Origin of the sequence: Actinoplanes sp. M2I2 (assembly GCF_023544445.1) — a bacterium.
Classification (GTDB): Bacteria; Actinomycetota; Actinomycetes; order Mycobacteriales; family Micromonosporaceae; genus Actinoplanes.
Genome location: NZ_JALPVJ010000009.1, coordinates 399,363 through 449,545, shown reverse-complemented (window position 1 = coordinate 449,545; position 50,183 = coordinate 399,363). Strand labels below are relative to the sequence as shown.

Genomic DNA, 50,183 nt, shown 5'->3' with positions numbered 1-50,183 from the left:
GCCGCCCGCGCCGCCCTGCCGCGCCGCCCGCGCCGCCTGCCGCGCCACCCGCACCGCCCTGCCGCCCGCCCCGCGCTTGGCGAGCCGCGGCCCCGGCGTGCGGCTGTGGTGTTGGTGCTGGTCGCCCCGGGTGAGCTGGTCCGGCCGTTCCCAAGAATCGGTGAGCGCCAATGTCCCGAGCCAAATTTGGGCGCGCTCCCACGAGTCGCTTTTCCTTTTGAGACCTTTACTTCCGTCGATATGAGTCATACGTTGCTCACATCAGACCGAAGTTTTGACTTCTTCGAGAAAAGTCCGTAACACGCGCTCGGTGGCCATGGCGGCGACCGGCCGGGCGCGGGCGTTGCCGTGGCCGAGGGCCGGCATCGCCGCAGATCCGCACGCCCACCTCTCGACAGCATGGCGCACCGGTTCGCACGCCGGAGGCGCCCGGAGGACGCGCATGAAAGACAACGTTGTCAACCGGGACGGGGAGCATCTTCGCCGCCGGTCCCTGCTCGCCGCGGCCGGGGTCCTCGGTCTCACCGGCGGCGCGGTGGCGGTGACCCGGGGCGAGCCCGCCCGAGCCGCGGCCGGAGTCACCAAGAAGGTCACCATCTACGCCGAGGCGCTGCCGGGCGGCCTGTTCGGCTATGGCCTGACCCGGGGCGGCGCCACCATCCCGGGGCCCGTCCTCGAGATGTACGAGGGCGACACGCTGGAGATCACCCTGGTCAACACGACCAACCAGCGCCTGTCGATCCACCCGCACGGCGTCGACTACGACACCGACTCGGACGGGTCGCCGTTCAACGCCTCCTTCAACGGGCCGGGCGAGACCCGTACGTACGTCTGGCGCTCGCACGAGATGACGGCCGCGGCCGGACGCCGGTTCATGCCCGGCAGCGCCGGCTACTGGCACTACCACGACCATGCGATGGGCACCGACCACGGCACCGGCGGGTTGCTCAAGGGCCTCTACGGCGCGCTGGTCGTGCGGCGGCGCGGCGACCTGCTGCCGGACAAGCAGATCACCGTCGTCTTCAACGACATGCTCGTCAACCACAAGTCCGCGCCGAACACTCCCATGTTCGAGGCCAACCTCGGCCAGCGCGTCGAGTGGATCGCCATCGGGCACGGCAACCTGTTCCACACCTTTCACCTGCACGCGCACCGCTGGGCCGACAACCGGACCGGCATGCTCGAGGGCCCGTCCGATCCCAGTCAGGTCATCGACAACAAGGACCTCAACCCGGGCAGCTCGTTCGGGTTCCAGGTGCTCGCCGGCGAAGCCGTCGGACCGGGCGCGTGGATGTACCACTGCCACGTTCAGCTGCACTCGGACACCGGCATGGCCGGGATCTTCCTGGTGCGCAACGCGGACGGAACCATGCCGGCCGGCGCCCAGGAGGCGATCGACCGGTTCCACGGCCACCAGCACGCGGCGGCCGCGAAGACCCACCAACACGGAGGGACTGGCTCATGAGGCTGAGACGAGCCGTGGCCACCGCCATGGCCGCGCTGTTGACCATCGGGGCGGCGCCACCGCGCGAAGCGGCCGCGGCGCCGGCGGCGGCGCCGGAGAAGCCCGGGATTCTGGTCTTCTCGGGCGCGGCGGCCGCGCAGCAGGACCCGGTGACCCGGGCGGCCGCGACGATCGAGGAACTCGGGGCGGCGCAGGGGCTCGACGTCACGGCGAGCACCGACGCGTCGGTCTTCAGCGCGAGCGGCCTGGCGGCGTACCGGGCTGTGGTCTTCCTCTCCGCCGACGGCGTGGTCCTGAACCCCGTACAGGAAGCGGCTCTGAAGGGATTCGTCAACGCCGGCGGCGGTTTCCTCGGCATCGGTGACGCGGCCAAGGCCCAGCTCGACTCGGCCTGGTTCACCGGGTTGATCGGCACCCGCCCGGCCGGGGCGATCCCCGTGTCCCACCCGGTCGCGGCGGTCACCGCGAGCGGCGAGAACCCGCCCGGCGAGACCGCGGTCAAGCTCAACGACGGCGACGCCGACACCAAGTGGCTGGTGCGCACCCCGACCGGATGGGTGCGGTACGAGCTCGCGTCGCCCGCCCGGATCACCGGGTACGCCCTGACGTCGGCCAACGACTCGTCGGGCCGCGACCCCCGGGACTGGACGCTGCAGGGCTCGGCCGACGGACAGGCGTGGTCCGATGTGGACCGGCGCACCGGTCAGACCTTCCCGGATCGTTTCCAGATCCGGCGTTTCGACGTGACGACCCCGGCCGACTACAAGTTCTACCGGCTGAACATCACGGCCAACAGCGGCGAACCGCTGACCCAGCTGGCCGATCTGCGCCTGTTCACCGGCACCACCGAGGCGCCCGCGCCGCCCGCCGTGAACCGGGCTGTCGTCGACATCCTGGACCGCCAGCACCCGGCCACCAAGGGTCTGCCGCTGACCGTCACGCGCGAGGACCGCTGGTACAACTGGGATCCGAACCCGGTCGGCGCCGTGCACACCCTCGCCCAGGTCGAGGAGCGCCACTACAACCCGGGTCTGGGCGCGAACGGCCCGTTCCACCCGGTGTCCTGGTGCCGCGACTACGACGGCGGCCGCTCCTTCTACACCGGCATGGGCCACACCGAGGGCAGCTACGGCGAGGAGGCGTTCCGCAAGCACCTGACCGGCGCGCTCGGCTGGACCAGCGGCATCGTGCGCGGTGACTGCCAGGCCACGATCGCCGCCAACTACAAGGTGGAGCGGCTGACCGCGGCCAACCAGACCGGCCGGCTCGACCAGATCGGGGAGCCGCACGGGCTCACCATCACCCCGGACGGCACGGTGTTCTACGTCGGCAAGGCGGCCTGCCCGGGCGGCCCGGTCGTCGAGTGGACCAACCCGAACGTCGGCCTGGGCTGCGGCACCATCCACTCGTGGAGCCCGGCGACCAAACAGGTCAAGCTGCTGACGACACTGCCGGTGATGGGCAACCGGGGCAGCGGCTCCGAGCTGGTCAAGAACGAGGAGGGCCTGCTCGGCATCGTGCCCGACCCGGCGTTCGCCACCAACGGGCATCTGTTCGTCTACTGGATGCCGCACGCGTCGATCGACCGCGAGAAGCGCATCGGGCAGCGGACGGTCTCCCGGTTCACCTACGACCGGGCATCCCAGACCATCGACCAGTCCACCCGCAAGGACCTGCTCACCTGGCCGGTCCAGATCCACAGCTGCTGTCACGCCGGTGGCGGCATGGCCTTCGACGACCGGGGCAACCTGTACGTCGGATCGGGCGACAGCAACTCGTCGCAGGGCTCGGACGGCTACTCCGGCAACAACTGGACCGCCGAGTACGAGGGCACGTCGTTCCAGGACGCGCGGCGCACCGCGGGCAACACCAACGACCTCAACGGCAAGATCATCCGCATCCACCCCGAGGCCGACGGCACCTACACGATCCCGGCCGGCAACCTGTTCGCCCCGGGCACCGAGAAGGCCCGGCCCGAGATCTACGTGATGGGCGTCCGGAACATCGCCCGTCTGCAGATCGACCCGAAGAAGCAGTGGCTGACCGCCGGCTGGGTCGGCCCGGACGCCGCGGCGCCGAGCCCGGAGCTGGGCCCGGCCAAGTACGAGACCGCCACGATCATCACCGAGGCGGGCAACCACGGCTGGCCGTACTGCATGGGCAACCGGCAGCCCTACCGGGACCGCAGCACCACCGACGCCAAGGTGCTGACCGGCTGGTACGACTGTGACAACCCGAAGAACGAGTCGCCGCGCAACACCGGCCTGACCAACCTGCCGCCGATCAAGGACAACATGATCTGGTACTCGCCCGACGGCGGCGGCCCGGTCTTCCCGAAGCGCGCGGGCAGCGACATCCCGACCTACCAGGCCGCGGACGCCACCTACACCCAGCCCTACCTGCGTGGCGGCGGGCAGGCCGTGATGTCCGGCCCGACCTACCACCGCGATCTGGCCGACGCGTCGAGCGGCGTGGCCTGGCCGTCGTACTGGAACGACAAGTGGTTCCTGGGCGACCAGTCGAACGCGGCCAACCGGGTCGCGGTCACGGTCGACCAGCCCGGCAAGCCGCCGGCCTTCGGGGAGTCGCTGCGGGCCATCATCCCGGCCGGTGGCGGCGCGAACCAGCTGCAGTCCTGGATGGACGCCAAGTTCGGCCCGGACGGCGCGCTCTACATGCTCGACTACGCCGGCGGGTTCTTCAGCCTGCACCCCAACCAGAAGCTGATCCGGGTGACCTATCAGGGCGGCGCGCCGACGCCGGCTCCGGCCGCGACCTCGGTGGCCGTCCAGGACAAGCCGCTCACGATGGCGTTCAACGGCTCCCGCTCGGGCGGGCTGTCGTACCAGTGGACGTTCGGTGACGGCGGCACCTCGACCGAGGCCGACCCCCGCCACACGTACGCCCGGGTCGGGTCCTACACGGCCACCCTGACCGTCACCTATGCCGGCGGGGAGACCACGACCGTCCGCACGACCGTCACGGTCGGCTGCGCCGTGGGTGATCCCGGCACCTCCGTACGGCTGGACGCCACCGACACCGGGGTCCCCAACCGGAACGTGGGTCAGGGCTGCACGATCGACGACCTCATCGACGACGAGAGCACGTGGGCGACGCACGACGCGTTCGTCCGGCACGTCACCGCGGTGGCCGGCATCCTGACCGGCGACAACCTGATCAACGCCCGCGAGGCCGGCGCGCTGACGCGGTCCGCCGCCGCCTCACCGATCGGCCGCGAGGGGCACACCGGCTACGTCTCGCTCTACAACGGCACGCCCGAATCCTTGCGGGACTGGGCTCAGGCGCCGAGCGGGCAGTTCGCCATCCAGCCCGACGGGTCGCTGCGGCCCAGCGGCGGGCTCGGCATGCTGTATCACACCAAGCCGGTCAAGGACTTCTCGCTGACCCTGCAGTTCCGCGACGTCGCACCCGGCGACGCCCGCGGCAACAGCGGAGTCTTCACCCGCTTCCCCGATCCGCGGATCCCGCTCGACCAGCGGCCGCCGGGCAGTTGCGGCACGGTCGGCTCGGCCCGCACCTCGCCGGCCTGGGTGGCCATCTACTGCGGCCACGAGGTGCAGATCTACGACGGCGAGACCGGCGAGCCGCAGAAGACCGGCTCCATCTACAACTTCGACCCCAACCCGCTGAGCGCGGCCGGCGTCACGGCCAAGAACGTGTGGAACCGCTACGAGATCCGCGTGGTCGGCCAGCACTACACCATCATCCGCAACGGCAAGGTCATCAACGAGTTCGACAACACGCCCGGCAAGCAGTCCTCGCGGGCCGGCGACCCACCGACCGACCTGCGACAGTTCACCGAGGGGCTGATCGGCCTGCAGAACCACAGCGACACCGACCTCGTCGACTTCCGTGACATCCGGGTGCGTGCGCTGTGAGGCGGCTCGTGGCGCTGCTCGGCGCGCTCCTGCTGATCGGTGCGGTGGCGCCCGCTCCGGCCCTCGCGGCCCAGACGCTGACCTGGACGGCCGACGACAGCGTGACCGCGTACAAGTCGGCGCCGGCCCAGGCCGTGGCCGGCGAGACCACCATCGTGTTCGAGAACAGCCCGGCCACCGGCAACACGACCGGGATGCCGCACACGCTGACCTTCGACACCTCCACCGAGGGCTACAACCACGACGTCAACCTCAACATCCTGGCCAACCCGTTCGACGCGAACAACGGGCGGCACGAGGCCACCGTCACCCTCACCCCGGGCCGGTACCGCTACTTCTGCTCGATTCCCGGGCACATCTCGATGGTCGGCGAGCTCGTGGTCACCGACGGCGGCACCACCCCGGACACGATCCCGCCGACGGTGACGGCCCAGGCGGCCGGAACCCGGGACGGGGACGGCAACTACGTGGGCACGGCGACCGTCACGGTCGGCGCGACCGACAGCGGTTCGGGGGTCGGCACCATCGAGTACGCCCTGGACGGCGCCGCCTTCCAGCCGTACACCACGCCGGTGGCGGTGACCGCGGTCGGCGAGCACACCGTCCGCTACCGGGCCACCGACAAGGCCGGCAACGTCTCCGCGGAGGGCTCGCTGGCCTTCCGGGTGGTCGAGCCGGCGCCGGACGAGGACACCACGCCGCCCACGGTCACCGCCCAGCTGGCCGGCGACCGCGACGGCCAGGGCAACTACCTCGGTACGGCCACCGCCACGCTGACGGCCTCGGACGGCGACTCGGGGGTGGCCCGGATCGAGTACTCCTTGGACGGCGGGGCCTTCACGGCGTACGGGAATCCGGTTGTCGTCAGCACGGCCGGGCCGCACATGCTGCACTACCGGGCGACCGACAACGCCGGGAACACCTCAGCCGAGCAGATGGCGCACTTCACCGTGGTGGCGCCGGACACGACCGCGCCCACTGTCACCCTGACCGTGAGCGGCACCCAGGACGACGACGACGCCTACGTCGGCGTGGCCACGGTGTCGGTGACCTCCTCGGAAGCGGGCCGGATCGAGTACCGGCTCGACTCCGGCGCCTGGACCGCCTACAGCGCCCCGGTCGAGATCCGCGGACTCGGGGCCCACACCGTGCGGGCCCGGTCCACGGACGCCGCCGGGAACACCTCGGCCGAGAAGTCGGCGACGTTCACCGTGGTCGGCTCGGGCTCGGGCGCCTGCCCGGCGCCCGACACCCGGCCCACGGTGGTCATCGACGGCGACGACACCGGCGTCGGCAACGCCCGGCTCAGCGACGGCTGCACCGTCAACGACCGGATCGCCGAGCACGCCGAGTACGCCGACCACGCCGCGTTCGTCCGGCACGTCGAAACCGTCACCGCCGCGCTGGTCACCGGCGGCACGCTCACCAAACGGCAGCAGGGCACGATCGTCCGCGCGGCCGCCCGTTCGGACATCGGATCATGAGAGGCCTCCCCATGCGCAAGCGTTTCCCGTCCATCGTCGCCGCCGGTGTCCTGGCCGGCCTGTTCCCCGCCGTGCCGGCCTCCGCCGCGCTGGTCACCCACTGCATCGGCACCGGCGGCGCGGTGACCGTCCCCAACGACCTGTACGTGCCGGCCGGCGAGTCGTGCGCCCTCACCGGCACGATCGTCACCGGCAACGTCAGCGTCGCCGCCGGGGGCAACCTGGTCATCACCGGCGGCAAGCTGTCGGGCGACGTGCGGGTGGCCGGCAACGGCTACCTCGACGTCTCGGACACCGAGGTCGCCGGGCCGGTCGTGCTGGCCGCGGGCGGGTACGGCGTCTACCTCAAGGAGGCCACGACGGGCGCGGTGACCGTGCGCCCGAAGGGCACGACAACCGTCGACAGCTTCCTGTACGTCGAGGGCAGCACGGTGACCGGCAGCGTCAACGCCCAGGCCGGCGAGGTCCGCCTGGACCGGGGGAGCGCGGTCACCGGCAACGTCAGCAGCACGGGCACCTACTACACCGACGTGCACGACTCGTTCGTCGACGGCACGCTCTCGGTGCTCAACAGCGCCACCGGCAGCGTCGTGTGCGGCAGCTCGGTCCGCGGCAAGGCGACGTTCGCCGGCAACCTCGGCGGCGTCCAGCTCGGCCCGAACGGCGCCCTGGACTCCTGCGCCTCGGGCGGCTTCTACGGCAAGGACGTCAGCGTCACCAGCACCACGGGCGGCGTGACCGTCGACGACAACATCATCGACGGCGCGCTGACCGCCACCGGCAACACCCCGGTAGCCCAGATCGCCGCCAACAACCGCATCCGCCGCGGCGTCGTCATCGACCCCCCGGCGGCAGCGGCGGCCCGTTCCGCCGCCCGCCCGGCCACGCCCCGCACCGACGACACCGCCAAGGCCGACGAGCGCCGCACGGACGCCGTCCAGGAGGCCACCGCTGCCGGTCCCGCCGACCTCTGACCTTCCTCCCACCAGCCGGCCCCGGACCTCGACGGTCCGGGGCCGGTCTTATCCGGTTCAGTGGCGGAAAGGTGACATGGCACAACGGCGCCAGACCGGAGATCGCACTGTCCACATAGCCTTGGGGCGGTTTCTTCGAACCTGGTCTATGAATCGGTTAACGAAGCCGTGACAAACCGGATTTATCGTCACCCCCATCGCTGGCACTGCTGGAAGGCGGGGCATGACGGAGATTGCGGTCCCATCGTTGGCCATCGGCATCGCCTCCTCGGCGGACGGCCGGATGAGGCTGGCCCACCTGCTCGGTGGCGCCGAGGCTTTCCTGATCGTGGCCACGGCCGACCAGGCACGCCAGTTCCTCGACGTGGTGTCGCCACCCGCCGTGGTGGTTGCCGACCCGGAGCCACCGGGGTTGCGCCTCGACTCCGACCGGCGGGTCGTCTGCTGGCTGGACCGGGAGATCGAGGTGACCCGGCTGGAGCACGACTTCCTGCGCTGCCTGGTCGAGGCGCCCGGCCGGGTCTGGACGTACGAGAAGCTGCACCTCGAGGTCTGGGGCAACGGTCACGTCGGGCGCGGCTCGGACATCCACTCGATCGTCCGCCGCCTGCGGGCCAAACTGGCCTTGCTGGGCGCGGTGGCCACCATCCACGCGATCCGCGGAGTCGGCATCCGGCTCGTGTTCTGAGTGGACGAAACGGCCCGCCCGCGTCACCGCGGACGGGCCGTTTCGTCTCATCCGATCAGCAGCGCACCGGCTGCAGGGCGAAGTTCTCCACCTTCGGCTCCGCGGTGCTGACCTTCGAGGTACGGGCCTGGGGCTTGAACCCGTCCTTGGCGGCGATCAGCGTGAGCGGGTTGTTGCGCTTGTCGAGCCAGTACGCGTAGGCGCCCCCGGCGTCCGTGGCGAACGTGTGCGACGAGGCCCACGAGTCGACCTGGACCGTGGCGCCGGCCAGCGGGGTGCCGCTGCCGCCACCACAGGGAGCACCGGTGACCGTGCCCATCAGCTTCGCCCACGTCTTCGGGGGCAGGGCGTTCAGCGTGACGCCGACGGCCGGAACCGCGTACGGGGTGTCGGTCTTGACCGTGACCGCGCCGGTGTAGGCGCCCGGCTGGTCCACCGCGGCGGTGAGCCCGACGGTGACCGTGACCTTCTTTCCGGGAGCCACCGTGGCCTCGGTCCTGTCGAGGGTCATCCAGCTGACGTCGCCGTTCTCGGCGCACTCGGCCAGGCCGGGAAGCACCTCGCTGGTCTTGGTCGGGTTGAAGCCGCCCGACGAACCGCCGACCTTGTAGAAGCCGCACGCGGCCGCGCCCCGGTACCGAGGAGCGTTGGCGTTGGGCAGAGCGGCCCACGAGTCGGCCGCCGGGTCATAGGCGAAACCGGCGTTGGTGACTCCGGGTCCCTGGCTGCCGCCGACGACGAGCAGCCGGCCATTCGCCGTGGCGAAGGAGCTCGCCCAGTGGTCGGAGGGCGCGTCGGCGATCGCCGTCCACGAGCCGGTGGCCGGGTCGAAGGCGTAACCGGCCTTCTGCGACGCGCTGCCGTCGTTGCCGCCGGAGCAGTAGAGCACGCCGTCGAGGCCGCCGCACGAGGCGAAAGCGAGCGACTTCGGGTAGTCGGGCAGGGTCTCCCAGGCGTCGGCCGCCGCGTCGTAGCGGACCACGTCGTTGGACATCGGGAGACAGTCGGCCGACGTGCAACCACCGACGGCGTACAGCTTGCCGTCCACGACCGCCTGCCCCGCGGCGGACCGCGGCGCCGGGTTGTCGGCCTTGCGCGTCCAGGTGTCCGCCCCCGGGTCGTATGCCCAGGTGGTGGCCATCGGGGCGGTCTCGCTCCAGCCTCCGGTGGCGATGATCTGCCCGTCCAGGACGCCCACCGTCATCGCGCTGCGCGCCTCGGGCAGGTCGGCGATCGGCGACCAGGCCTGCGCGACCGGGTCGTAGACGAAGTTCGACTTGTACGTCGTCTCGCCGCTCGAACCGCCGATCGAGTACACCTTGCCGTCGAGGCTGACGACCCGGTTGTCCATGACCACCGACGGGTAGTCGGCGATGTTCGTCCACGGCTCGGCCTGCGGAGCGTCCTTGACCACGGCAGCGGCCGCGTTCTTGCCGCCCGGCTTCGCGGCGAACGAGGTGTTACCGGTCAGCCTCTGCGCCGGCGCGCCCGGCGACCCGAGGATCTCACCCAGGCTCGTCCGGGAACCGTCGGCCCGTAGCAGGTCGAAGCCGCCGTCGCGCTCGCCGAACTTCACCTCGACCGGCCGCGTGCCGGTGTTGGTGACGGTGACCTTCCGGCCGGCCGTGCCGTCGGGCATCCGCACGTCCGCGCTCACCGAGGCCGGGGTGACTTCCAGGCGACCGGCGGCCAGCTCGAACGCCGCCGGGGTGACCCAGTCGGCGTCCACGTCGACCGTCCCGGTGTCGCCCGAGTAGCCGGTGGCCTTGGCGTCGAACGTCCGTGAGCCGGGCTTGGACAGCAGCCAGAAGAAGCCGTCGGCCAGGCCGGTGTCGTCCGGGGTGGCGACCGTGGTGACCTTCACGGCCGGGTCGTTCTTGTCGGCGACGGTGGCGTTGTTGACGTAGCCGCTGGTGTTGCCGTCGCGCACGTGCCCGATCACCAGGCCGCCGTCGACCGGTTCGCAGTTGAGCTCGCCGACCAGCACGTTGTCGACTTCCCACCACCAGGCGAACGAGGCGTCGTAGTAGTGGAACCGCACCTGCACCTGCGACTTGTCCGCGGCCTGCGGGATCGCGACCGTGGTGCGTTGCGGACCCGGCGTGTTGGTCGTCTGCTGCAGCGCGGTGGTCCAGGTGGCGCCGCCGTCGACGCTCACGTCGACGTCACCCTTCTCGGCGCCGTACTGGCGGTACTCCTGGTCGAAACGGATCACCGGCTCGGTGATGCCGGTGAGGTCCAGCACCGGGCTGACCAGCGACGTGTCCTGGGCGCCGCCCGAGCCGTAGCGGTCGCTGTCGATGATGGCGAAGCCGCCCTCGCCGCCGGTCTTGTTGCCGCGCCCGCGGTCGTCGGTGAACTTCCACGACTGACCGGCGCCCTTGTTGTCGACCACGGTCCAGCCGGCCGGGGCCGAGGTGCCGTCGAACGACTGGAACTCGCCCGAGGCGTCGTTCACGTAGCCGGGCGCCGTGGTGCAGTCGTCCGTCGAGACGGGAACCGCCACGTTGTGCGTGACGTTGCGGGTGCCGACGACCACGTCCTTGGTCACGGCCTGATAGCCCGGATACTGCGAGGTCACCGTGATCTTGTACGTGGCCCCGGCCGGCAGCCGGAAGCTGTAGCGGCCGTTGGACGGGGTCGTGTAGTCGGAGACGCCGCCCGGTCCGGCCACGGTCACCTTCGCGTACAGCGGCCAGCCGTGACCCGAGCCGTCGGTGACCGCGCCGCCCACCGAGACCGTCGGCACCGCGGTCAGCGCCACGTCGGTGGTGGTGGTCTGGTTCGCCGTGACCGCCGCCGGCACGGTCTTGCCGGCGTAGCCGTAGGCCGCCACGGCGGCCTGGTAGTCGCCGGCCGGCAGCCGCGTCGAGTACGTGCCGTCGGTGCCGGTGGTCAGCTGCCGGTCCGCCGCGCCGGTCAGGGTCAGCGTCGCGTTGGCGATCGCCGTGCCCGTCCCCGCGTCGGTGACCTTGCCGGCCAGGGTGCCGGCGTCGCCGGTCGGCGCCTCGGCGATCAGCTTGAGCGCGTCGAGCCGGCCCTCACCGAAGACGTTGTTGTCGTCGGTGGTGCCGCCGCACTGGCTGTTCTCCGCGTCGACCGCGGCGTCGTCCAGCAGCGCGCGGGTGGCGGTCACGTCGCCGGCGAGCGCCGGAGCGGCCGACCACAGCAGCGCGATCGCGCCGGCGAGGTGCGGGGCGGCCATCGACGTACCGCTGATGCTGTTGTACCCGCCGTTCGGCCAGCTCGAGCGCACGTTCACGCCCGGAGCCGAGATGTTGGGCTTGAGCTCGCCGATCTGCCCGGCGCCGCGGCCGGAGAAGTCGCCGATGATGTTGTCGATGCCGTACGCGCCGGCCGAGTAGTTGCTGGCCAGGCTGCCCGGCGCCCCACTGCTCTGGCAGGCCGGGCCGCTGTTGCCGTTGGCGAAGACGCCGAAGATGCCGGACGCCGTCCAGGCCAGCGACACGTCCTCCATGAACGGGTCGTTGGAGGGCGTCTGGGTGCCCCACGAGTTGTTGATGATGTTCGGCCGCTTGCTCGCGTCCGGGTTGGCCCCGGTCGCGTCGGTCGGCTCGAGCATCCACTGACCCGAGGAGATCAGCGCGGTGTCGGAGGGGCAGCAGCCGTTGGCCGTGATCCACCGGGCGCCCGGCGCGACACCGATCTGGTTGGCCTCGGCCGAGCCGGCCATCGTGCCCATCGTGTGGGTGCCGTGGCCGTTGCTGTCGCACGGCGCCCCGTTGCACGCGCCGGCGGCGTCGAACCAGTTGTAGTCGTGGGTGAAGGTGCCGTCCCCGTTGTTGCCCCGATAGGTGCCGACCAGCGCCGGGTGGTCGAACTGGACGCCGCTGTCGATGCTGGCGACCGTGACGCCCTCGCCGGTGATGCCGTCCTGCGCCCACACCTTGTCGGCGTTGATGTTCGCGATGCCCCACTCGACCGCGTTGGCGACCTTCTCCTTGGTACCCTCGGCGACCTTGGGCGCCTCGACCTTCACCGCGGGGTACAGGCCCTCGATCTCCGGGCGGGCGGCGAGGCTCTGCACCATCGCGGCCGAGCCCTTGCTGACCTTGATCGCGTTGGTGCCCCAGAACGCCTGGTACGTCGCGCCGTCCCGGTCGAGCTCGGCCCGGACGCCGGTCTGACTGCTCGCCGCCGCCTTCTTGAGGGCCGCGGCCACCGCCGTACCGCGCTGGTCCCAGTCCTTGATCTGACTGGCCGCGCCCAGGTCGGCGCGGGCGCCGAACCTGATCCAGAAGTCCCCTCCTCCTCTCGCCGCCATCTGCGCGGCGAGCTCCGGCCGGACCTTGTCCTTCGAGCCGGCGGCCGGCGCGGCCTGGGCGCTGCCCGGCGCGGCCAGACCGGCGCCGGCGACGAGCAGCGCCATCCCGGCGCCGACCAGGGACCGGACCGTGCGTCTGAGTTGTGGACCTGTTGCCATGCTGTCTCCTTCAAGGCGGATGAGCCTTAAGCCCGGCCGCCGGACGGATCACGCCGGCGGCCCGAACAGCACGCTAAGATCCATAAGTTTCGATCACCAAGCATCGAAGTGAGCAATGCGTCAGCAAGGTGCGTTGCGAGGTTTGGCGCCCGGCCGAGTGGGCGGCGTTTCTGTCGTACCCCTCTGCTTTCCTTGCGACACGGTCAGTCGCTGATCGTGCGAACGGGCGATGGTTGAGCCGACCGTCGTCGCCCATCGTGGTGGGGCGCGAGTGAGGGGAGTGCCGGTGGATTCGGTGCCGGAGGTTCTGGCCGAGGAGCAGAAATACTTCGACCACGTGTCGGATCAGCGCGAGCGCATGCGCCGCGGCTTGCTCGACGCGCCGGCCGCCGCGGCCCATGCCGGCGCCGCGGTCCACCTGCGAAAAGACGCCGAGACGCGCCTGCGGCGGATCGGTGATCCCGACGACGCCGTCGCGGTCGGCCGGATGGATCACGAGGACGGCGACGTGCTGTACGTCGGCCACCACACCATCTTCGACGAGGACTCCGAGGTGCTCGTCGTCAACTGGCAGGCGCCGGCGGCCGCGCGCTACTACACGGCGACTCACGCCGACCCCGGCGGCCTGGTCAGGAAGCGCACGTTCGAGTGCGACGGCAACACGATCGAGTCGTACAGCGAAGTGGTCTTCCAGCAGTTGGCGGCCGCGGTGGCCGAGCTCGAGGAGCCCGGCGACGCCCTGCTCGACGACCTCAACCGCGACCGCACCGGCCAGATGCAGGACATCGTCCGCACCATCCAGGCCGCCCAGTTCGACCTCATCCGGGCGCCGCTCGACGAGCTGCTGGTGATCCAGGGCGGCCCCGGCACGGGCAAGACCGCCGTCGCCCTGCACCGGATCTCCTGGCTGCTGTTCAACCATCGCGACGCGCTCGCCGCCCAGGACGTGCTCATCGTCGGCCCGACGCCGACGTTCACCCGCTACACCCGGACGGTGCTGCCCAGCCTCGGCGACAGCAGCGTCGTCCAGCGCGACATCGGCCAGTTCCACCCGCCGGTCCGGCGCGGCCGGGCCGAGGAGCCCGAGGCCGTCCGGCTCAAGGGCGACGGCCGCCTGGCCGGGCTGCTGCGACGGGCGCTCTACGACCGCGTCGGCGTGCCGGCCGGCCAGCCCCCGGTCGAGGCCCACCTCGACGGCCGTCCCGTCGTCCTCACCGCCGACGAGATCAACCAGATCGTCGAGCGCGCCCGGCAGACCCCGGGCACCTTCACCCAGCAGCGGCAGATCTTCCGCAGCCTGATGGTCAACGTCGGCCTCGACCGCGCCCGCGAGCGCCGACTCGGCGTGCGGACGCCGCTCGACCAGCTGATCGAACGTCTGTGGCCGTCCTTCACCGCCGCGGCGTTCCTGCGCGAGCTGTTCGGGTCGCGCGACCGGCTCGCCGCCGCGGCCGGCGAGCACTTCACCACCGACGAGATCGCCCTGCTCCACCGCCGGGCCGGCGACCGCATCACCGAGGAGGTGTGGAGCGAGGCCGACCTGCCGCTGCTCGACCATCTCGAGACGCTGATCCACGGCCTCGACGAGCGGTACGCGCACATCGTCGTCGACGAGGCCCAGGACCTCTCGCCGATGCAGCTGCGCTCGATCGCGGCGCGCTCGTCGTCGGGCTCGATGACCGTCGTCGGCGACATCGCCCAGTCCACCGGCCGGTGGGCCCGCGACGACTGGGACGACGTCCTCGAGCACCTGCCGGCCCAGCTGACGCCCCGCATCGCGGAGCTGCGGTACGGCTACCGCGTGCCGCGCCAGGTGTTCGAGCTGGCCGAACGCCTGCTGCCGATCGCCGCGCCCGGCATCACCGCGCCGTTGGTCGTCCGGGACGGCCCGGCCGACCCGGTGCTCCGCCTCGCCGACGACGGCAACCGGGCCGCGACGGCTGTCGAGGCGGCCATGGCGCACGCCTCGCACGGCCGCTCCGTGGCGATCATCTGCCCGGCCGTCCACCGCGGGGCGGTCGAGTCCGAGCTGACCGCGCGCGACGTCGCCTGGCGGGCCGCGTCGCGCAGCGAGCTCGGTCAGGGGGTCAACCTGGTCAGCCCGCAGGAGGCCAAGGGCCTCGAGTTCGACGCCACCGTGGTGGTCGAGCCGCGCGACATCGTCGCCGAGGACGAGCGCGGCCACCGCCTGCTGTACGTAGCTCTCACCCGCACGACCCGCTACCTGCACGTCATCGGCGTCCTCCCGCCGATCGCCGGCGGCGGCCCCTTCGACCTCGGCGGCGCCGATTCCACCGCCGACCCCGGTCCGGCCGAGCTCGCTCCGGTTAGCGATTCCGGGGCGGCCGTGACCGCGCACGATTCCGGGGCGGCCGGCGGCGGGCGCGATGACGAGGTGACCGCGACGGTGCCCGAGCCGAGTGGCAGCGTGGCCGAGCTGTCGGTGACCGGCTCGGCAGCCACGCGGGGGCCGCGCCACGGCGGCGAACCTCCCGAGCCGACCGGCGCGGAGTCCCGGCTGGAGCCGAGCGGCGGCGATCCGTCGGAGCGGTCCGGCGCGCTGCGGGAGCCGGCGCCGAGTGACGGCGTGCATGACTTCGAGCCCACCGGCCCGGTGCACGAGCCCGGGTCGAGTCGCGGGGGCCATCGGTTCCAGCCCGCCGACCCGGAAGCCGAGCAGGAGCCGAGAGACCACGCGGATGACTTCGAACTGACGGGCACGGTCGGCGAGAGCGAGCCGAGCCGTGGCGCGGGCGACTTCGGTCTGCACCGCGCGGTTCGTGAGCTCGGGTCGAGCAGTGGCCCGGGCGGCTCTGGTCTGTACCGCACGGGCCCTGAGCCTGAACCGAGTCGTGACGCGGCCGATACGGGTCTCACCGGCAGCGCGAGGCAGCTCGGGCCGGCCGGCGGCGGTGCCGGCGACCTCGACTTGTCGGGCAAGGCTCGTGAGCATCGGCTGAGCAGCGACGCCGGTCTCGGCGGCGGCGCGAGGAACTCCGGGGCCGCCGACGGCGATGCCGGTGAGCTCGGGGTGCCCCGCGCCGTTCGCGAGCCTGAGCCGAGCGGTGGTACGGACACTCTCGACCCGATCAGCGACGGCACGGGTGGCATGGAATCGCCTCGCACGGCTCACGATCGCTTGCCGGGTAGTAGTGCGGACGGCGCCCGCTCCACCGACGGCGCCGACTCCGATGACGGCGCCAGCTCCACCGACGGCGCCGACTCCGCTGACGACGTCCGTTTTACTGACGGCGCCGACTTCGCTGATGGCGTGCGCTTTAGTGACGGCGCTCGCTCCACCGACGGCGCCGACTTGACTGACGGCGTCCGTTTCACTGACGGCGCCTACTCCACTAACGGCGGCCGGGATTCCGAGCCGGTCGGCGGCCGGGAGAAGACTGATTCGTCCGGCCGTCCGGCCTACTGGGGGTCAACCAGCGGCGCCTGGGAGCTCGGGTCGATCAGCCGCGGGCGCGAACTCGGGTCAACCGGGGGCGCTGACGATTTCGTGTCGACCAGCGGCGGAAACGACTTCCCGTCAACCGGCGGTGTGGGCGAGTTCCGGCCGGTCGGCGGGACGGGCGATGCCGCATCGGCCGGCCGGACAGGCAAATCCGGAGCGGACGTCGGGGCCGGTGAAGCAGAAGTGACCGGCACGCTGAGCGGGCTGAGGCCGAGCGGTCGGGTGGACACCTCGAACCCGGACGGCGTGGAGGGAAACCTCCGGTCGGAGAGCGCTGCGAGCGAATCCTCTTCGATCAGCGATCGTGCCGTCGGCGGAGCCGTGAGCCGCTTCGAGCGGAATCGACCGGCCAGTGACTTCGAGGTCACCCGCACGATCACCGTGTCCCCAGCCGTCGGCACCGCCACCGTCCCCTCCCCGCGTGCCGTGGTCAATGAGCCGCAGCCGGCGCGAGCGGTGGCGGCTCAGCCGGCCGGGACGTCGACGTCTGCGCCGACGCCACATGCGAGCGTGACGCCGAACCCGACGGCGGTGCCGACGCCTTCAGCGACGGAGACGCCGTATTCGGCTGTTGCTCCCGCTTCGGCGGCGGTAGCCAATCAGGTTGTGGTGCCGACCCCTGCGGTGGTGGAGATGCCGCCTTCGGCTATTGGTCCGGCTTCGCCGTCGGTAGTCGATCAAGTGGTGGTGCCGACTCCTGCGGTGGTGGGGATGCCGCGTTCGGCCGTCGGTCCGGCATCGACGGCGGCGCGGGCGCCTGTAGTGACGCAGCCGCCTGAGGCGGAAACGCCATCGATGTCGACCGCGGCCTGGCAGTCGGATTCGTCCGCGGCAGCACCTCAGTTCGGTGTGACGCCGTCGTCCGCAGCGGCACCACAGTCTGGTGTGACGGCGTTGTCCGCAGCAGCACCGCAGTCTTCCGCAGCAGCGCCAGAGTTTGCTGTGACGCCGTTGTCGGAAGCGTCTACGCCACAGCCCATCCCGGCCTCGGCCGCGTCGACCGCGCCGTCGTTGCAGCCGGTTCTGATACCGCAGTCTGCCGAGACGTCGGCCGCGATGGTGACGGCAGAGCCGGCACGGGAAGTGATGCCGCAGCCCGCCGCGATGTCGGCCGCAATCGCAACCCCAGCCGCGAACGGAATCCCGGCGGCAGTGCCGAATACTGTCACGACGCCGATCGCGACGGTCGCTCCGACGCCAGCAGCGACGCCAGAGCCGGTCGAGGCCACGACGCCGACGTCAGCCACGACGCCGCACCCGACCACGGCGCCGACGTCAGCCACGACGCCGCACCCGACCACGGCGCCGACGTCAGCCACGACGCCGCACCCGACCACGGCGCCGACGTCAGCCACGACGCCGCAGCCGGCCACGACGCTGACGCCGACCACCACGTCGGCGTCAGCTACGACGCTGCAGCCGACCAGCACGCCGACGTCAGCTACGACGCCGCAGCCGCCCCCGACGTTGACGCCGGCCAGCACGCCGCAGCCGGCCGCGATGCCGCAGCCGGCCACGACGCTGACGCCGGGCACGGCGCCGACGGCAGGGCCGGTGCCGACGGCGGTGCTTGCTCCGGTGGTGACTCCGGTGCCGGCGCCCGCCGTCGGTCTTTCCGCGCGGATCGTCGAGTTGGTGGCGGTCGAGCTGGCCGGCCAGGTTCGGGAGAACGTTCAGCCGGGGCAGTGGTCGGCTGTTGTCCGGCGGTTCGGCGAGCTTCTGGGCGAGGGGTAGGGGACGGTCACGTGGTCGTGCAGACGGTGCCGTTGAGGGTGAAGGCCTGGGGCAGCGCGTTGGGGCCGCTGTAGGAGCCGACGAAACCGACCGTGGTGGTGGCGCCGGCGGCCAGGCTGCTGTCGGTGGTCACGCGGACCGTGCGGCCGGTCTGTTCCCACGTGGCGCTCCAGCCGCTGCTCACGCTCTGCCAGGTGGTGGGCCAGGTGAAGGCCAGCGTCCAGCCGTTGACCGGGGCGGCCGCGTTGTTGGTGATGTCGATCGAGCCGACGAAGCCGTTGCCCCAGTCGCTGGTGTCGCGGAACTTCACCGTGCACGCCGACGCGGCGGGGGTGCCGGTGGTGAAGGTCAGCGGGGGCGAGGCGGGTGACAGGCGTCCGGCGTTGTCGCGGGCCAGCACGTTGACCGTGTACCGGCGGCCCGGCTCCAGGTTGCGCACGGTCAGTGAACTGCCGGTGGTCTCGCCCAGCAGTTCGCTGATGCCGCCGTTCTGCCGGTACACCTCGTACTTGAGCCCGGCCGCGCCCCGGGGCCAGGTGATCGTCGCGGTGCGGTCGGTCGTGGTGGCGGTGGGCCGCGCGGGGGCTGACGGCACCGCCGTGCCGGCTGCGGCCGGATGCAGGGTGAGGAGCGTGATCGAGTACGGGGCCAGGGTCTGCGCCGTGGCCGTGCCGGCGGTCGTCGTGGTGATCTCGTCGTCGCCGTTGGCGAAGGTCGCGACCGCCGGGGTGCCCGCGGCCGGGGTGAAGCCGTGGTAATTCACGGTGACCGTGCGCGACTCGGCCGGGTCCTTGTTGATCAGCAGGACGGCGATGTCGCCGTCGGGCCGGCGGACGGCGTGGGCGCTGACCAGCGGATCGCCGGAGCCGGTGCCGACGAACCGGTCGCCGGTGCGGGCGAAGTCGCCCATCAGGGACAGCGCGTGGTAAGGCGCGAACGGCGTGTTCAGCGGTGGCTGGCAGACCGACCCGTCGGCCGTGCAGTTGCCGCTGGAGAGCAGCCCGTAGTCGTCGTAGTCGGTCTGCCCGGCGACCGTCGACACGTCGCCGATGCCGTTGTGGACGTTCCACCAGTGCACCGTGAAGACGCCCTGGGCGAGCAGGCCGCTGTAGACGTCGGCCAGGAACAGCGCGCCCGGCTGGGTGTTGCGGCCCACGTCGACGTTGGTCTCGGTCATGCTGATGCCGATGCGTCCGGCGTTCGCCCCCGCGTACTGGTCGATCTGCTGCCGCAGCAGGACGGTGGCCTCCTGGATGTGGGAGGTCTTGATGAGGGTCTCGGCCGGGGTGCTGCCGCCGGGATACCAGTGCACGTCGGCGAAGTCGATGACCGAGCCCGCCCGGCTGAGCACCTCCTGGTTCCAGCTGCCCTGGTCGCCGGGGCCGACGATGCCGTCGGGCCAGTTCCCGGGCATGGTGAGCACCGCGCCGATCTTGATGGTGGGGTCGACGGCCTTCATGGCTTCCGCGTACGCGACGACGGTCGCCGCGTACTCCTTCGGGCTCTTGTCGGCGTGCTCGTCGGCTTCCCACGCCGAACCGTAGTGGCCGTTGCCGTAGTTCTCGTTGCCGATCGTCCAGTACGTGGCGTCGTACCCCTTGGTGATGTTGGCGTACCGGACCCAGTCGGCGGCCTCCTGGGCGGTGCCGGTGCCGTAGTTCGCGATGATCATGGGTTCGGCGCCGGTCCGCCGGGCCCCGGCCATGAACGTGTCGAAGTCGGTGCCCGGGGCGACGTACCCGCCGGGCGCGGTGTGGTCCCGCCAGTGGTAGATGTCGGCGTAGGAGCCGCCGGGGTAGCGCAGCATCTGCACCCCGGCGTCCTTGAGCAGGCCGGAGACGGCCGGGGTGCCGAGCTGGGCGTCCCAGATGGCGTGGTTGACGCCGAGCGCGACGTCGCCCACGGTGGCGAGGCCGGCCCGCACGTCGACGTCGACGCGCGTCTCGGCAGCGAGCGCGCGGGCCGGCGCGGCGGCGAGAGCGGGTGTGGTGGCGCCGGGTGGCGCGGCGGTGACGGCGGTGACCGTGGCGAGCAGGACGGTGCTCGCTAAGGCACGCCGCAGGAGCGGCAGGTTCATCGGATCTCCACGGGCGAGACGGGCTGGGAGCGCTCCCATAGTCCGGCCACACAGTGACAGATGTCAATTGCCCATTAAGGCGTGCCCGGCTGGGTAGTCAGGATGGCGTGAGCGCCGAGTCTGTCGCCGTCCCGGGCGCCGCGCCGTCGGCGTGGGCGCCGTTGCGTGTCGCCGCCTACCGCAACCTCTGGCTCGCCCTGCTGGCCAGCAACATCGGCACCTGGATGCAGACCGTCGGGGCGCAGTGGCTCCTGGTCGAACAGTCCGGTACGGACACCCTGGTGGCGGTCGTGCAGACGGCCAGCACGCTGCCGATCGTGCTGCTCGCCCTGCCGTCCGGCGCGCTCGCCGACACCCTCGACCGCCGGCGGCTGCTGATCGCGGTGCAGAGCTTCCTGGTCGCGGTGGGCGTGCTGCTGACCGTGTTGACGCTCACGGGTCGCATGCCGCCGGCCCTGCTGCTCACCCTCACGTTCGCGCTGGGCGCGGGTCAGGCGCTGACCGCTCCCGCGTGGCAGGCGCTCATCCCCGACCTGGTGCCCCGGCCCCAGCTGGCCTCCGCGTCGGCCCTCGGGGCGATCAGCATGAACCTGGCCCGCGCCGTCGGCCCGGCCATCGCCGGGGTGCTCATCGCCCGGACCGGCCCCGGAGTGGTGTTCGCCCTCAACGCCGTCACTTTTGCCCTCTTCACGTTCGTCCTGTGGCGCTGGCACCCACCGGCGGCCGACCTGACCGCCGTGCCCGAGCGTTTCGCCGCGGCCGTGCGGGCCGGCGGCCGCTATGTGCGGCACTCGCCGGTCGTGCGGCGCATCCTGCTGCGGGCCACGCTGTTCCTCCTGCCCGGCAGCGCTCTCTGGGCCCTGCTCCCGCTGGTCGCCAGCCGCCGGCTCGGTCTCGGTTCCGGCGGGTACGGGATCCTGCTCGGCGCGGTGGGCGTCGGCGCGGTGATCGGCGCCTTGTTGCTTCCGCGGTTACGCGCCCGCTGGTCGATGAACACGCTGCTGCTCGTCGCCGGCATCCTGTTCACCCTGGTGCTCGCCGTGCTCGGGCTGGTCCGCTCGGAGCTCGCCGTCGTACTGGTCCTGCTGCCGGCCGGCGTCGCCTGGGTCATGGTGCTGTCCAGCGTGAACGCTGCCATGCAGCTCTTCCTGCCCAACTGGGTACGGGCCCGCGGGCTCGCCGTCTACCAGATGGTCTTCGCCGGGGCCCAGGCCGTCGGGGCGCTGGCCTGGGGGGCGCTCTCCGACACGTCCGGGCTCGTCGCGGCGCACGTCGCCGCGGCCGGTCTGATGGCGGTCGGCGTGGTCACGCTGCGCTGGTGGCCGATGCTGAACACCGCCGGCATGAACCGCGACCCGGCGGCGTACTGGCCCGAGCCCCACCTGGAGCTCGATCCCGACGACCACGACGGGCCCGTCCTGGTCACCGTCCGATATCCCGTACGCGCGGAGCGGGAGCGGGAGTTCGCGGTGGCGATGAGAGCCGTGCGGCGCAGCCGGCTGCGCACCGGCGCCGTGCAGTGGGGGCTGTTCCGCGACGGCGAGAAGCCGGACTGCTTCGTCGAGGCCTATCTGGTGCCGAGCTGGGACGAGCATCAACGGCAGCATGCCGGACGGCTCACCGGCGCCGACCGCGAGGCCGAGGAGCGGGCGCTGCGGCTGGCCGACGGGCCGCCGCAGGCCACCCATCTCCTCACCGTGAACTGAGCGGGGAATGAAGGCCGGGACCGCCAGCCGTGGCGGATCTGCACCCGGACGGAGCACAATGAGGTAATGGTGCGATTACGGTGCGAGATCGACCAGGTGGGCACCAGTCTTCTTGTGCACCTGGAAGGCGAGTTGACCCTCGAGACGACTCCCCAGGTCCGGGCGACGTTGCTGAAGTGCCTCGTCGAGCAGCCCGACGTGCTGGTGGTCGACCTGAGCGGGGCGCTGGTGCCCGATCCGCTGGCGCTGTCCGTCTTCAACGTCGTGGCCGCTCAGGCCGCGATGTGGCCGGGCACCCCGGTCGTGCTCAGTGTTCCGCAGGCCGACCTGGCGGCGTTGTTCGCGGCCGGCGGCTACGGCCGGATCGCCGTCTTCTCCTCGCCCGAGCAGGCTTTGGCGGCGGAACCCCGGGAGGGCCTGCCCTTCCTGGTCGAGACCCTGCTGCCGCTGCTCGGGTCGCCGGCCCGGGCCCGTGAGCTGGCCGGCGAGGCGTGCGCCACCTGGCGGCTGCCGCATCTGGCCGCCCCGGCCCGGCTGGTCGTCGGCGAGCTGGTGACCAACGCGGTGGTCCACGCGCAGACCATCGTCGACGTGCGGATCACCCTCGGCCGCCGCTATCTGCTGATCGCCGTCCGCGACGGCTCCCCGGTGGAGCCACACGTGGACTTCGGCGTGCGGACCGAGATCGCCACGGGGCGCGGGCTCCTGCTCGTCGACGCCGTCGCGGTCCGCTGGGGGAGCCGGCTCACGGACGGCGGCAAAGTGGTGTGGGCGGCCCTGTCCCGCCACGAGACCGGGACGGCCACCGGCTGATCACTCGGCCGGTGGCTGCGATGCGCGGGTCTCCCGGCGCGCCTGCGATCGCACCAGGACGGCGGCCCGGTCCACCCGCCGCACTTCCTCGAGATAGCGGAGCCGGGCGGCCGGGTCGTGGCTGCGCTCGGCCAGGCCCCGGAGCGCCGTCACCTTCTCCTGCATGGCGCTGACGGCGGTCCAGAGCGCGTCCTCGATATCGTTCTCGGTGGCCGCGACGAACGACTGCGGCGACCACGAATGGCCGACCTGGCACACGTACTGAACGTCGTCGCCGTCGCGGATCTCGCCCAGCCCGCCGCGGCAGTCCGGGCAACCCATCGCCACGCCGGTCCGGCCGTCGGCGGCCGGAATCAGGTGCGCCATCGACCGCCTCCTCGTGTCCGGCGCGGGCTTCCCGGCGGGACACCGGCCAAACCCTCCCGGCCAAGACCCGATCATCGGCGCCGGCATGAAAGCCGCGGGCCGGGGAATGCCGGGTCAGTCCGGGAAATACTGTCATATACGACTATGTCGGTGCCGCATCCTCGAGGTGGGTGGACCGATGGGCCGGCCTGTGAGGGGATGGAAATGAGCGGGCCGTTCGCGGTGCACAAGCACGACGAAGGCGGCGGGGTGGTCCGCGTCGCGGTTCACGGCGAGATCGACCAGGACGTGGGCGCCGCCCTCACCATGATCATCATCAACGCCACCGACCAGGCCGATCTCCGGTTTCTCGTCGTCGATCTGGAGCGTGTCTCGTTCCTCGCGGCGGCCGGCGTCCGGAGTCTGCTCGAAGGCCACGAGGCCGCCCGGGCGCGGGGTTGCGGCTACCAGGTGATCAACGCCAACGGGGTCGTCGCCGACGTGCTCACGGCCGCCGCCGGCGCGGGTGTGGTGCTGCCGTCCGGTCCGGCGCCCGCCGTCCCGGGGAGAAGCGGGTCGATGTGACCCTTGACACGCCATGGTCATCCCGAGAAGGGTTGGAGGCCCGATCGAGGAGCTGCTGTGGCGACTTCCGACGACGTTGGCAACAAGCCGGGGGTGGCGGCAGCCTTCCCCACCCGTTATCTGTCCTCTCCTCAGATTCGTGACATGCCCGATGAGCCGCGCAACTACTGGCGGCTCATCGGTCCCGGCATCATCGCCGCCGGGGTCGGGCTGGCCTCGGGCGAGTTCGTCCTGTTTCCCTACATCGCCTCGCAGGTGGGGCTGGTCTTCGTGTGGGCCGCGTTCGTCGGCCTGATCACGCAGTACTTCCTGAACATGGAGATCGAGCGCTACACGCTGGCCACCGGCGAGACCGCGCTCACCGGGTTCAGCCGATACTGGCGGCACTGGGGCCTGTTCTTCGCGATCCTGACGTATTTCGCGAACCTGTGGCCGGGCTGGGCCACCAGCTCGGCGACCCTCACGACGTACATCTTCGGCGGCAACCGCACGGTGATCGCCGTCTGCATGCTGATCGTGATCGGCCTGATCCTCACCCTCGCGCCGGTCGTCTACGTCGCGCTCGAGAAGGCCCAGATGGTCAAGGTCGCGGCCGTGCTCACATTCTTCGTCATCGCGGCGATCTTCGCGGTGGGCGCGTCCGCCTGGAGCGACCTGCCCCAGGTGGTGACCCAGCCGCGGCTGCCGATCGACGAGCTCGGGTTCGCCCTGCTGCTGGGCGCCCTGGCCTTCGCCGGCGCCGGCGGCGGGCAGAACCTGGTCCAGTCCAACTGGATCCGCGACAAGGGCTACGGCATGGGCAAGTACGTGCCGCGGCTGGTCAGCCCGGTCACCGGTCAGCCCGAGGCCGCCCCGAGCACCGGGTACGCCTTCGAGCCCACGCCCGAGAACCTCAAGCGGTGGCGGGGCTGGTGGAAGTTCGCGAACATCGAACAGCTCTCGACGTTCGTGCTCATCACGTTCGTGACCATCCTGTTCACCTCGCTGCTGGCCTACTCGACCGTCTTCGGCCGCGACGGGCTGGAGAACAGCATCGGCTTCCTCGAGATCGAGGGCCAGGTCCTGGCCGACCGGGTCGGTTCCTGGTTCCAGTACCTGTTCTGGATCATCGGCGCCTTCTCGCTGTTCGCGGCGGCGCTCGGCATCGTCGACTACACGAGCCGGCTGGCTGCCGACGTCATCAAGACCTCGTACGCCCGCGGGGCCAACGAGAGCAAGGTGTACGCCCTGCTCGTGTGGGGTCTCGTGCTGATCGGCATCATCGTGCTGCTCGCCGGGTTCAGCCAGCCGATCGTCCTGCTGGTCATCTCGGCGGTCGTGGGCGGCTTCATGATGTTCGTCTACTCCGCCCTGCTCATCCTCATCAACCGCCGCATCCTGCCCGAGCCCATCCGCGTCCGCGGCGTCCGCCTGGGCATGCTGGTCTGGGCCTTCCTGCTGTTCGGGGTGCTCTCGGTGCTGACCCTCCAGGACCGGATCGGGCAGCTTTTCGAGTAGGCGGCTGAGGCCGTCGCCGGTGCCGGTGTGACACGGCACCGGCGACGTCCCGCCCGCCGCCGCGTCACGTTAGGAAGCGGCGTCCGGGGGTAGCGGACACCTGTCAGGCCCGAGCGGAGCGGCTTGACGTCCGACTGCCGACGCCGCTGGAGCCCGACATGCCGAAACCCGTATCCGAACAGGTCGTCGTGATCACCGGCGCCTCCAGCGGGATCGGGCGGGCCACGGCGCTCGCCTTCGCCGCCCGCGGGGCCAAGGTCGTGTGCGCGGCGCGGTCCGGCGAGGCGCTCGACACGCTGGTCCGGCAGATCCGGGCGGACGGCGGCCTGGCGGTGGCCGCGCCGACCGACGTCGCCGACGCGGGACGGGTGCGGGCCCTCGCCCATCTGGCCGAGCAGACGTACGGGCGTATCGACACCTGGGTGAACAACGCGGCCGTGGGGGTGTGGGGCCGGGTCGAGGACATCACCGACGAGGAGTTCGAGCGGGTGATGCGGGTCAACTTCCTCGGTCAGGTGCACGGGGTGCACGCCGCGTTGCCGGCCCTGCGCCGGGCCGGCGGCGGCGCGATCATCGGCGTCGTGTCGGTCGAGGGCGTCCGGGCCGTGCCTTTGCAAGGCCCGTACACGGCCAGCAAGTTCGCCTTACGCGCCTTCTACGACACCCTGCGCATGGAGCTGGCCCAGGAGGGGGCGCCGATCGGGGTCACCGCGATCCTGCCCGCCTCGATCGCCACGCCGTTCTTCGAGCACGCCCGCAGCCGGATCGGGTCGATGGCCAAGCCGCCCCCGCCGGTCTACGCGCCCGAGGTGGTGGCCGAGAGCATCGTCTACGCGGCCACTCACCCGCGCCGCGAGATCCTGGTCGGCGGGGCCGCGGCGGCGTTCGCCCTGGCTCAGCGACTGTCACCGGCGCTCACCGACGCCGTGCTGTCGATCCGGCGCCTCGGTGCCGGCTCCCAGCAGACCGACCGGCCCGACAACGGCGTCGACAACCTCGACGCCCCGCTCGACGGGCCCGGCCGGATCTGGGGTACCTTTCCCGGCCGGGTGCTGCGCCACAGCCTCTTCACCCAGCTGATCGGCCACCGGCCCCGCCCCGCGGAGCTGCTGACGGCGGCCGTGCGGCGCCTGCAACCCGTACCCGAGGAAAGCGCGACCGAAGGGAATGCCGGCCGCCCGCTGCCGGTTGAGTGAGAAGTCGGTGCGCCTTGTGTCCCAGGGCCTCACCCATTGCCTTCGCGGAATACCGTTCGGCTGGAGCCGCGTCGCGCCACTCGCCTTCAGGCGACCAGCGCACCGACCTCGCTTCCGGCAGCCCGGCGCTCGACAGCGCCGGGCTGCCGCGTTTTGCGCTGCCGGCAGCGCCGGACGATCGCTGGCGCCCGGGCGAGCCCCGGGGCCGGACGGCCGCGTTTCCCGGTCCGGGTTACGGGTAGCCGGGCGCCATGCTGAAGAGAGCCGCATGGCAGGGAATGGTGGCCGGACTGGCCGGCGCGACCGTGATGACCGCCGCCGAGAAGATCGAGCAGCGCTTCACCGGCCGGCCCGGCTCGTTCATGCCGGCCCGCGTCCTGAGCCGCCTGGCCGGCCTGCCGGAGAAGCCGGGCCGTCAGCCGCTCTGGCGCAACCTCACGATGCACTACGGGCAGGCCGCGCTGGTCGGCGTCGTCCGCGGCGTCATGGCCCAGTCCGGCCTGCGCGGCCCGGTCGCCTCGGGCATGTTCACGGTCGTCCGGCTGACCACCGATCAGATCCTCGAGAACGCGACCGGCGCCGGCGCCCCGCCGCAGACCTGGCCGCGCCGGGAACTGGTCGTCGACGTGCTGCACAAGGCCATCTACGCGTTCGCCACCGGTGCGGTCGCCGACGCCCTGGCCCGGCGGGACGGCCCGGGCCCCGGTCAGCTGCACGCGGCGAAACGCCCCGGGCGCCGGTCCGATGTCGGCCCTATATCTCCTCGCGTTGCAGCGGCCGCACGGCGGGGCCGTGGATGACCGTCCCGTCGGTGGCGAAGCGTGAGCCGTGGCAGGGGCAGTCCCAGGTCGTCTCGGCGTCGTTGAAACTCACGATGCAGCCCAGGTGGGTGCAGCGGGCCGACACGGCGTGCAGCTCACCGGCCCGGTCGCGGTAGGCGGCGCACTGCCGGCCTCGCACCCGGACGACCGCGCCCGAGCCGGGGGTCAGGTCGTCGACCGACTCGACCGGGGACGGGCGCAAGCGGTCGCCGACGAGGTGGGCCGCCGTCTTGGCCTGCAACTTGAGCAGCGGCCCGGCCTCCCGCAGCAGGTGCAGGCGCCGCGGGTCGTAGAGGGAGGCCCATGGCGGCGCGATCCCGGTCAGCAGGGCGCTCAGCAGCTGACCGGACAGGACCCCGCTGCTCATGCCCCAGCCGCCGAACCCGGCGGCCACGAACACGCGCCGGGTGCCGGCGTGGAACGGGCCGATGAACGGCACCTGGTCGGTGGTGCTGTTGTCCTGGGTGGCCCAGCGATAGGCCACCTCGGCGCCGGGATACCGCTCGTGGGTCCAGTCGATCAGGCGCTGCCACCGTACGGTGACGTCGGCCGCCCCGGGCGTGAAGTGCTCGCCGGTGACGATGAGCAGGCGCTGCCCGTCGGCGTAGGGCGCTGTGCGCACCGACCGCGTGTTCTGGTCGGGGGTGATGTAGACGCCGCCGGGGTCGAGGGCGGCCGGGATGGGGGCGGCCACCACCAGTTCGCGGCGCGGCTCCAGGCGGGCGAACAACAGCCCCCGGTCGAAGATCGGGTAGTGGGTGGCGATCACCACGTTGGCGGCGGTGAGGGTGTGCCCGCCCTCGGTCGTCACCCGGCACGGGTCCCCGTCGACCAGGCCGGTCGCCCGGGTGTGCTCGAAGATCTGCCCGCCCCGGCGGGTCAGGTCGGCCGCCAGCGCGAGGAGGTACTTGCGCGGATGGAACTGGGCCTGGTTCTCGACCCGGACGGCCCCGGCGACCGGGAAGGGGAGTCCGGTCCCGGTGACGAAGGACGCGGGCAGCCCCGCTTCGGCGGCCGCCTCGGCCTCGGCGCGGACGGGGCCGAGCGAGCCGGGCGACTCGGCGTACGTGAAGGAGGGCACCCGTTCCAGCTCGCAGTCGACGGCCAGGCGGGCGGCGACCTCGGCGACCCGCTCCACGGCCTGCTGCTGCGAGGTCGCGTACTGCCGGGCCGCCTCCGGTCCGGACGACCGGCGCACCCGGTCGTAGATCAGCGTGTGCAGCACCGACAGCTTGGCCGTGGTGTGCCCGGTGACCCCGGCCGCGATCCGGCCGGCCTCGACCAGCGCCACCCGCCGCCCGGCCTCGGTCAGCTCCCACGCCGTGCTCAGGCCGGCGATGCCGCCGCCGATCACGATCACGTCGGCCGTCACGTCGCCGGTCAGGGCCGGGTACGCCGTGGCCGGCGTCGACGTCAGCCAGAAGGACTCCTCGCGCATTTCCGGCGGTTACCCGCCCGGCGCGGGAAGATGCGGAGATGCGGTTGCAGGTGCTCGAGACATGGCCACTGACGTTCGACGACGGGACGCCGGTGCGCGCGGCGTCGGCCGTCGCCCCGTTCGGCGACGGCTGGCTAGTCGTCCAGGACGACGCGACCCACGCGGCGTGGGTGCGTCCGGGGTCGGTCACCCCGGTGCGGGTCGTCGGCGCGGTCGACGGGCTGGAGGTGTTCAGCTCGGCCGCGGGCACGAAACATCTCAAGCCCGACTTCGAGGCGGCCTGCCCGGTGCCGGTGGCCGGTGGCGCCGGGGTGCTGCTGCTGGGCTCCGGTTCGACGGCCGCGCGGATGCGGGCCGCGCTGCTCACTCCGGGCGAGACGGTGGTGGCCGAGCTGTCCCCGCTGTACGCGCGGGTCGCCGCCGCGCTGGGCCTGGACCTCGACCGGCTCAACCTCGAGGGGGCCTGCGTGGCCGGCGACCGGTTGCGGTGGTTCCAGCGCGGCAACTCGGCGGCCGGGGTGCCGACGGCCTCGGTCGACGTCGAGCTGGCCGCCGTCCTGCGGGCGATGTCCGGGTCGACCGAGCCGATCAACCCCTCGGCCGTACGTCGTTACGACCTCGGCTTCGTCCGGGGTGTGGCGCTGGCTGTCACCGACGCGGTGGCCCTCCCGGACGGGCGGGTGCTGGTGAGCGCGGCCGCCGAGGACACGCCCAACGCGGTCGACGACGGGCCGGTCGTGGGCGCGGCGCTGGCTCTGCTCGACGACGAGGCGGTCGTCGCGGTGGCCGAGCTGCCGGCCGTGGACGGCGTCGCGCCCAAGGTCGAGGGCCTGGCCGTCCGCGAGGTGGGCCCGGACGGGGTGCGGCTGCTCGCGGTCGTCGATGCCGACGACCCGCTGGTCCCGTCGCAAGCGGTGGAGATCACTCTCCGGTGGTGAGGTCCTCGTCACGCCGGGCGTCTGATCGGGTTCGGATTGGGTAACCGCCATTTTCCATCAGTGAGAGAGCGAGTTGTCGCACCATGAAGATCTGGCCTGGTTCGCCGTACCCGTTGGGCGCGTCCTTCGACGGCGGCGGCACGAACTTCGCCCTGTTCTCCGAGGCGGCCGAGCGCGTCGAGCTGTGCCTGTTCGACGACGACGGCACCGAGACGCGCATCGACCTGCCCGAGCGTGAGGCGATGGTGTGGCACGGCTATCTGCCCCGGGTCGTCCCGGGTCAGCGCTACGGCTATCGGGTCCACGGCCCGTACGACCCGGCCAACGGGTTGCGCTGCAACCCCAGCAAGCTGCTGCTCGACCCGTACGCGAAGGCGATCGAGGGGCACAACGACTGGAACGAGGCGCTGTTCTCGTACCGGTTCACCGACCCGGATGCGTTCAACGACGACGACTCCGCCCCGTACGCGATGAAGTCCGTCGTCGTGAACCCGTTCTTCGACTGGGCCAACGACCGGCCGCTGAAGATCCCGTTCCACCAGACCGTGATCTACGAGGCCCATGTCAAGGGCATGACCGCCGGCAACCCCCGGGTCCCGGCGGATGTCCGGGGCACGTACTCCGGCCTGGCCCACCCGGCGATGATCAGGCACTTCAAGGAGCTGGGCGTCACCGCGGTCGAGCTGATGCCGGTGCACCAGTTCGTGCACGACAGCAACCTGGTCGAGCGCGGGCTGCGCAACTACTGGGGCTACAACACCATCGGCTTCTTCGCGCCGCACAACGACTACTCGTCGTTCGGCGGGCGCGGCGGGCAGGTGCAGGAGTTCAAGTCGATGGTCAAGGCGCTGCACGCGGCCGGCATCGAGGTCATCCTCGACGTCGTCTACAACCACACCGCCGAGGGCAACCACCTGGGCCCCACCCTGTCGTTCAAGGGCATCGACAACCCGGCCTACTACCGGCTCGTCAACGAGGACAAGCAGTACTACTACGACACCACCGGCACCGGTAACAGCCTCAACGTGCGCCACCACGAGTCGCTGCGGCTCATCATGGACTCGCTGCGGTACTGGGTGACCGAGATGCACGTCGACGGTTTCCGGTTCGACCTGGCGGCCTCGTTGGCCCGTGACTTCCATGAGGTCAACCGGCTGGCCGCGTTCTTCGACCTGGTCAACCAGGACCCGATCGTCTCGCAGGTCAAGCTCATCGCCGAGCCCTGGGACGTCGGCGACGGCGGCTACCAGGTCGGCGGGTTCCCGCCGCTCTGGACGGAGTGGAACGGCAAGTACCGCGACAGCGTGCGGGACTTCTGGCGCGGCGAGCCGGCGTCGCTGGGCGAGTTCGCCTCCCGCTTCGCGGGCAGTTCCGACCTGTACGAGATCGACGGCCGCCGCCCGATCGCGTCGATCAACTTCGTCACGGCCCACGACGGCTTCACGCTGAACGACCTGGTGTCGTACAACGAGAAGCACAACGAGGCCAACGGCGAGGACAACCGGGACGGCGAGAGCCACAACCGGTCGTGGAACTCCGGCGCCGAGGGCCCCACCGACGACTCCGAGGTGGTCGGCCTGCGCGAGCGGCAGAAGCGCAACTTCCTGGCCACCCTGCTGCTGTCGCAGGGCGTGCCGATGATCTCGCACGGTGACGAGCTCGGCCGCACCCAGGGCGGCAACAACAACGTCTACGCCCAGGACAACGAGATCAGCTGGATCGACTGGAAGGACGCCCGCAACCACGACGTGACGACGGTCTTCACCCAGCGGCTGACCAGACTGCGGGCCGACCATCCCATCTTCCGGCGCCGCCGCTTCTTCACCGGCGCCCCGGCCGGCGATTCCCAGCTGCCCGACATCGCCTGGCTGCGCCTGGACGGCACGCCCATGACCGCGCAGGACTGGACGCCCGAGGCGACCCGGACCGTCGCCGTGTTCCTCAACGGCCACGGTGTCCCCGAGTCGGACGCCCTGGGCGAGGCGATCGTGGACGACTCGTTCCTGGTGCTGTTCAACCCGTCGCCCGGTGAGGTCGAGTTCACCCTGCCCGACCCGGCGTACGGCCAGGCCTGGGAGGTCGAGCTCGACACGGCCGACCCGCTGCTGGCCACGCACAGCACGGTCAAGGCGCAGGAGGCCCTCCGGGTGCACTCCCGCGCGATGCTCGTCCTGCGCTGCCAGTACTGATCAAGCCGCCCGTGTAGGGCGGGACGAACGGGGAAAGCGCCGCTGTGCGCGACTCCTTCCCCTACCGTCCCGCCCTCGACGGCGTCCGCGGCCTGGCCGTCAGCGCGGTCCTGCTGTTCCACGGCGGGGTCGCCGCGCTGGGCGGCGGCTTCCTCGGCGTCGACGCGTTCTTCGTCCTGTCCGGCTTCCTCATCACGTCGCTGCTGCTGGCCGAGCACCGGCGGTCGGGACGCATCGACCTGCGGGCCTTCTGGGCCCGCCGGGCCCGCCGGCTGCTGCCCGCGTTGCTCGTGCTGCTGACCGTGGTGCTGCTGGTCGGTCGCCGGCTGCTCGCCCCGGAGGAACTGCCCGCGCTGCGCCTGGACGCCCTGGCCGCGCTGGCCTACGTGGCCAACTGGCGGATGGCCGATCGGGGCGGCGGCTACTTCGCCGAGACGGCCGCGCCCTCGCCCCTGCAGCACACCTGGTCGCTGGGCATCGAGGAGCAGTTCTATCTGCTGTGGCCGCTGATCGTGGTGGCCCTGCTGGCGCTGCTCGGGCGGCGATTCCTGTTGGCCGCCTGCCTCACCGGGGCCGCGGCGTCGGCGATGGCGGCCGCGGTGCTCGGTCCGGCCGGCCCGGACCGGGCCTACTACGGCACGGACACCCGGGCGATGGCGCTGCTGATCGGCGCCGCGCTCGCTGTCGTCCTGTCGGGCGGCCGGGTCCGGTCCGACAAGCGGCTTGTGTCCAGTGGGCGGGTGCGGTTCGGCGGGGGCCGGATGGGCGGCCTGGCGCGGTTCGGCGGGCGGCGGGTGGGCGGCCGGCTGCTGGGCGCCCTCGCGGCCGTGGGCGCCGGGGTCACCGGCTGGCTCTGGGTCACGGCGGACGGCGCCGATCCGCGGCTCTATCGCGGCGAGCTGGTGATCGCCGCGCTCGCCGTGGCCGCGGTCCTCGCCCACGCGGTGGTCTCGCCGCGGTCCCCGACGGCCCGGTTGCTGGCCCTGCCCCCGCTGGTCTGGCTGGGGCGTATCTCCTACGGCGTCTATCTGTGGCACTGGCCGCTGTTCCAGTGGATCGACGCCGAGCGCACCGGACTCACCGGGCCGGCCCTGCTCGGCGTGCGGTGCGCCGCCACGGTGGCAGTCGCCGTCGTGTCCTATGTGCTCGTCGAGCGTCCGGTCCGGCGGGCCCGGTGGATCGGCCGGCCGTTGCGCACCCCGGCCCTGTCCGGCGGGGCGATCGCCGTGACCGCGGCGGTCGCCGTGCTGGCGACCGTGCCGCCCCCGCTGCCGCCGGCCCCGCCCATCGACCTGGACCAGGCCCTGGCCGGGCCGGCCGGTCCACCGGCCCCGCGGGCGTTCGGCGAACCACCGGCCCGGCGGTCGGGCGGAACGGCGACGGGGCCGGCTCGCAAGACGGAACCGGCCCCGGTCGACCGCCCCGGGCGGCGGGCCGGCGGGCAACCGCGGATCAGCATCTTCGGCGACTCGGTGGCCTGGACGCTCGGCACCTATCTGCCCGAGCAGTCGAAGCTGGACGTCGAGTCCCGCGGCGTGCAGGGGTGCGGCATCGCCCGGCTGCCGGACGTCCGCTACATCGGCTTCGCGCACACCAACTATCCGGGCTGCGAGACCTGGGACCGGCGCTGGCGCCGGGACGTCGGCCGGGACGACCCCGACGTGGCGGTGATCCTGCTCGACCGCTGGGAGCTGATGGACCGCAAGCTGGGCGGCCGCTACCGGCACGTCGGCGAGCCCGCCTACGACGCGTACCTGCGCAAGGAACTCAATCTCGCGATCGACGTCGTCACCGGCCGGGGCGCGCTCCCGGTGCTGCTCACCGCGCCGTACACGCGCCGCGCGGAACGACCGGACGGCGGACTGTGGCCGGAGGACGAGCCCGGGCGCGTCGACGCCTGGAACACCCTGCTGCGAGCCACCGCCGAGCGCCGCGGCGCCGTGGTCCTCGACCTCAACCGCCGGGTCTGCCCGGACGGCCGCTTCACCTGGCGCGCCGGCGGCGTCCGGATCCGCAGCGACGGCCTGCACTTCACCCCGGCCGGCGTACGGCGTCACATCGCGCCCTGGCTGCTGCCGCAACTGGCGCGCCTGGCTGTCACAACTCCGCCGTTAAGCCCGGTGAAGCCGGGGTAGGCATCGGCATGGACAGCACCGAATGGGCCGAGGTGGCCGAGACGCTGCGCGCCGCCGGCTATCCGGCCAACCGTCAGGACCTGCTCAACCACGCCCGGAGCCAGACCGGCGACAGCCACCTCCTGGGGCTGATCGCCGACCTTCCGCTCGGCGTCTATCGCAACCTCGTCGACGTCCGCGACGGGCTGCGCACCAAGCACGCCTGACGCCCACGAACGGCTCGAGACCCACGAACGCCTGGCGCCGGGAGCCTCCGCGTGAGCGGACGCTTCCCGGCGCCGACGGGTCAGGCCGGTGGCCGCGGATCAGGCCGGTTTCGACGCGTCCTTGGCGAAGAGGCGCTCCTCGTCCAGGGCGGAGGTCTGCACCACCAGCACGTCGCAGACGGCGTTGCGGACGACCGCGGCCGGCACCGAACCGAGCAGCTGGCCCTGGCTGGCGCCCAGGCCGCGGTTGCCCACGACGATGAGGTTGGCCGGGTTGTTGCCCACCGTGTCCAGCAGGGCCTGCGCCGGGTCGCCCCGGACCAACAGCTGCTCGATGTAGCGGGCCCGTTCCCGGGTCAGGTTGGTGACCGACTGGCTCAGCGCCTGGCGGGCGGTGTCGGCGCCGTACAGGTCGCGGTGCACGCCCTCGGCGGCGGCGCCCGGCGGGTCGTCGTCGTCGCGGTACGCCGTGACGACCACCAGCCGGGCCTGGGCCGCCTGCGCCACCTCGGCCGCCCGGTCCACCGCGTACAGGCTGGTGGCCGTGCCGTCCGAGCCGACCACGACCCGGTCGTAGACGGTGATGCTGCGCCGGCCGCCCAGCGGGACGATCGGGGACTCGTCGGCCTCGGCGGGCGGGTCGACCCAGAGCATGGCGATCGCGCCGATGCCGAGCAGCACACCGGCCAGGGTGATCGCGTTGCTGCCCTTGCCGTCGAGCCAGTGCTCGTAGATCCAGCCGAACGTGATCGTCTGCACCAGCATCGGCACGACGATCATCATGTTGAGGATGCCCATGTAGACGCCGGTGCGCTTGGCCGGCACCATGCTGGCCACCATCAGGTACGGGATGCCGACCGCGCTCGCCCAGAAGATGCCGACGCCGATCATCGGGACCAGCGCGGTGTACTGGTTGTCGATGCGGGCCAGCCAGACCAGCGACAGGGCGGCCAGGCCGAGGGCGATGGCGTGCACCCGCTTGGCCCCGATCCGCTGGGCGAAGCCGACCAGGAACAGCGCCGAGACCATCGTGACGAAGTTGTAGGCGCCGTTCTGGAGGCCGCTCCAGCCGATCGCGTCGTCCCAGGCCGGGCCGCCCTGCTCGGGGTCGGCGCCGAACACCGTCTCGCCCAGGCTGACCGCCAGGAACTGCCAGTAGATGAACATCGCGTACCACTGGAACGCGAACACGACACCGATCTTGTGCATGGCCACCGGCATCGTGCGGACGGCGTCGGCGATCTCGCGGACCGCGTGGCCCAGGCCCTTGGGGGCGGACCGCATCTCGGCCAGCTCGTCCTCCGACGGCTGGATCTCCTTCGTCCGGGCCATGGCCGTCAGGACGGTGAGCAGGATGCAGACCGTGCCGATCATGAAGCAGACGAACATCCAGTACGGAACCCCGTTGCCGGCCTCGGTCTGCAGGGCGTCGACCTTCTGGAGGGCGAACAGCGACACGTTGGCCAGCACCGCGCCCGCGCCGGTGAACATGCTCTGGGTCAGGAAGCCGCGGGCCAGCTGGGACTTCGGCAACCGGTCGGAGATGAAGGCCCGGTACGGCTCCATCGAGGTGTTGTTGCCCGCGTCGAGCAGCCAGAAGCAGATGACGCCGAGCCAGAGCACGCCGACGAACGGGAACAGGAACAGGATGAGCGCGCAGAGGATCGCGCCCGCGACGATGAACGGCCGGCGCCGGCCCCACCGGGGATGCCAGGTGCGGTCGCTGATGGCGCCGATCAGCGGCTGGATGATCAGGCCGGTGACCGGTCCGGCCAGGTTGAGGATCGGCAGCTGCTCAGGATCAGCGCCGATCAGCAGGAACAGCGGATTGACCGCGGACTGGGTGAGGCCGAAGCTGAACTGGACCCCGAAGAACCCGAGGTTCATCATCAGCAGAGCGGTGCCGGTCATCAGCGGTTTGCGCTCGGCCCCGGACTCCGTGGAGACGGTGTCCGACGTGGTGGTGGTCATGGCTCCGGCCTCCCGGTTGTCGCTGAGAGTGATCTAGATCACACACTCCGTTTCCGACGCTAAACCGATCCGGGAGGGCTCGCAACCAGAGATGTCGATACATGCATCTGGCTGCGGTTTCCTCACCGGAGCGTTGATTCCGCTCCGGCGCCGGGCCTGTAATCAGCACCGGAGGTGACGTGATGAGCGGATGGACGACCATCGTGGTCGGCGTCGACGGGTCACCGGGCAGCCGCGCGGCTCTCACCTGGGCCGCCGCGGAGGCTGCGGATCACGGCGCTGGCCTGCGCGTAGTCAACGTCTGGGAGCACACGCTGCTGCCACCGGTGGGCAGTGTCAGCGTGTCGGAGCGCATGGTGCCGGAGCCCAGCCAGACGACGTCCGAGGAGCTGCTTCAGGTGATCAAGGAGGAGCTGGGCGAGAACCCGCCGGTGCCGGTCGAGGCGCACGTGCGGCAGGGCCGGCCGGCAAAGGTGCTGATCGACGAGTCGGCCGGCGCCGATCTGCTCGTGGTCGGACACCGCGGGCACGGTGGCTTCGCGGGGCTGGTGCTCGGCTCGGTCAGCCAGCACGTCGCGGCGTACGCGAATTGTCCGGTGACCGTCGTGCGCTGAGGCGCCGCACTTGCTGAGCGCCCGGGGCTCGCGGGCTTAAGGTGAGCGCCATGGATCGAGCGACCGACCTGCGCTGGTTCGAGGCGATACAGGACCTGCTGCGCGGCGTGCACCTGTGGCTTCCCCAGGATCTCGCGCCGTCCCTGGCCGAGGTGATGGCCCGGGTGGGCCTGCACACGCGCGTCTGGGTGGTGAACTACGAGCAGACGGCGCTGATCCCCCTGCGTCAGCCCGGGGCGGCGCCGGAACCGCTGCCGGTGGACGGCTCCCTGGCCGGCCGGGCGTTCGCCCGCGTCCGCTCGGCCCGGGCCGGGGACGAACGACGGTGGTGGGTGCCGATGGTCGACGGCACCGACCGCCTCGGCGTGATCGAGGTCGTGGCCGAGGAGACGGCCGACACCGCGGAGCCCGATTTCCTGCGGCGCTGTGAGCTGGTCGCCGGGCTGATCGGGCATCTGGCCGCCGCCGTCGAGGTGCGCGGCGACGGGCTCGAGCGGGCCCGCCGGTCCGGGTCGATGTCCACCAACGCGGAGCTGCTGTGGGCGCTGCTGCCGCCGCTGACCGCCAGCTTCGACCGGGCGGTGGTCAGCGCCTTCCTGCAGCCCTGCTACGACGTGGGCGGCGACGGGTTCGACTACGCGGTCGACGACGGCATCATGTCGCTGGCGGTGCTGGACGGCGCCGGGCGCGGCCTCGAGGCCGGCCTGACGTGCGCGGTCGCCCTGGCCGCGATCCGGGCCACCCGGCGGGCCGGCGGGGGACTGGTCGACCAGGCCCGGGCGGTCGACCGGGCGCTGACCGAGCAGTTCCACGACAGCCGCTTCGCCACCGGCGTGCTGGCCGAGCTCGACCTCGAGACCGGCCGCCTGCGCTACCTCAACGCCGGGCATCCGGCGCCGATCGTGCTGCGGGACGGGCGGGCGGTGGGGCAGCTGACCGGTGGGCGCCGCCTGCCGCTGGGCCTGCCCGACACGGACGTCGAGGTGGCCGAGGAGGCGTTCGAGCCCGATGATCGGCTGCTGCTCTACACCGACGGCGTGACCGAGGCGCGGACGGCCGCCGGCGACCGGTTCGGCGAAGCCCGCATGATCGACCTGGTCGAGCGCAGCGCGGCCGCCGGTCTGCCCGCGCCCGAGACGGTGCGTCGGCTGACCCACAGCGTCCTCGAGCACCAGGGTGGCCCGCCGGCCGACGACGCCACGCTGATGCTGGTGCAGTGGTCGGCCGCCGCCGCGTTGAATACAGTGCCCAAGGCGGCGCAGGAAGACAAGGACGAGGACGCGGAATGACGGATCAGTTGACGGTGACCGTGGGCAAGGCGGACGGCCGGGTCACCGTGCTCACCGTCGGCGGCGAGCTCGACCGCGACATCGCCCACGTGCTCGAGGAGGCCGGCCGGGCCGCGCTCGGCTCCGGCGTCGAACGGCTGGTCCTCGACCTGGGCGGTCTCGCCTTCTGCGACTCCAGCGGTCTGCGGACGTTCGTCCTGCTGCACCGGCTGGCCGGCGAGCGGGGCGCCTCCCTGCGGCTGGCCGAGGTCCACCCGCCGGTCTCGACGGTGATCGCGGTGGTCAACCTCGACCGGATGCTCGCCCTGTATCCCAGCGTCGAGGACGCCCTGGCCTGAGCGGCGCTCGAGATCGGTCCTCGGCGAGGATCGGGGACGCCGGCATCGGTGCTCAACGCGGGTCGGTGACCCGGCCGAGGAACAGGATCGTCCCGGTCTCCCGGTCGGAGATCGTGAACAGGAACGGCCGGTCCACGCGGAAGGTCAGCGTGCCCGTCCGCGCCGAGGTGGTCATCACCCCGCCCGTGACGGCGGCCGCCTCGGTGCCCCGTTCGTCGACCTTGACGTACGTCTTGTGGACGACCCGGCCCAGAGCCGGCGCGGCCGGGGACATCGGGCGGAAGTCGGCCCGGCCCGGGTCGAAGGCGGCGGCCAGGCCCAGGCGCCGCAGCGGGGTCCCCAGCTCGGCCGACCAGCGCAGCTCGAAGCGGGGCAGGGCGAGCTCGTCGATCCGCGCCGGGCTGAGGCTGCCGACGGCGGCGCGCCACTCGGCGGCGTCCAGATCCGGATCGCGCCCGTCGTCGGGCAGAATGATCTCCATGCCGAACCGGCCGTCCTCGCCGTAGGGCAGGCGGACCATGCGGTAGCCGTCGCGGTCCGTGTAGGGGAAGCTCTGGGCGTCCAGATGCATCATCGGGACGTCGGCCCGGCCACCGGGCGCGGCGAACGGCGCCGGCCGGGTGTCGTCGTCGTCGAAGCTGCTCGTCCACTCGCCGAGGAAGTAGACCGTGTTGAGCAGCACGAGAACCGCTTGCGGGTCGGGCAGCCCGAGGTCGGCGGCGATCTCGGGGATGCGGCCGTTGGTGTTCTTGCTCACCCAGTCGTCGATGGCCTCGGCGGCCTCCGGCGAGGCGAGATCACTCTGTTCCAGGGTGGCGCCGAACGCGCGGCGGACGAAGCTCAGGTAGTCCTGTTCGAGCGGGCCGTCACTGTGCAGCGCGTTGGCGACCGAGAGGGTGACGTCCTCGGTGTCGGCCAGCGATCGCAGCAGAGCGCCGACGCGGGGGTCGGGGCCCTCGCGCAACCCGAGCACCTTCGCCATCTCGGCGCCGGTGTCCCCGTCCGCGCCGGCCGAGATCATGGCCAGCAGCACCGCGACCGACAGCGGTGACGTGACGGCGTTCCGATCGGCCTCGGACACCTCGTCGAACAGGTCGAACGCGAAGTCGCCGACGGCCCGGCCGACCGCGACGGCGTCGGCCGGGGTGAGATCGGCCACCAGGCTCGCGTCGATCCGGGCGGCGTCGCCGGGCGGTGCGCCGCCGCCGCAGCCGGCCGTGACAAGCAGGCCGCTGACCAGGGCGGCTGTGGTCAGAAAACGGATCACCACCCTCCGACGACGGCTGATCTTCGGCGGTTCCCCCGACCTGAGAGCATTTTCACGTTCGTGCTGTCGGAGTTGGCCGTACGGGGTCACTCGTGGTTACCGTCGGCCGGTCCGCCATCGCGGACGCCCCGGGCGGATCGCCGAGTCCCTGCCGTCGCCCGGTGGACCCGATCCTGAGGCAGGGAGCGGGGGACCCACACGTTCTCCGGCGCACGGATGTGCGCCTCGGGGTGAAGCCGCCACGTGCGGCCGGGCACCTCAGCCCGAACCCGACAGCTGACCTCGCAGGCGTGGAGGTTTTTTGTGATGTCCACATTCGGAAAGAAGACCCGGGTCGCTCTCGGCCTGACGGCGGCCGGTGTCGCCGGCGCGGTGAGCCTGCTCGGCCCGGCCTCGCCCGCTCAGGCGGCCGTGAACTGGGACGCCATCGCCCAGTGCGAGTCCAGCGGCAACTGGAGCATCAACACGGGCAACGGCTACTACGGCGGTCTGCAGTTCAGCCGCAGCACGTGGAAGGCGTACGGCGGTACCAAGTACGCCTCGACGGCCGACAAGGCGACCCGCTCCGAGCAGATCCGGATCGCCGAGAAGGTGCTCGACGGGCAGGGCATCGGCGCCTGGCCGGTGTGCGGCAAGAAGGCCGGCTCGAGCAAGTCGTACGCGGCGAAGAACACCGGCGGCGCCAAGAAGTCCTCTTCGGCCACGAAGAAGTCCACTTCGGTGACCAAGAAGTCGACGGTGAAGAAGTCGACGGTGAAGAAGTCGACGGTGGCGGCGAAGGCCACGGGCAAGCACTACGTCGTCCGCTCCGGCGACACCCTGGCCAAGATCGCCTCGAAGAACCACGTCAAGGGCGGCTGGAAGGCTCTCTACCAGCTCAACCGGTCTGTCGTGGACAACCCGAACGTGATCTTCCCGGGTCAGCGGCTCGCGCTCTGACGCCGCCGGGTCCGGCCCGGCCGTCGCGGCCGGGCCGGACCCGTCACCGGCGAAATCCCATTTACCTCGATCATTGGATTCACTCCGATCTTGAATGGCCGGCGTCCTTTTCGGGCGGAACATTCCCACCGCATTCCACGATCGTTTGGTGATCGTTGTGTGGTGTGCGCAACTCTGTAACACTGTGGTGGCCGGGCGTGGCGCTCAGTAGAAGTGATCTCTTCTGACGGGGGTCGTGAGTTGGCATGGAACCGATCGAACTGGGCCACCGCTTTGCCTGATAGGAGGCGTTCTCACCGGTCACCGGCCTCGTGAGATGTCAGCACCTGACGGCAGTTATCGGTCCGCCCCGGCGGAGGCCGACGCCTTTCCCGACGTGACGATCGGGATCATCGCCGCCCTGGCGATCGAGGGAGCGGCGATGCGCACGCTGATGGCCGGGCCCCGCACGGTCCGCATGGTCGACGACCCGAACGAATACCGGATGGGTCACCTGGACAGCGCGGAGCCGGGCCGCCCGCACCGGGTGGTGCTGGTGACCCTGGCCGAGGACAACACCCGCAACGCGGCGGCGACCTGCACCGACATGCTCCGCAGCTTTCCGCACGTGCGCTGCGTGATCATGGTCGGTGTCGCCGGCGGGGTGCCGTCCCCGCGCGAGCCGCAGCAGCACGTCCGGCTGGGCGACGTCGTGATCGCCCTCGACGGCATCGTGGACTACGGGCACGTCCGGGAGGGGCCGCACGGGGCCGAGCAGCGCCGGCCGGTCGGAGGCATCTCGATGGACCTCAAGCGCATCGCCCATCGGCTCGAGGAGGACCAGATCCTCGGCCGGCCGCTGGACTGGGCCGGCCTGCTCACGCCGCCCGACGACTACCCGATGGCCGTCTTCGCCCGGCCCGACGAGAGCAAGGACCAATTGCACCGCGGCCGGCGAGCGGTGCCGCACCCGGACCGGCGCGACTCCGGCCACCCGGACGGCCGGCCCAAGGTCCACTTCGGCGCGATCGGGTCGGCCGACGTGCTGCTCAAGAACGGCGCGCTGCGCGACCAACTGGCCGTCCGCCACCGGGTGCTGGCCTTCGAGATGGAGACGGCCGGTGTCGCCGCGGGGGTGGCCAACCGCGGCGTCAACTGGTTCGTCGTCCGCGGCATCGTCGACTACTGCGACGAATACAAGAACAACGAGTGGCACCAGTACGGCTCGCTGGTCGCGGCCGGCGGCGTGCGGGGTCTGCTGGCGCAGTGCCCGCCGTTCCCGGTGTGGCGGCTGGAACGCGACGGCGCCCGCAGCCTGTTGCCCGACCTCGAGATGACCCGGCTCCGCGAGTACCTCGACCAGGCCGGGGACATCGACGGCGCGGCCGCGTGGCACGCGGCCGTCGGCGGGCTGGTCCCCCTGCCGGACGAACGGACGTCGCTGACCGGGATGGCCGTCCGGCTGGCCGGCCGCAACGCCGGACCGGACCGGGTCCCCCCGCTGGTCGCCTTCGTCGAACACGTGGCCGCCCGGGCGCCGGCCCGGCTGGCCGGTCAGATGCGCGCGTGGACCGACCGGGTGGCCCGGCAGATCCTGCAGATCGGCGAGCTCGACCCGGCGTACCGCCGGACCGTCGAGGAGGCGGTGGCGCGGGAGAGGAACGGCAGCCGCCCACCGATCCGGCCCTGCCTGCTCATCCAGATCGAGCGCGACGGCATCGAGAGCGGCGGCTGTCAGGTCCGGTACTGGATCCAGCGCCGGCAGCGACACTGGGACCCGGAGCCCAGCGATCCCCGGCGGACGACGTTCCGGGACCTCGAACGCGTGCTCCAGGAAGCGATCCGGCACGCCGAGTCCACCTGGCACGACCTCGACGAGCCGGTGGAGATCGAGCTGCTGCTCCCGGTGGATCTGCTCAACACCGCGGTCGAGTGGTGGCACACCGAGCTCGGCTCGCCGGCGCCGGTGCCGATCTGCCTCGACTACCGCGTGGTGGTGCGCAGCCTCGATCGGATGCGCGAGCCCGGCCGGCATCGCGTCTGGAACCGGCGGTGGCGCTCGCTCTGGCAGAACCCGCCGCAACCGCGCGTGCACCGGGGCCGCGCCGATCCCGCCTCGGAGGAGCTGGGACTGTGGACCGCCCGGCTGCGGGAGGACCCCGACCTCACCACGGTCGTCCTGGGCAGTTCGCCGGACGACCGGGCCGGCGGTCAGGAGCTGCAATCGGCGCTGCTCGCGGGCATCCCGGTCATCCTCTGGGACCACCGGCCGGGCACGCTCGGCGCCGAGCCGGCCGGTCACCTCGACGAGATCACCGCCGAGCCGCCGGGCGAGCTGACCGACCGGGTGCACGCGCTGCGTCACGACGCCGGTCTGCTCGCGCCGGACGCGCGGGACCGGCACCCGGGCCGGCACCTGGCCGTGCTCTGGGACGACCCGGACCGCAACGTCTATCACACGGGGGCCCAGCCATGACGACTGCCGAACAGCCGCCCGGCTGGTGGTTCTACCGGGGCGACGGCATCCCGGCGGCCGAGGACGGGCGGCTGCGGCTGCCCGACCCGCCGGCCTGGCGTTCCTTCGACGGCGGGCCGGTCGAGGCCGCGCCGCCCGAGGAGGACGTGGACATCGCCCGTAAACTCGGCCGCTTCGACACGCTGCCGGTGCGCCGGGCCTCGCGGGCCGAGTGCGACATGGTCAACGCGGCGCTCTGGCTCCGCCGGCCGTTGCTGGTGACCGGGAGCCCCGGCACCGGCAAGTCCGCCATCGCCTTCCGGATCGCCCGGGAGCTGCGTCTGGGACGCGTGCTGGAGTGGTCCATCACCAGCCGCACCACGCTGCGGTCCGGGCTCTACGAGTACGACGCGATCGGCCGGGCCCAGGAGACCCAGGCCGGCGGCGGCCCGGCCGGCGTCGGTGACTTCGTCCGGCCCCCGGCTACGAGATCCCGGTCGCCGCGGCGGCCAACGTGGCCCTGGACAGGCTGGCCGTGGAGAACCCGGCGGCGCTCCAGCTGCTGCAGGTGTGCTCGTTCTTCGCCCCCGAGCCGATCAGCCGCGACCTGTTCGAGGGCGTGCGGGCGGCCATGGGGGCGCCGGAGCTCGACGAGGCGCTCAAGAACCCGAGCCGGCTCAACCAGGCCATCCGCGACATCCAGAAGTACGTGCTGGCCCGCATCGACCACCGGGGCAACAGCCTGCAGCTGCACCGGCTGGTGCAGAAGGTGCTCCAGGACAGCATCCCGGCCGAGCGGCAGTCCGTGATGGAGCACGGCGCCCACCTGCTGCTGACCGGCGTCAAACTGGGCGATCCGGCCGACCCGGACCAGTGGCTGCGCTACCAGGCGCTCGCCTCACACCTGATCAACTCGCGGTCGTGGGCCTGTGAGGACGACTGGGCCCGTGACGTGGTCAGCAACCTGGTGCGGTTCTACTTCTACTGGGGCGACTACAGCACCGGACGTGACCTGGCCCGGCAGGTCGTCGACGACTGGCGGGCCCGGCTCGGGAGCGACCATCTGCAGACGCTGAGCGCGGCCAAGTGGCTGGGCTACTACTGGTGGGTGATGGGCAACTTCGGCGACGCGGCCGACATCCAGCGCGAGAGCCTGCGGATCTATCAGGCCACGGTCGGACCGGACGACGAGGGCACCATCGACGCGATGGTCCAGGTGGCCACGACCCTGCGCGCCTTCGGCAACTTCACCGAAGCCCGGGAACTCGATCTCGAAGCCTTCCGGACGGCTCGCCGAAGCCTCGGTGAGGACGACCCGCAGACGCTCCGGGCGGCCCACAACCTCAGCGTCAGCCTGCGACTGACCGGGGAGTTCCGGCTCGCGCGGCAGCTCGACGCGGACACCTACCGCCGGCGGATCGCGGCGCTCGGGCACGATCACCCGGAGACCCTGCGGACCCTGAACAACCTCACCATCGACGAGCGCGAGTGCGGCGAGTACCTGCGCTCGCGGCGGATGGTCGAGGACAACTACAACCGGTACGCCCGGCTCTTCGGCCCCGCACACCAGGAGACCATCCGGATCGCCCGCAACCTCGCCGTGGCCCGGCGGCGGGCCGGTGACCACGACGCGGCCTTCAAACTGGCCGAGGACACCATGAACCGGTTCCGCGACCGGTTCGGCCCGACCCACCCCGACACCATCGCGGCGGCGCTCAACTTCGCGGTCGACCTGCGCGAGTCCGACGACCTGCCGCGGGCCCGGGAACTGGCCGAGCAGACCGCGGCCGACTACCACGCGACGCTGGGCGCCGACCACCCGTACACGCTCTACGCCCGGACCAACCTCGGCATCGTCCTGCGCCTGCTGGGCGACACGACCGACTCGGAGCGGCACAACCGGGCGTCCTGGGAAGGCTTGCGCGCGAAGCTGGGCACCAAGCACATCCTGACGCTCACCTGCGGCATCAATCTGGCCAGCGACCTGGCCGCGCAGGGCCGCCACCAGGAGGCGTACGACCTCGACGCGGAGATCCTGGCCCTGTGCCGCGAATTCATCGGGCGCAACCACCCCTCGACGCTGGCGTGCGCGCTCAACCTGTCGTTCGACCTGACCGCTCTCGGCCGGTCCGAGGAGGGCACGGCGCTCTACGGCGAGACCATCGCCGCCTACACCGAGGTGCTCGGCCCGGACCACCCGGCCATCCGCGCCGCACAGGCGGGCCAACGGGCCAACTGCGACGTCGATCCGATGCAGTTCTGAGCCGATGCAGTTCTGAGCCGATGCAGTTCTGACCCGTGCGTCAGGGCGTCGCGGCGAAGGCCGGCGCGAGCCGGCGGGCGACGTCGACCGGCGTGACGGACCGGTCCGTGGTGGCGTAGAGCGCGCGTACCAGATCCGGTCGCCGGAGGACGGCGTCCGCGGCGGGCGCGTCGCCCTCGGCCGCCAGGCTCATCGCGAGGCCGGCCCACGCGCGAGCCTCGTCGTCCGAGATGGACGGATCGGCGCCGGCGGCGAGGCCGGTGAGCGCGTCGGTGAACCCCTGCCGGGCGGTCGCCGCGTCCCGGGCCAGCAACGCGTCCTCGGCCGCGGACACCGGGTCGGGGGTGGCCGATCGCGGCTGGTCGCCGGTGACGGCGTGCCGCCGGGCGGCCACCGGGATGCGCTGGCGCCAGCGCAGCCGGGGATGCGGCTCGACGACGGCCGCCGTCACCGTTGCCGGCTCGAGCACTTTGCCCGCCCGGAGCAGCGCGGCGAGAGCGGCGACCTCGTCGGCGCGGGGACGGCAGTGCCGTACGCGCCAACCGAGCCGGTGGCTGTCGGCGGTCAGCCGGGCCAGCCTCTCGATCCGGGGCTCGACAGCTTCCGAGGGCTTGGCCAGCCATTCGTCGACCTGGTCACGAAGCCCTGCGAGAAGGTCCCGCCCGGCGGCGGTCAACCCGGCGGCGGCCAGTCCGATGCGGACCGACTCGACCGTCTGCTGGAGCGTGTAGGCGTACTCGAAGGCGGCGATCTCCCGTTGGGCGCCCGTCGTCTTCTGCATCCGGGTCTGCCAGAAGCGGGCGATGCCGAAGAAGGCGTAGATGCCCTGGACGAGGCCGCCCAGCGGCCTCGGGTCGTCACGCCAGGGCGCGTAGTACAGCGACCCGTCGTCGGGCCCGGTCATGGGGATGAGATGGAGCAGCGCGCCCAGCTTGATGTGCTGATACTCGTGGATCAGCGACACGGCCATGATGACCTCGTCGGGCGGTTCCGAGACCATGACACTGCCGAAGGCCTCGCCGTTCGAGGCGCTCCTCGTGTCCCAGCCCTCCAGGTGCTTGAGGGGGACGATCGCCGTGAGGCCCCCGGCCATCGCGTCGGCGTCGGCGGGGTAGTCGCGGCACAGCAGGTCCCAGGCGTCCTCGATCAGGCGGCGCCACCGCTCGAAGGCCTCGTCGTCGAGCCGGCTCGGGGGAACGGGGTCGCCGAGGTCACGCATCGGGTCCAGGTCGTCGAGCCAGACCGAGATGCGGAGGGTGCGGCCGGCTTCCACCCGTCGCAACGGCCACCAGCGCGGGGCGTCGGACCCGCCGGCCACCTCGTCGCCGGCCGCCTCGTCGCCGGCCGTCTTGTCGCCGGCCGTCTTGCCGCCGGGGACGACCAGGGTGTGCCGGCCGTCGTGGAGCCGGATGACTCCGCCCTCGGTGGTGGCCTCGACCGTCGTCGCGGACCCGGCGAACCGGGCCAGACCGTACGTGTGGAGCATGAGGTCGCCGTCGCGCAGGGGGAGCCGGGCCGACCAGGTCAGCCCGGCCCGGGCGGCCGCCACGAGGGCGATCGTCGGCACGATGCCGAGGTCGACGAAGAGGGGGGCCGAGCCGCCGGCGCCGCCGCGGAGCCGGCGCAGGGCGTAGGCGCATCCGCTGCCGACGCCGGGGTTCATGAGGAGGTCGCGCACCGCCTCCGGCGCGCGGTGCTGCGCTTCGGTCAGGATCGCCAGGGCGGACCCGACCGGCGTCAGCGGTCCCAGCCCGCCGGGCTGCTCGGCGATCTCGGTGAGGAGGGTGCTCACCAGGAGCAGCCGCCGGCTCTCCTCGGTCTCCCAGAAGTCGCGGGTGATGTCGGCCGAGCCCTCGCCTCGGGCCAGCGTGGCGAACGACGTCGTGGGCAGGCGGTGCCGGGTGACCGGGTTCATCGAGTGGTTCCTCCGAGGCGGCGAGCGGGTCTGGCGGTCAGTCGGCCCGCCCCGGCGGTCCCGAGCCGATGTTCGGGCGGGGACGCTCCACCTGGCCGATCAGGACACGGCGATACGGCTCCAGGGCGTCCTGAAGCGCCCGCCGGCACAGCTGGTCCAGGGTTGTGCCGCGCAGATCGGCGAGATCTGTTTCGATCGCCGGAGTGTCTGTCAAGGTATCCACCGTATGAAGCGATATGGCGATAAACTAGGACATAATCGTGTTCGATCCTAGAGGTGCGGGGTTGCAACCGTAGGGCGAACATGCCGCTAGGACCGTTCGGAAAACGGACGGTGAGGACGTTAGCGGACGCCGGGCGATTGGGTACTGTCCGTTCGGCTTAACCGTGCCACCGTGTCCGCCACCTGCGCTTTTGCGGCGGCCTGTCGGGTGCGGCCGGGCGTGGCGCGGGCGTGCCGGACGATCGCCGGCGCGTCGAGCGCGGGATGGGCGCGCGGCACGCCGTTGACGAGGCCGGTCGGGCCTCGGTCCCACCCTAGTCCACTGACTAGGCTCGTGGGGCCCGGGTCGCCCGGCCGGGCGACCCGGGCGACGTCACTTCTCCTGGTACGACGGGTAGCCGAGACGCTCGACCAGGTTGCCGGTCGCCTTGGCGAAGGCCTCGTAGATGTCGTCGTCGAAGTGGTTCTGCCAGTCGCCGGCCTGGCCCTTGCGGTAGTGCGAGACCGAGCCCGCGCCCTGCCGCTCGTTCATCTTGGCGAAGCTGTACTTGTCGAGCGTCTGCGCCAGCTCGGCCGGCGGCAGGTGGATGCCGCAGTGGCGCAGCAACTGCTCCATCTCCTGGGCCTGGCCGTCGCCGGTGAGGTCCTCGTAGCGCACGAGGCGTACCTCCTCGGACGGCGGCGCGTCGATCCACGAGCGCAGCACGTTGAACCGGCCCTTCCGGGCCAGGTCGTCGACCAGCCAGAGCAGGCCCTCCTTGCGCGGCATCTCGAGCAGCACCCGGCGCTGCTCGAGGACGTCACCCATCGGGCCGTGCGAATTGCGGGTCGAGAAATAGCTCGAGACGACCATGTCGCGCGGATCGCGCATGACGAAGAACGCGCGATACCTCTCGGGTTTCGGCATCTTGTCGAAGCGGGCCCGCGGAATGAACAGCGACAGGCCGATGCGTTCCCGCGGAACGACGTGCGGATGCTTCCAGCCGTAGAAGCGCGGGTCGTAGGTCAGCAGTCCGGAGTGGCGATAAACGACCGGGTCGCTGAACACCGCCTTGATCCACTGGCTGGCCGTCTTGCGGACCGCGCAGTGGTAGACATTCTGGAATTCGCTGCGTGTGGCCACGGGCACGGTGACGCGCAGCCGGGCGTTGTAGGCCTCGAGCATGGTGCGGCGCGCCAGGACGCGCACCGATTCCGGGGCGTTCTGCTTGGCGAACATGACAGCGCTGTTGAACATCGTCCGAGCCCGTGTCCTTTACCTACGAAATCGCGGGAGACGCTTTACGACAGGTGGAGTTATGTGTCGCCTGGTCAAGGCTGATCAGGAGGCGGGCCGGACCGGGGGATAAGTGATCTTGCGCAGCCTCGTGTGCACGGACTTTACAACAATTCAGATCAAGATTGTGAGATTGGCAGCTGGGAGCTTCCTGAGTGCGAGTCCGGTCATGCCGGACGAATCGGCCGGCCTGTCGGCTCTGTCCGAACGCGACAGGGGGACCGCCGCCCAGCGCGGCGGTCCCCTCGCCGGTCAGCCGCGGGAGCGGATCATCCGGCGCAGTTCGTCGGCGTACTCCAGAACGGTCTGCCGGACCACCGGGGCGGCGCCGGCGACGGCCTTCTCGGCCTCGGCCGGGAAGTCGGCCGTGGTGGCGACGCGGGGGAGCAGCCGGCTGGAGTAGACCATCGACGGCACCATGCCCCCGCGACCGAAGCCGGGCAGCAGAGCCAGATACTTTTCCCCGTACGGGGCCAGGATGTCGTCCTGCCCCGGCCGCCAGAAGGCCCGGGCGACCACGCCCAGCGAGCCGACCGGGACGGCCCGGTCGACGGCGAGCGCCTGCCAGACCGCGGCCTTCTCCTCGGCGTCGGGACGCGCCGCGCGCACCGCCAGCGCCTGGTACGTCGCGTCCGGGTCGGGGTCGCGCTCGAGCAGTTCACGCACGTCGGCATCGGTCTCGGCACCCAGCTCGGCCGCGCGCACGAGGCAGCGCCACTGCAGGTCCACATCGGCGTCGCCGGCCGTGCGGAGGCGGGCCAGCTCGTCCGGGTCGGCCGCCGTGCGGGCCAGGCCGCGCAGCGCCACCTGACGGCGGGACGGCTGCCCGGCGAGCCGGGCGCAGGTCGCGTGGACCAGCGCGAGCAGCTCCGGGCGCTCGGCGTCGCCGGCCCAGAACTCGGCCGCGTCGCCGGCCCGGCGCAGGTAGGGCTCGATCACCGTGTCGGCCGTCTCGGTGGCCAGCACGGAGGTCAGGCAGCGCACCGCCTCGGCCGCCGTCGCCTCGCCGTTGGTCAGCATGTCCCACACCGTGGCGACCGCGACGCCGCGCGACACCGCCGTCGGCAGCGCCCCGGCCTCGTTGATCAGGGTCGCCCGGTCGGCGGCCGACGGACGGGTCGTCGCGAACGTCAGGTCGTCGTCGTTGACCAGGTAGAAGTCGGCGTCCGCGGGCAGCGGCACCGCCGTCTCGGGTCCCCGCACCTCCACCCGGGCCAGTCCCGTGCGGGTCAGACCGGACGGACCCTTCGCGTACGAGCCGACGGCCAGCACCTGCGGCCGGGGCGGGCCGGCCGGGCCGCTGCCGGTGAGGGTCAGGCCGGCGAAGGTGAACCGGTCGACGCCGGCGGTCTCGAGCCAGCCGGCGCGCCACGCGTTCAGGTCGCGCCCGGACGTCTCGGCCAGGGCGTCGATCAGGTCCTGCAGGGTGGTGCTGCCCCAGGCGTGCCGGGCGAAGTAGCTCTTCATGCCGGCGACGAACTGCTCCTCACCGACGTAGGTCATCAGCTGGTGCAGGACCGCGGCGCCCTTGGGGTAGGTGATGGCGTCGAAGATGGAC

The 50,183-nt window shown here is 71.9% G+C and carries 33 protein-coding genes, 1 pseudogene and 1 riboswitch (1 of these 35 only partly in view); of the genes and pseudogenes, 22 read left to right on the top strand and 12 right to left on the bottom strand.

The window, feature by feature from the left end; genetic code table 11:
* Window positions 1-249: pseudogene (locus tag HJC40_RS21085) on the bottom strand (hypothetical protein); the annotation flags it as partial.
* 193 nt (window positions 250-442) lie between these two features.
* On the opposite strand from HJC40_RS21085, the gene HJC40_RS21080 reads away from it, so the two are divergent.
* From HJC40_RS21080 to HJC40_RS21060, 5 genes are all read left to right on the top strand, one after another.
* Complete coding sequence (locus HJC40_RS21080; RefSeq protein WP_250002979.1) at window positions 443-1,465, top strand: multicopper oxidase domain-containing protein; 1,023 nt, start codon at window positions 443-445, stop codon at window positions 1,463-1,465.
* The gene (locus HJC40_RS21075; protein ID WP_250002978.1) at window positions 1,462-5,364 is read left to right on the top strand and encodes a ThuA domain-containing protein; all 3,903 of its coding nucleotides are present in this window, start codon (window positions 1,462-1,464) and stop codon (window positions 5,362-5,364) included. The genes HJC40_RS21080 and HJC40_RS21075 overlap by 4 nt, the downstream gene beginning before the upstream one ends.
* Window positions 5,361-6,848 (top strand): OmpL47-type beta-barrel domain-containing protein, encoded by a 1,488-nt coding sequence (locus HJC40_RS21070; protein WP_250002977.1) that lies wholly within the window; start codon window positions 5,361-5,363, stop codon window positions 6,846-6,848. Before HJC40_RS21075 ends, HJC40_RS21070 begins: the two co-directional genes overlap by 4 nt.
* A gap of 11 nt (window positions 6,849-6,859) precedes the next feature.
* Entirely contained in the window at window positions 6,860-7,822 is a 963-nt protein-coding gene (locus tag HJC40_RS21065; RefSeq protein ID WP_250002976.1) for a hypothetical protein, read from the top strand.
* A 223-nt stretch (window positions 7,823-8,045) separates the two neighbouring features.
* On the top strand, window positions 8,046-8,510 hold the full coding sequence (locus HJC40_RS21060; RefSeq protein ID WP_250002975.1) for a winged helix-turn-helix domain-containing protein: 465 nt from the start codon (window positions 8,046-8,048) through the stop codon (window positions 8,508-8,510).
* A gap of 55 nt (window positions 8,511-8,565) precedes the next feature.
* On the opposite strand, the gene HJC40_RS21055 is transcribed toward HJC40_RS21060, so the two are convergent.
* Entirely contained in the window at window positions 8,566-12,954 is a 4,389-nt protein-coding gene (locus tag HJC40_RS21055) for a S8 family serine peptidase (RefSeq protein WP_250002974.1), read from the bottom strand.
* 286 nt (window positions 12,955-13,240) lie between these two features.
* On the opposite strand from HJC40_RS21055, the gene HJC40_RS21050 reads away from it, so the two are divergent.
* Window positions 13,241-18,151 (top strand): UvrD-helicase domain-containing protein, encoded by a 4,911-nt coding sequence (locus HJC40_RS21050; protein ID WP_308200923.1) that lies wholly within the window; start codon window positions 13,241-13,243, stop codon window positions 18,149-18,151.
* 7 nt (window positions 18,152-18,158) lie between these two features.
* On the opposite strand, the gene HJC40_RS21045 is transcribed toward HJC40_RS21050, so the two are convergent.
* Window positions 18,159-20,228, bottom strand: a complete 2,070-nt coding sequence (locus HJC40_RS21045) for a cellulose binding domain-containing protein (protein WP_250002973.1) — start codon at window positions 20,226-20,228, stop codon at window positions 18,159-18,161.
* A gap of 107 nt (window positions 20,229-20,335) precedes the next feature.
* Between HJC40_RS21045 and HJC40_RS21040 the strand changes: the two genes are divergently transcribed.
* Both HJC40_RS21040 and HJC40_RS21035 read left to right on the top strand, forming a co-directional pair.
* A complete protein-coding gene (locus HJC40_RS21040; RefSeq protein ID WP_250002972.1) occupies window positions 20,336-21,934 on the top strand; it encodes an MFS transporter in 1,599 nt (532 codons plus the stop codon).
* 66 nt (window positions 21,935-22,000) lie between these two features.
* Window positions 22,001-22,747 carry an ATP-binding protein gene (locus HJC40_RS21035; protein WP_250002971.1) on the top strand — a complete coding sequence of 249 codons (747 nt, stop codon included), beginning with the start codon at window positions 22,001-22,003 and terminating at the stop codon, window positions 22,745-22,747.
* On the opposite strand, the gene HJC40_RS21030 is transcribed toward HJC40_RS21035, so the two are convergent.
* A complete protein-coding gene (locus HJC40_RS21030; RefSeq protein ID WP_250002970.1) occupies window positions 22,748-23,113 on the bottom strand; it encodes a hypothetical protein in 366 nt (121 codons plus the stop codon). It abuts the gene before it with no gap.
* Window positions 23,114-23,317: 204 nt separating this feature from the next.
* On the opposite strand from HJC40_RS21030, the gene HJC40_RS21025 reads away from it, so the two are divergent.
* The 4 genes from HJC40_RS21025 (at window position 23,318) to HJC40_RS21010 (ending at window position 27,170) form a co-directional block, all read left to right on the top strand.
* Window positions 23,318-23,677 carry an STAS domain-containing protein gene (locus HJC40_RS21025; RefSeq protein ID WP_250002969.1) on the top strand — a complete coding sequence of 120 codons (360 nt, stop codon included), beginning with the start codon at window positions 23,318-23,320 and terminating at the stop codon, window positions 23,675-23,677.
* Window positions 23,678-23,821: 144 nt separating this feature from the next.
* Window positions 23,822-25,174, top strand: a complete 1,353-nt coding sequence (locus HJC40_RS21020) for an Nramp family divalent metal transporter (RefSeq protein ID WP_250002968.1) — start codon at window positions 23,822-23,824, stop codon at window positions 25,172-25,174.
* 158 nt (window positions 25,175-25,332) lie between these two features.
* Window positions 25,333-26,370 (top strand): SDR family oxidoreductase, encoded by a 1,038-nt coding sequence (locus HJC40_RS21015; protein ID WP_250002967.1) that lies wholly within the window; start codon window positions 25,333-25,335, stop codon window positions 26,368-26,370.
* Window positions 26,371-26,621: 251 nt separating this feature from the next.
* On the top strand, window positions 26,622-27,170 hold the full coding sequence (locus tag HJC40_RS21010) for a hypothetical protein (RefSeq protein ID WP_250002966.1): 549 nt from the start codon (window positions 26,622-26,624) through the stop codon (window positions 27,168-27,170).
* On the opposite strand, the gene HJC40_RS21005 is transcribed toward HJC40_RS21010, so the two are convergent.
* Window positions 27,124-28,629, bottom strand: coding sequence for an FAD-dependent oxidoreductase (locus tag HJC40_RS21005; RefSeq protein ID WP_250002965.1), 1,506 nt, complete (start codon window positions 28,627-28,629; stop codon window positions 27,124-27,126). The two genes, HJC40_RS21010 and HJC40_RS21005, sit on opposite strands and share 47 nt — an antisense overlap.
* 38 nt (window positions 28,630-28,667) lie before the next feature.
* Here HJC40_RS21005 and HJC40_RS21000 point away from each other — a divergent pair, with 38 nt between their 5' ends.
* The 4 genes from HJC40_RS21000 to HJC40_RS20985 all read left to right on the top strand — a co-directional run bounded on the left by HJC40_RS21000 (window position 28,668) and on the right by HJC40_RS20985 (window position 34,097).
* Window positions 28,668-29,567: a hypothetical protein gene (locus HJC40_RS21000; protein WP_250002964.1), complete on the top strand. Its 900-nt coding sequence runs from the start codon at window positions 28,668-28,670 to the stop codon at window positions 29,565-29,567.
* A gap of 83 nt (window positions 29,568-29,650) precedes the next feature.
* On the top strand, window positions 29,651-31,756 hold the full coding sequence (gene glgX, locus HJC40_RS20995; protein ID WP_250002963.1) for a glycogen debranching protein GlgX: 2,106 nt from the start codon (window positions 29,651-29,653) through the stop codon (window positions 31,754-31,756).
* 44 nt (window positions 31,757-31,800) lie between these two features.
* Window positions 31,801-33,891, top strand: a complete 2,091-nt coding sequence (locus HJC40_RS46185; RefSeq protein ID WP_250002962.1) for an acyltransferase family protein — start codon at window positions 31,801-31,803, stop codon at window positions 33,889-33,891.
* An 8-nt stretch (window positions 33,892-33,899) separates the two neighbouring features.
* Window positions 33,900-34,097, top strand: coding sequence for a DUF2795 domain-containing protein (locus tag HJC40_RS20985; protein WP_250002961.1), 198 nt, complete (start codon window positions 33,900-33,902; stop codon window positions 34,095-34,097).
* 99 nt (window positions 34,098-34,196) lie between these two features.
* On the opposite strand, the gene HJC40_RS20980 is transcribed toward HJC40_RS20985, so the two are convergent.
* Window positions 34,197-36,068, bottom strand: a complete 1,872-nt coding sequence (locus HJC40_RS20980; RefSeq protein WP_250002960.1) for an MFS transporter — start codon at window positions 36,066-36,068, stop codon at window positions 34,197-34,199.
* Window positions 36,069-36,250: 182 nt separating this feature from the next.
* Here HJC40_RS20980 and HJC40_RS20975 point away from each other — a divergent pair, with 182 nt between their 5' ends.
* Genes HJC40_RS20975 through HJC40_RS20965 form a run of 3 tightly spaced genes read left to right on the top strand, consistent with a single transcriptional unit; the run spans window position 36,251 to window position 38,309 of the window.
* Window positions 36,251-36,682, top strand: a complete 432-nt coding sequence (locus HJC40_RS20975) for a universal stress protein (RefSeq protein ID WP_250002959.1) — start codon at window positions 36,251-36,253, stop codon at window positions 36,680-36,682.
* Window positions 36,683-36,732: 50 nt separating this feature from the next.
* Complete coding sequence (locus HJC40_RS20970) at window positions 36,733-37,971, top strand: PP2C family protein-serine/threonine phosphatase (RefSeq protein WP_250002958.1); 1,239 nt, start codon at window positions 36,733-36,735, stop codon at window positions 37,969-37,971.
* The gene (locus HJC40_RS20965) at window positions 37,968-38,309 is read left to right on the top strand and encodes an STAS domain-containing protein (protein ID WP_250002957.1); all 342 of its coding nucleotides are present in this window, start codon (window positions 37,968-37,970) and stop codon (window positions 38,307-38,309) included. Before HJC40_RS20970 ends, HJC40_RS20965 begins: the two co-directional genes overlap by 4 nt.
* A 52-nt stretch (window positions 38,310-38,361) precedes the next feature.
* Here HJC40_RS20965 and HJC40_RS20960 read toward each other — a convergent pair whose 3' ends face one another.
* On the bottom strand, window positions 38,362-39,579 hold the full coding sequence (locus HJC40_RS20960) for a serpin family protein (RefSeq protein ID WP_250002956.1): 1,218 nt from the start codon (window positions 39,577-39,579) through the stop codon (window positions 38,362-38,364).
* A 151-nt stretch (window positions 39,580-39,730) separates the two neighbouring features.
* A riboswitch (cyclic di-AMP (ydaO/yuaA leader) is annotated at window positions 39,731-39,879 on the top strand.
* 3 nt (window positions 39,880-39,882) lie between these two features.
* On the opposite strand from HJC40_RS20960, the gene HJC40_RS20955 reads away from it, so the two are divergent.
* Window positions 39,883-40,515: a transglycosylase family protein gene (locus tag HJC40_RS20955; RefSeq protein WP_250002955.1), complete on the top strand. Its 633-nt coding sequence runs from the start codon at window positions 39,883-39,885 to the stop codon at window positions 40,513-40,515.
* 316 nt (window positions 40,516-40,831) lie between these two features.
* Entirely contained in the window at window positions 40,832-42,970 is a 2,139-nt protein-coding gene (locus HJC40_RS20950) for a hypothetical protein (RefSeq protein WP_250002954.1), read from the top strand.
* A 31-nt stretch (window positions 42,971-43,001) separates the two neighbouring features.
* Here HJC40_RS20950 and HJC40_RS45375 read toward each other — a convergent pair whose 3' ends face one another.
* A complete protein-coding gene (locus tag HJC40_RS45375; protein WP_284043460.1) occupies window positions 43,002-43,124 on the bottom strand; it encodes a hypothetical protein in 123 nt (40 codons plus the stop codon).
* A gap of 315 nt (window positions 43,125-43,439) precedes the next feature.
* On the opposite strand from HJC40_RS45375, the gene fxsT reads away from it, so the two are divergent.
* Complete coding sequence (gene fxsT / locus HJC40_RS20945; protein ID WP_308200924.1) at window positions 43,440-45,212, top strand: FxSxx-COOH system tetratricopeptide repeat protein; 1,773 nt, start codon at window positions 43,440-43,442, stop codon at window positions 45,210-45,212.
* Window positions 45,213-45,252: 40 nt separating this feature from the next.
* Here the strand turns inward: fxsT and HJC40_RS20940 are convergent, their stop codons facing one another.
* From HJC40_RS20940 to pepN, 4 genes are all read right to left on the bottom strand, one after another.
* Complete coding sequence (locus HJC40_RS20940) at window positions 45,253-47,127, bottom strand: HEXXH motif domain-containing protein (protein WP_250002952.1); 1,875 nt, start codon at window positions 47,125-47,127, stop codon at window positions 45,253-45,255.
* A gap of 37 nt (window positions 47,128-47,164) precedes the next feature.
* Window positions 47,165-47,341 carry a hypothetical protein gene (locus HJC40_RS20935; protein ID WP_250002951.1) on the bottom strand — a complete coding sequence of 59 codons (177 nt, stop codon included), beginning with the start codon at window positions 47,339-47,341 and terminating at the stop codon, window positions 47,165-47,167.
* A 381-nt stretch (window positions 47,342-47,722) separates the two neighbouring features.
* Window positions 47,723-48,586: a sulfotransferase domain-containing protein gene (locus tag HJC40_RS20930; protein ID WP_250002950.1), complete on the bottom strand. Its 864-nt coding sequence runs from the start codon at window positions 48,584-48,586 to the stop codon at window positions 47,723-47,725.
* A 291-nt stretch (window positions 48,587-48,877) separates the two neighbouring features.
* On the bottom strand, window positions 48,878-50,183 hold the 3' portion of the coding sequence (pepN, locus tag HJC40_RS20925; RefSeq protein ID WP_250002949.1) for an aminopeptidase N. It continues 1,115 nt past the right edge of the window; the window shows 1,306 of its 2,421 coding nt (coding positions 1,116-2,421); the start codon falls outside the window, past its right edge; the stop codon is at window positions 48,878-48,880.

Bases quoted from the DNA above. Each gene is read 5' to 3' on its own strand.
- HJC40_RS21080 (WP_250002979.1), top strand. From the start codon at position 443: ATGAAAGACAACGTTGTCAACCGGGACGGGGAGCATCTTCGCCGCCGG.
- HJC40_RS21075 (WP_250002978.1), top strand. From the start codon at position 1,462: ATGAGGCTGAGACGAGCCGTGGCCACCGCCATGGCCGCGCTGTTGACC.
- HJC40_RS21065 (WP_250002976.1), top strand. From the start codon at position 6,860: ATGCGCAAGCGTTTCCCGTCCATCGTCGCCGCCGGTGTCCTGGCCGGC.
- HJC40_RS21060 (WP_250002975.1), top strand. From the start codon at position 8,046: ATGACGGAGATTGCGGTCCCATCGTTGGCCATCGGCATCGCCTCCTCG.
- HJC40_RS21055 (WP_250002974.1), bottom strand. From the start codon at position 12,954: ATGGCAACAGGTCCACAACTCAGACGCACGGTCCGGTCCCTGGTCGGC.
- HJC40_RS21045 (WP_250002973.1), bottom strand. From the start codon at position 20,228: ATGAACCTGCCGCTCCTGCGGCGTGCCTTAGCGAGCACCGTCCTGCTC.
- HJC40_RS21035 (WP_250002971.1), top strand. From the start codon at position 22,001: ATGGTGCGATTACGGTGCGAGATCGACCAGGTGGGCACCAGTCTTCTT.
- HJC40_RS21030 (WP_250002970.1), bottom strand. From the start codon at position 23,113: ATGGCGCACCTGATTCCGGCCGCCGACGGCCGGACCGGCGTGGCGATG.
- HJC40_RS21025 (WP_250002969.1), top strand. From the start codon at position 23,318: ATGAGCGGGCCGTTCGCGGTGCACAAGCACGACGAAGGCGGCGGGGTG.
- HJC40_RS21020 (WP_250002968.1), top strand. From the start codon at position 23,822: ATGCCCGATGAGCCGCGCAACTACTGGCGGCTCATCGGTCCCGGCATC.
- HJC40_RS21015 (WP_250002967.1), top strand. From the start codon at position 25,333: ATGCCGAAACCCGTATCCGAACAGGTCGTCGTGATCACCGGCGCCTCC.
- HJC40_RS21010 (WP_250002966.1), top strand. From the start codon at position 26,622: ATGCTGAAGAGAGCCGCATGGCAGGGAATGGTGGCCGGACTGGCCGGC.
- HJC40_RS21005 (WP_250002965.1), bottom strand. From the start codon at position 28,629: ATGCGCGAGGAGTCCTTCTGGCTGACGTCGACGCCGGCCACGGCGTAC.
- HJC40_RS21000 (WP_250002964.1), top strand. From the start codon at position 28,668: ATGCGGTTGCAGGTGCTCGAGACATGGCCACTGACGTTCGACGACGGG.
- glgX (WP_250002963.1), top strand. From the start codon at position 29,651: ATGAAGATCTGGCCTGGTTCGCCGTACCCGTTGGGCGCGTCCTTCGAC.
- HJC40_RS20985 (WP_250002961.1), top strand. From the start codon at position 33,900: ATGGACAGCACCGAATGGGCCGAGGTGGCCGAGACGCTGCGCGCCGCC.
- HJC40_RS20980 (WP_250002960.1), bottom strand. From the start codon at position 36,068: ATGACCACCACCACGTCGGACACCGTCTCCACGGAGTCCGGGGCCGAG.
- HJC40_RS20975 (WP_250002959.1), top strand. From the start codon at position 36,251: ATGAGCGGATGGACGACCATCGTGGTCGGCGTCGACGGGTCACCGGGC.
- HJC40_RS20970 (WP_250002958.1), top strand. From the start codon at position 36,733: ATGGATCGAGCGACCGACCTGCGCTGGTTCGAGGCGATACAGGACCTG.
- HJC40_RS20965 (WP_250002957.1), top strand. From the start codon at position 37,968: ATGACGGATCAGTTGACGGTGACCGTGGGCAAGGCGGACGGCCGGGTC.
- HJC40_RS20955 (WP_250002955.1), top strand. From the start codon at position 39,883: ATGTCCACATTCGGAAAGAAGACCCGGGTCGCTCTCGGCCTGACGGCG.
- HJC40_RS20950 (WP_250002954.1), top strand. From the start codon at position 40,832: ATGTCAGCACCTGACGGCAGTTATCGGTCCGCCCCGGCGGAGGCCGAC.
- HJC40_RS45375 (WP_284043460.1), bottom strand. From the start codon at position 43,124: ATGTCCACGTCCTCCTCGGGCGGCGCGGCCTCGACCGGCCCGCCGTCG.
- HJC40_RS20940 (WP_250002952.1), bottom strand. From the start codon at position 47,127: ATGAACCCGGTCACCCGGCACCGCCTGCCCACGACGTCGTTCGCCACG.
- HJC40_RS20930 (WP_250002950.1), bottom strand. From the start codon at position 48,586: ATGTTCAACAGCGCTGTCATGTTCGCCAAGCAGAACGCCCCGGAATCG.